This is a genomic window from Streptomyces sp. NPDC096310 (assembly GCF_044763125.1).
Lineage (GTDB): Bacteria > Actinomycetota > Actinomycetes > Streptomycetales > Streptomycetaceae > Streptomyces.
Genome location: NZ_JBIWFO010000015.1, coordinates 110,257 through 167,927, shown reverse-complemented (window position 1 = coordinate 167,927; position 57,671 = coordinate 110,257). Strand labels below are relative to the sequence as shown.

At 72.1% G+C, this 57,671-nt stretch carries 44 protein-coding genes and 2 pseudogenes (2 of these 46 only partly in view); 26 read left to right on the top strand and 20 right to left on the bottom strand.

What is annotated here, in order from left to right; translation table 11 throughout:
• Positions 1 to 1,086: the 5' portion of an acyl-CoA dehydrogenase family protein gene (locus tag ACIQ7D_RS25485; RefSeq protein ID WP_403941194.1), read on the bottom strand. The gene continues 171 nt to the left of window position 1, outside the view; only the first 1,086 of its 1,257 coding nucleotides appear in the window; its start codon is at positions 1,084 to 1,086; its stop codon lies beyond the left edge, outside the window.
• A 179-nt stretch (positions 1,087 to 1,265) separates the two neighbouring features.
• Between ACIQ7D_RS25485 and ACIQ7D_RS25480 the strand changes: the two genes are divergently transcribed.
• On the top strand, positions 1,266 to 1,910 hold the full coding sequence (locus tag ACIQ7D_RS25480) for a TetR family transcriptional regulator (RefSeq protein ID WP_403941162.1): 645 nt from the start codon (positions 1,266 to 1,268) through the stop codon (positions 1,908 to 1,910).
• Between the two features lie 45 nt (positions 1,911 to 1,955).
• On the opposite strand, the gene def is transcribed toward ACIQ7D_RS25480, so the two are convergent.
• Positions 1,956 to 2,513, bottom strand: coding sequence for a peptide deformylase (gene def / locus ACIQ7D_RS25475; RefSeq protein ID WP_403941160.1), 558 nt, complete (start codon positions 2,511 to 2,513; stop codon positions 1,956 to 1,958).
• Between the two features lie 115 nt (positions 2,514 to 2,628).
• Between def and ACIQ7D_RS25470 the strand changes: the two genes are divergently transcribed.
• From ACIQ7D_RS25470 to ACIQ7D_RS25440, 7 genes are all read left to right on the top strand, one after another.
• Complete coding sequence (locus ACIQ7D_RS25470) at positions 2,629 to 3,867, top strand: MurT ligase domain-containing protein (RefSeq protein ID WP_329825446.1); 1,239 nt, start codon at positions 2,629 to 2,631, stop codon at positions 3,865 to 3,867.
• 49 nt (positions 3,868 to 3,916) lie between these two features.
• Positions 3,917 to 4,645 carry a type 1 glutamine amidotransferase gene (locus ACIQ7D_RS25465; protein WP_403941158.1) on the top strand — a complete coding sequence of 243 codons (729 nt, stop codon included), beginning with the start codon at positions 3,917 to 3,919 and terminating at the stop codon, positions 4,643 to 4,645.
• Between the two features lie 165 nt (positions 4,646 to 4,810).
• Positions 4,811 to 5,836, top strand: a complete 1,026-nt coding sequence (locus ACIQ7D_RS25460) for a 6-phosphofructokinase (protein ID WP_403941156.1) — start codon at positions 4,811 to 4,813, stop codon at positions 5,834 to 5,836.
• Positions 5,837 to 6,012: 176 nt separating this feature from the next.
• Positions 6,013 to 6,978 (top strand): cytochrome c oxidase assembly protein, encoded by a 966-nt coding sequence (locus ACIQ7D_RS25455; RefSeq protein ID WP_403941154.1) that lies wholly within the window; start codon positions 6,013 to 6,015, stop codon positions 6,976 to 6,978.
• A gap of 61 nt (positions 6,979 to 7,039) precedes the next feature.
• Complete coding sequence (locus tag ACIQ7D_RS25450) at positions 7,040 to 7,198, top strand: hypothetical protein (RefSeq protein WP_403941152.1); 159 nt, start codon at positions 7,040 to 7,042, stop codon at positions 7,196 to 7,198.
• A 109-nt stretch (positions 7,199 to 7,307) separates the two neighbouring features.
• Positions 7,308 to 7,769: an SRPBCC family protein gene (locus ACIQ7D_RS25445; RefSeq protein WP_403941150.1), complete on the top strand. Its 462-nt coding sequence runs from the start codon at positions 7,308 to 7,310 to the stop codon at positions 7,767 to 7,769.
• A gap of 71 nt (positions 7,770 to 7,840) precedes the next feature.
• The gene (locus ACIQ7D_RS25440; RefSeq protein WP_403941192.1) at positions 7,841 to 8,182 is read left to right on the top strand and encodes an ArsR/SmtB family transcription factor; all 342 of its coding nucleotides are present in this window, start codon (positions 7,841 to 7,843) and stop codon (positions 8,180 to 8,182) included.
• 81 nt (positions 8,183 to 8,263) lie between these two features.
• Here the strand turns inward: ACIQ7D_RS25440 and ACIQ7D_RS25435 are convergent, their stop codons facing one another.
• The 3 genes from ACIQ7D_RS25435 to ACIQ7D_RS25425 all read right to left on the bottom strand — a co-directional run bounded on the left by ACIQ7D_RS25435 (position 8,264) and on the right by ACIQ7D_RS25425 (position 10,376).
• Positions 8,264 to 9,586, bottom strand: coding sequence for an SPFH domain-containing protein (locus tag ACIQ7D_RS25435; protein ID WP_403941149.1), 1,323 nt, complete (start codon positions 9,584 to 9,586; stop codon positions 8,264 to 8,266).
• Between the two features lie 98 nt (positions 9,587 to 9,684).
• Complete coding sequence (locus tag ACIQ7D_RS25430) at positions 9,685 to 9,906, bottom strand: hypothetical protein (protein ID WP_403941148.1); 222 nt, start codon at positions 9,904 to 9,906, stop codon at positions 9,685 to 9,687.
• Between the two features lie 299 nt (positions 9,907 to 10,205).
• Entirely contained in the window at positions 10,206 to 10,376 is a 171-nt protein-coding gene (locus ACIQ7D_RS25425) for a hypothetical protein (RefSeq protein WP_403941146.1), read from the bottom strand.
• Positions 10,377 to 10,761: 385 nt separating this feature from the next.
• Between ACIQ7D_RS25425 and ACIQ7D_RS25420 the strand changes: the two genes are divergently transcribed.
• Positions 10,762 to 10,974 (top strand): hypothetical protein, encoded by a 213-nt coding sequence (locus tag ACIQ7D_RS25420; RefSeq protein ID WP_403941144.1) that lies wholly within the window; start codon positions 10,762 to 10,764, stop codon positions 10,972 to 10,974.
• Positions 10,975 to 11,037: 63 nt separating this feature from the next.
• Here ACIQ7D_RS25420 and ACIQ7D_RS25415 read toward each other — a convergent pair whose 3' ends face one another.
• On the bottom strand, positions 11,038 to 11,850 hold the full coding sequence (locus ACIQ7D_RS25415) for an SAM-dependent methyltransferase (RefSeq protein ID WP_403941142.1): 813 nt from the start codon (positions 11,848 to 11,850) through the stop codon (positions 11,038 to 11,040).
• Between ACIQ7D_RS25415 and ACIQ7D_RS25410 the strand changes: the two are divergent.
• Positions 11,813 to 12,127: pseudogene (locus tag ACIQ7D_RS25410) on the top strand (hypothetical protein); the annotation flags it as partial. The gene ACIQ7D_RS25415 and the pseudogene ACIQ7D_RS25410 overlap by 38 nt on opposite strands.
• A gap of 236 nt (positions 12,128 to 12,363) precedes the next feature.
• Here the strand turns inward: ACIQ7D_RS25410 and ACIQ7D_RS25405 are convergent.
• The 3 genes from ACIQ7D_RS25405 to ACIQ7D_RS25395 form a co-directional block, all read right to left on the bottom strand.
• Positions 12,364 to 13,017, bottom strand: coding sequence for a response regulator (locus ACIQ7D_RS25405; RefSeq protein ID WP_403941140.1), 654 nt, complete (start codon positions 13,015 to 13,017; stop codon positions 12,364 to 12,366).
• 7 nt (positions 13,018 to 13,024) lie between these two features.
• Entirely contained in the window at positions 13,025 to 14,539 is a 1,515-nt protein-coding gene (locus ACIQ7D_RS25400; protein ID WP_403941138.1) for a sensor histidine kinase, read from the bottom strand.
• Positions 14,540 to 14,619: 80 nt separating this feature from the next.
• Complete coding sequence (locus tag ACIQ7D_RS25395; protein ID WP_403941136.1) at positions 14,620 to 15,840, bottom strand: Clp protease N-terminal domain-containing protein; 1,221 nt, start codon at positions 15,838 to 15,840, stop codon at positions 14,620 to 14,622.
• A 349-nt stretch (positions 15,841 to 16,189) separates the two neighbouring features.
• Here ACIQ7D_RS25395 and ACIQ7D_RS25390 point away from each other — a divergent pair, with 349 nt between their 5' ends.
• Positions 16,190 to 17,605: a cation:dicarboxylate symporter family transporter gene (locus tag ACIQ7D_RS25390; protein WP_403941190.1), complete on the top strand. Its 1,416-nt coding sequence runs from the start codon at positions 16,190 to 16,192 to the stop codon at positions 17,603 to 17,605.
• Between the two features lie 24 nt (positions 17,606 to 17,629).
• On the opposite strand, the gene ACIQ7D_RS25385 is transcribed toward ACIQ7D_RS25390, so the two are convergent.
• From ACIQ7D_RS25385 to ACIQ7D_RS25360, 6 genes are all read right to left on the bottom strand, one after another.
• Positions 17,630 to 18,802 (bottom strand): ROK family protein, encoded by a 1,173-nt coding sequence (locus ACIQ7D_RS25385; RefSeq protein ID WP_403941134.1) that lies wholly within the window; start codon positions 18,800 to 18,802, stop codon positions 17,630 to 17,632.
• A gap of 121 nt (positions 18,803 to 18,923) precedes the next feature.
• The gene (locus ACIQ7D_RS25380) at positions 18,924 to 19,637 is read right to left on the bottom strand and encodes an OmpL47-type beta-barrel domain-containing protein (protein ID WP_403941132.1); all 714 of its coding nucleotides are present in this window, start codon (positions 19,635 to 19,637) and stop codon (positions 18,924 to 18,926) included.
• Positions 19,628 to 22,222 (bottom strand): PQQ-dependent sugar dehydrogenase, encoded by a 2,595-nt coding sequence (locus ACIQ7D_RS25375; RefSeq protein ID WP_403941130.1) that lies wholly within the window; start codon positions 22,220 to 22,222, stop codon positions 19,628 to 19,630. The genes ACIQ7D_RS25380 and ACIQ7D_RS25375 overlap by 10 nt, the downstream gene beginning before the upstream one ends.
• 37 nt (positions 22,223 to 22,259) lie before the next feature.
• Positions 22,260 to 23,246 carry a sugar phosphate isomerase/epimerase family protein gene (locus ACIQ7D_RS25370; RefSeq protein WP_403941128.1) on the bottom strand — a complete coding sequence of 329 codons (987 nt, stop codon included), beginning with the start codon at positions 23,244 to 23,246 and terminating at the stop codon, positions 22,260 to 22,262.
• Between the two features lie 263 nt (positions 23,247 to 23,509).
• Positions 23,510 to 24,463 (bottom strand): hypothetical protein, encoded by a 954-nt coding sequence (locus ACIQ7D_RS25365; RefSeq protein ID WP_403941126.1) that lies wholly within the window; start codon positions 24,461 to 24,463, stop codon positions 23,510 to 23,512.
• Positions 24,464 to 24,905: 442 nt separating this feature from the next.
• Positions 24,906 to 25,436 (bottom strand): DinB family protein, encoded by a 531-nt coding sequence (locus ACIQ7D_RS25360; RefSeq protein WP_403941124.1) that lies wholly within the window; start codon positions 25,434 to 25,436, stop codon positions 24,906 to 24,908.
• A 123-nt stretch (positions 25,437 to 25,559) separates the two neighbouring features.
• Between ACIQ7D_RS25360 and ACIQ7D_RS25355 the strand changes: the two genes are divergently transcribed.
• Genes ACIQ7D_RS25355 through ACIQ7D_RS25345 form a run of 3 tightly spaced genes read left to right on the top strand, consistent with a single transcriptional unit; the run spans position 25,560 to position 28,191 of the window.
• On the top strand, positions 25,560 to 26,429 hold the full coding sequence (locus ACIQ7D_RS25355) for an ABC transporter substrate-binding protein (RefSeq protein WP_403941122.1): 870 nt from the start codon (positions 25,560 to 25,562) through the stop codon (positions 26,427 to 26,429).
• Positions 26,426 to 27,379, top strand: coding sequence for an amino acid ABC transporter permease (locus ACIQ7D_RS25350; protein WP_403941120.1), 954 nt, complete (start codon positions 26,426 to 26,428; stop codon positions 27,377 to 27,379). The genes ACIQ7D_RS25355 and ACIQ7D_RS25350 overlap by 4 nt, the downstream gene beginning before the upstream one ends.
• Positions 27,376 to 28,191, top strand: a complete 816-nt coding sequence (locus tag ACIQ7D_RS25345; RefSeq protein ID WP_403941118.1) for an amino acid ABC transporter ATP-binding protein — start codon at positions 27,376 to 27,378, stop codon at positions 28,189 to 28,191. Before ACIQ7D_RS25350 ends, ACIQ7D_RS25345 begins: the two co-directional genes overlap by 4 nt.
• 317 nt (positions 28,192 to 28,508) lie before the next feature.
• Here ACIQ7D_RS25345 and ACIQ7D_RS25340 read toward each other — a convergent pair whose 3' ends face one another.
• Positions 28,509 to 29,675, bottom strand: coding sequence for a low temperature requirement protein A (locus ACIQ7D_RS25340; RefSeq protein ID WP_403941116.1), 1,167 nt, complete (start codon positions 29,673 to 29,675; stop codon positions 28,509 to 28,511).
• 661 nt (positions 29,676 to 30,336) lie between these two features.
• On the opposite strand from ACIQ7D_RS25340, the gene ACIQ7D_RS25335 reads away from it, so the two are divergent.
• The 4 genes from ACIQ7D_RS25335 to ACIQ7D_RS25320 all read left to right on the top strand — a co-directional run bounded on the left by ACIQ7D_RS25335 (position 30,337) and on the right by ACIQ7D_RS25320 (position 46,445).
• Complete coding sequence (locus tag ACIQ7D_RS25335; protein WP_403941188.1) at positions 30,337 to 34,332, top strand: amino acid adenylation domain-containing protein; 3,996 nt, start codon at positions 30,337 to 30,339, stop codon at positions 34,330 to 34,332.
• On the top strand, positions 34,329 to 43,895 hold the full coding sequence (locus tag ACIQ7D_RS25330; RefSeq protein WP_403941114.1) for an amino acid adenylation domain-containing protein: 9,567 nt from the start codon (positions 34,329 to 34,331) through the stop codon (positions 43,893 to 43,895). Before ACIQ7D_RS25335 ends, ACIQ7D_RS25330 begins: the two co-directional genes overlap by 4 nt.
• An 84-nt stretch (positions 43,896 to 43,979) precedes the next feature.
• On the top strand, positions 43,980 to 44,852 hold the full coding sequence (locus tag ACIQ7D_RS25325; protein WP_403941112.1) for a TauD/TfdA dioxygenase family protein: 873 nt from the start codon (positions 43,980 to 43,982) through the stop codon (positions 44,850 to 44,852).
• A 216-nt stretch (positions 44,853 to 45,068) separates the two neighbouring features.
• A complete protein-coding gene (locus tag ACIQ7D_RS25320) occupies positions 45,069 to 46,445 on the top strand; it encodes a family 43 glycosylhydrolase (protein ID WP_403941110.1) in 1,377 nt (458 codons plus the stop codon).
• 13 nt (positions 46,446 to 46,458) lie between these two features.
• On the opposite strand, the gene ACIQ7D_RS25315 is transcribed toward ACIQ7D_RS25320, so the two are convergent.
• Together ACIQ7D_RS25315 and ACIQ7D_RS25310 are read right to left on the bottom strand one after the other, a co-directional pair.
• Positions 46,459 to 47,403 (bottom strand): formylglycine-generating enzyme family protein, encoded by a 945-nt coding sequence (locus tag ACIQ7D_RS25315; RefSeq protein ID WP_403941108.1) that lies wholly within the window; start codon positions 47,401 to 47,403, stop codon positions 46,459 to 46,461.
• Positions 47,400 to 48,899 (bottom strand): sulfatase-like hydrolase/transferase, encoded by a 1,500-nt coding sequence (locus ACIQ7D_RS25310; RefSeq protein ID WP_403941106.1) that lies wholly within the window; start codon positions 48,897 to 48,899, stop codon positions 47,400 to 47,402. Before ACIQ7D_RS25310 ends, ACIQ7D_RS25315 begins: the two co-directional genes overlap by 4 nt.
• A 302-nt stretch (positions 48,900 to 49,201) precedes the next feature.
• Here ACIQ7D_RS25310 and ACIQ7D_RS25305 point away from each other — a divergent pair, with 302 nt between their 5' ends.
• The 6 genes from ACIQ7D_RS25305 (at position 49,202) to ACIQ7D_RS25280 (ending at position 54,318) form a co-directional block, all read left to right on the top strand.
• Positions 49,202 to 50,449 (top strand): ROK family protein, encoded by a 1,248-nt coding sequence (locus ACIQ7D_RS25305; protein WP_403941104.1) that lies wholly within the window; start codon positions 49,202 to 49,204, stop codon positions 50,447 to 50,449.
• A gap of 16 nt (positions 50,450 to 50,465) precedes the next feature.
• Positions 50,466 to 51,281: an ABC transporter permease gene (locus ACIQ7D_RS25300; RefSeq protein ID WP_403941102.1), complete on the top strand. Its 816-nt coding sequence runs from the start codon at positions 50,466 to 50,468 to the stop codon at positions 51,279 to 51,281.
• Positions 51,278 to 52,057, top strand: coding sequence for an ABC transporter ATP-binding protein (locus tag ACIQ7D_RS25295; protein WP_403941100.1), 780 nt, complete (start codon positions 51,278 to 51,280; stop codon positions 52,055 to 52,057). Before ACIQ7D_RS25300 ends, ACIQ7D_RS25295 begins: the two co-directional genes overlap by 4 nt.
• Before the next feature lie 129 nt (positions 52,058 to 52,186).
• Positions 52,187 to 53,167 carry an aliphatic sulfonate ABC transporter substrate-binding protein gene (locus tag ACIQ7D_RS25290; RefSeq protein ID WP_403941098.1) on the top strand — a complete coding sequence of 327 codons (981 nt, stop codon included), beginning with the start codon at positions 52,187 to 52,189 and terminating at the stop codon, positions 53,165 to 53,167.
• 15 nt (positions 53,168 to 53,182) lie between these two features.
• Positions 53,183 to 53,314 (top strand): hypothetical protein, encoded by a 132-nt coding sequence (locus ACIQ7D_RS25285; protein ID WP_403941096.1) that lies wholly within the window; start codon positions 53,183 to 53,185, stop codon positions 53,312 to 53,314.
• Between the two features lie 104 nt (positions 53,315 to 53,418).
• Positions 53,419 to 54,318 (top strand): hypothetical protein, encoded by a 900-nt coding sequence (locus ACIQ7D_RS25280; RefSeq protein ID WP_403941094.1) that lies wholly within the window; start codon positions 53,419 to 53,421, stop codon positions 54,316 to 54,318.
• Between the two features lie 25 nt (positions 54,319 to 54,343).
• Here the strand turns inward: ACIQ7D_RS25280 and ACIQ7D_RS25275 are convergent, their stop codons facing one another.
• Positions 54,344 to 54,880 (bottom strand): type 1 glutamine amidotransferase domain-containing protein, encoded by a 537-nt coding sequence (locus ACIQ7D_RS25275; RefSeq protein ID WP_403941093.1) that lies wholly within the window; start codon positions 54,878 to 54,880, stop codon positions 54,344 to 54,346.
• A 65-nt stretch (positions 54,881 to 54,945) separates the two neighbouring features.
• A complete protein-coding gene (locus ACIQ7D_RS25270; RefSeq protein WP_403941091.1) occupies positions 54,946 to 55,320 on the bottom strand; it encodes a VOC family protein in 375 nt (124 codons plus the stop codon).
• Between the two features lie 288 nt (positions 55,321 to 55,608).
• Between ACIQ7D_RS25270 and ACIQ7D_RS25265 the strand changes: the two are divergent.
• A pseudogene (locus tag ACIQ7D_RS25265) lies at positions 55,609 to 55,674 on the top strand (helix-turn-helix domain-containing protein); the annotation flags it as partial.
• A gap of 242 nt (positions 55,675 to 55,916) precedes the next feature.
• On the top strand, positions 55,917 to 57,671 hold the 5' portion of the coding sequence (locus tag ACIQ7D_RS25260; protein ID WP_403941186.1) for a DUF4157 domain-containing protein. Its footprint extends 228 nt past the window's final position; only the first 1,755 of its 1,983 coding nucleotides appear in the window; its start codon is at positions 55,917 to 55,919; its stop codon lies beyond the right edge, outside the window.

The window sequence follows — 57,671 nt, the reverse complement described above, 5'->3', positions numbered from 1 at the left end:
CGCCGTCTCGCTCGCGTACAGCTTGGACATCGAGCCCTCGGCGGAGGTGAAGGGCTTGCCCGTGGTCGCCATCCAGGAGGCGCGCCAGACCAGCAGCCGGGAGGCGTCGATACGGGTGCGCATGTCGGCCAGTTGGAAGGCGATGCCCTGGTTGTCGATGACCGGGCGGCCGAACTGGCTGCGGGTCTTCGCGTAGTCGAGGGCGACCTCGTACGCCGCGCGGGCCGTGCCCACCGCCATCGCGCCGACGGCCGGGCGGGACGCCTCGAAGGTCGCCATGGCGGCGTTCTTCACGCGCTCCCTGTCGCCCTTGCCGCCACCGCCCGCGCTCTCGGCGGCCCTGGCCCGCTCCCGGGCGCGTGCGAGGCGTTCGTCCAGCTTCTCCTTTCCGCCGAGCAGGCAGTGACCGGGGACCCGTACGTCCTCCAGGACGACCTCGGCGGTATGGGAGGCGCGGATGCCGTGCTTCTTGAACTTCTGGCCCTGGGAGAGTCCGGGGGTGCCCGGCGGGACGATGAAGGAGGCGTGACCCTTCGTGCCGAGTCCGGCGTCGACGACGGCGACCACGACATGGATGTTGGCGATACCGCCGTTGGTGGCCCAGGTCTTGGTGCCGTTGAGCACCCATTCGTCCTTGGCCTCGTCGTAGACCGCGCGGGTGCGCATGGCACCGACGTCGGAGCCGGCGTCGGGTTCCGAGGAGCAGAAGGCGGCGACCTTCACATCACCGGGGTCCCCGTACATCTGCGGGATCCAGGTGCCGACCTGTTCCTCGGTGCCGTTGGCGAGGACGCCGACGGCCGCCAGGCCCGTACCGACGATGGAGAGCGCGATGCCCGCGTCGCCCCAGAACAGCTCCTCCATCACCAGCGGGATCCCCAGCCCCGTAGGGTCGAAGAACTGCTGGGCGTAGAAGTCCAGGGAGTAGATGCCGAGTTTGGCGGCTTCCTGGATGACCGGCCAGGGGGTCTCCTCACGCTCGTCCCACTCGGCGGCGGCGGGGCGGATGACATCGGCGGCGAAGCCGTGCAGCCAGTCGCGTACCTGCTTCTGGTCGTCGTTGAGATCGAGCGTGAACCCGGTCATGTTCCCCTCCAGCACCGTGTGAACCACGGTGTCGCTCACTTACGTTACTTGCGGTAACACCAGTCTGTTACTCATAAGTAGGCGATGTCAACCGGCCACCTTCTGATCGGCATCGACGGCGGACAGGGTGTTACGTTGCCGGGGCGTCACGCAATCGCACGGGCGGGGAGACACACCTGATGGAGAGCACACAGCAGGCCGAGCAGCAGCGCTCGGCCCGGCAACGGCGCCGGCAGCTCCTGGAGGCGGCCGACCGGGTGGTGCTCAGGGACGGCCCGGGAGCCTCCATGAACGCCATCGCCGCGGAGGCCGGCATCACCAAACCGATCCTCTACCGGCACTTCGGCGACAAGGGCGGGCTCTACCGGGCGCTGGCCAAGCGCCACACGGACGCCCTGCTCGACGCGTTGCGGGCCGCGCTGGACGCGCCCGCCGGGCGGCGCGAGCGCGTGGAGGCCACGCTGGACACGTATCTCGCCGCGATCGAGGCGAGGCCCCAGGTCTACCGCTTCCTGATGCACCCGGCCGAGGACACCCCGCTCCCGGAGCAGGGCTTCGACATCGGCCGCCACTCGGCGCCGCTGCTGCGCCGGCTCGGCGAGGAACTGGCCAAGGTCATAGAGGAACGCGTCGACCTCGGCCCCGGCAGCGAACAGCTCGCCCGTGTCTGGGGCCATGGCATCGTCGGCATGATGCACGGCGCCGGTGACTGGTGGCTCGGGGAACGCCCGTGTTCGCGCGCCCAGTTGGTCCGCAGCCTGGCGGACCTCCTGTGGGGCAGGCTGGCCGCGGTCGACGACCGCGCGGGCGGCCCCGGCTTCTGAGCCGGGACGGCACGGAGGGTACGGGGAGTACGGGGTTTACGGGGTTTACGGGGCGGGCGGCGCACTCGTCGCCCAGGGCGCCCGGCGTGCGGCCCGCAGGGTCCTGGAGCGCCGCCAACCGGTGAGCCGGTCGGAGTAGAGCGTGCCCTCCAGATGGTCGCACTCGTGCTGGAGACAGCGGGCGAAGAAACCCCGGCCCTCCACCCTGACCGGTGCGCCGTCCCGGGTGAAGCCCTCCACCACGGCATGGTCGTACCGCTCCGTCCCCGCCTCGATTCCCGGCAGGGACAGACAGCCCTCGGGTCCGCGCAGCACGATGTCGTCGGCGAGGACGAGCCGGGGATTGACGAGGTGTCCGAGATGGCGGACATCCTCGTCGTCGGGGCAGTCGTACACGAACACCTGCTGGGAGACGCCGATCTGGTTCGCCGCCAGCCCGACACCCCGAGCGGCGTACATGGTCGCGAAAAGATCCTCGATCAGCGCTCCGAGCGCGGGACCGAAGTCGGTGACGGGTGCGCAGGGCGCGTGGAGGGCGGGATCTCCGAGCAATCTCATGGCTCGTACTCGCCCGGTACTGCCGGGGATCGGACGGTTTCGCATGACGGTCAGGGTACGGTCCACGGTGAACCCCGCCCTCTGCCCGGTGCCGCGGTTCGGGGCCCTGGCCGGATCTCGATAGGCTGGCCCACGGACCGACGCAAGGAGGATCAAGGCGATGTCAGGCAACACGGACCCGCTGACGCCGCGGGCCAAGCTGGCCGTGACGGCGGGCAAAGCCGCGGCGGCGGTGTCGCGCGCCGCAGGCCGCGGCAGCGGATCGGTGATCGGCGGGAAGGTGGCGCTCCGGCTCGACCCGGATCTGCTGGGCAGGCTGGCCCAGCATCTCGACGTGATCCTCGTGTCGGCGACCAACGGGAAGACCACGACCACCCGGCTGATCGCCGAGGCGCTGCGGGCCGCGGGGCCCGTGGTGTCGAACGCGCTCGGCGCCAACATGCCGGCCGGCATCACCTCGGCCCTCGCGGGCGGCTCCGACGCCCGGTTCGGCGTGATCGAGGTCGACGAGAAGTATCTCGCCGGGGTCGCCAGGGACACCACGCCCAAGGCGATCGCGCTGCTCAATCTCTCCCGCGACCAGCTCGACCGCGCCGCGGAGACCCGTATGCTCGCCGAGAAGTGGCGGGAGGGGCTGGCCGGCACGAAGGCCGTCGTCATCGCCAACGCGGACGACCCGCTGATCGTCTGGGCCGCCTCCTCCTCGCCCAACGTGGTCTGGGTGGCGGCGGGCCAGGAGTGGAAGGACGACGCCTGGTCGTGCCCCTCCTGCGGCGGTGTGATGCAGCGCCCCGGCGACGACTGGTTCTGCGGCGAGTGCGGCTTCCGCAGGCCGCCGCCGAGCTGGGCGCTCCACGGCGACCACGTACTGGACCCGCACGGCTCCGCCTGGCCGATCCACCTCCAGCTCCCGGGGCGCGCCAACAAGGCGAACGCGGCGACGTCCGCCGCCGTCGCGGCGACCTTCGGGGTGCCGCCGCAGGTGGCCCTGGAGCGGATGTACCAGGTGCAGGCCGTCGCCGGCCGGTACGACGTGGTCTCCTTCCTCGGCCGTGACCTGCGGCTGCTGCTCGCCAAGAACCCGGCGGGCTGGCTGGAGACGTTCTCGCTCATCGACCCGCCGCCCACCCCGGTCATCCTCGCCGTCAACGCCCGGGGCGCCGACGGTACGGACACCTCCTGGCTGTGGGACGTGGACTACACCCGGCTCGCGGGCCACCCGATCTTCGTGATCGGCGACCGCAAGCTGGACCTCGCCGTACGTCTGGAGGTCGCGGGCCTGGACTTCCGGGTCTGCGAGACGCCCGACGAGGCCGTGCGGATGGCACCGCCCGGCCGTATCGAGGCGATCGCCAATTACACGTCGTTCCAGGATCTGCGCAGACGGGTGGGCAACTGAAGCCATGTCGGGACACATGACCCCCCGGAATCCGGAAGGACGAGCCAGAATGAGCGACAACAGCCTGCGGCTGGTGTGGATCTACCCGGACCTGCTGAGCACCTACGGTGACCAGGGCAACGCTCTCGTGGTGGAGCGCAGGGCGCGCCAGCGCGGCCTCGGTGTCACGCGGGTGGACGTCCGCAGCGACCAGCCGGTGCCGACCTCCGGCGACATCTATCTGATCGGCGGCGGCGAGGACCGGCCCCAGCGGCTGGCGGCGGAGCGGCTGCGCCGTGACGGTGGGCTCAGCCGGGCCGTCTCCAACGGCGCCATCGTCTTCTCGGTCTGTGCCGGTTACCAGATCCTCGGCCACGAGTTCGTCAACGACCTGGGCGAGCGCGAGGCCGGTCTCGGTCTGCTCGACGTGGTCTCCACCCGCGGTGAGGGCGAGCGGTGCGTCGGCGACGTACTGGCGGACATCGACCCGCGGCTGAACCTGCCGCAGCTCACCGGCTTCGAGAACCACCAGGGCATCACCCATCTCGGCCCGGCGGCCCGGCCGTTCGCGCGGGTCCAGCTCGGCCGGGGCAACGGTACGGGCGACGGTACGGAGGGCGCGTACAACGACACCGTCTTCGGTACGTACATGCACGGCCCGGTGATGGCGCGCAACCCGCAGATCGCGGACCTGCTGCTGAAGCTGGCCCTCGATGTGAACGCGCTGCCGCCGACGGACGACCGGTGGTACGAGGCGCTGCGCGCCGAGCGGGTCTCCGCGGCGACCCAGCCCGCCTGACCGACGCACCGGCCCGCCCGCTGCCGGACCCGAACCCCGTGCCCGCCTGTCCAGCAGGCGGACGCGGGGTTTCGGTCTCCCCGGCGCCCGCCGGTAGGCTGGCGACGCTCTGGCCTGACAACGGTGTCCGGCCGTCGGCCCCACGTTGCAAAGGTAATCCGGGCTATGCGAATTGGTGTGCTCACCTCAGGCGGCGACTGTCCCGGCCTCAACGCCGTGATCAGGTCCGTCGTGCACCGTGCCGTCGTCGACCACGGCGACGAGGTGATCGGCTTCCACGACGGCTGGAAGGGCCTCCTGGAGTGCGACTACCGCAAGCTCGACCTCGACGCGGTGGCCGGCATCCTGGCCCGCGGCGGCACGATACTCGGCTCGTCCCGGGTCCAGCCCGCGCATCTGCGCGACGGGGTGGAGCGGGCGCGGGGCCACGTCGCCGACCTGGGGCTCGACGCGATCATCCCGATCGGCGGTGAGGGCACGCTCAAGGCCGCCCATCTGCTCTCCGAGGCCGGGCTGCCGATCGTCGGCGTACCGAAGACCATCGACAACGACATCGCCTCGACCGATGTGACCTTCGGTTTCGACACGGCGGTCGGGGTCGCCACCGAGGCGCTGGACCGGCTCAAGACGACGGCGGAGTCGCACCAGCGCGTGCTGATCGTCGAGGTCATGGGCCGGCACACCGGCTGGATCGCGCTGCACTCCGGCATGGCGGCGGGCGCGCACGCCATCGTGGTGCCCGAGCGGCCCTTCGACATCGGTGAGCTGACCGAGGTGGTCGGCAAGCGGTTCTCGGCGGGCAAGCGGTTCGCGATCGTCGTGGTCGCGGAGGGCGCGAAGCCGCGCGAGGGCTCGATGGAGTTCGACGCCGGCGGCAAGGACGTCTACGGCCACGAGCGCTTCGCGGGCGTCGCCCGGCAGCTCTCGATCGAGCTGGAGGAGCGCCTCGGCAAGGAGGCCAGGGCGGTCATACTCGGGCACGTCCAGCGCGGCGGCACGCCCACCGCGTACGACAGGGTGCTGGCGACCCGGTTCGGCTGGCACGCCGTCGAGGCGGCGCACCGCGCCGAGTTCGGGATGCTGACCGCGCTGCGCGGCACGGACATCGTGATGGTCCCGCTGGGCGAGGCCGTGGAGACGCTCAAGACGGTGCCGCCGGAGCGCTACGCCGAGGCGGAGTGCGTGCTCTGAGCCGCCTCCCGGCTCCTCCCCCGGCCTCCGGTACGGGACGGACCGCCCCCGGTCGCGATCGCGGCCGGGGGCGGTTCTAGTCTGGTGCGGACAACCGGCGCGAAAACCATTGCCGGTGGACGGCGGGCACGGCGGACGCCGCGGGCCTCGCCACGGGAAGCACCGGGAGCGCACGGATGGATCACAGCGGGCACGGCATGACCATGGAGCTGCCGCCGTTCACGCTGGGACGAGGACTGGAGTACTCCCCCGACCTCTTCTTCCTGACCGGCTGCCTGGTCGTGCTCGCCCTGTACTGCTGGGGCGTCGTCCGGCTGCGGCGGCGCGGTGACGGCTGGGGCGTCGGCCGCGCCGTGGCCTTCGTGCTCGGCGTGCTGACCATCGCGCTGATGATGTGCACCAAGCTGAACGACTACGGCATGGTCATGTTCAGCGTGCACATGGTCCAGCACATGGTGATCAGCATGGTCTCGCCGATTCTGCTGCTGCTCGGCGCCCCGGTGACGCTGGCGCTGCGCGCCCTGCCGGTGGCGGGCCGGGGCGGCGACGGGAAGAGCCGGAAGGGACCGCGCGAGCTGCTGCTGGCGCTGCTGCACAGCCGCTACGTGCGGATCGTCACGCACCCGGCGTTCACCATCCCGCTCTTCATCGCGAGCCTGTACGGGCTCTACTTCACGCCTCTCTTCGACTTCCTGATGGAATCCAGGCCGGGGCATATCGCGATGATGGTGCACTTCCTCGGCGTCGGGCTGGTCTTCTTCTGGCCGATCATGGGGATCGACCCGGGGCCGCACCGGCCGGGCTATGTGATGCGGATGCTGGAGCTGTTCGCCGGGATGCCGTTCCACGCGTTCTTCGGGATCGCGCTGATGATGGCGAGCGAGCCGATGGTCAAGGCGTACGAGAACCCGTCGGCCTCCCTCGGGATCGACGCCCTCACCGACCAGAACGCGGCCGGCGGCATCGCCTGGGCGTTCAGCGAGATCCCGTCCGTCCTGGTCCTGGTCGCGCTGGTCTACCAGTGGTACCACTCGGAGCAACGGCAGGCGAAGCGCTCGGACCGGGCCGCGGACCGCGACGGCGACAAGGAGCTGGCGGAGTACAACGCCTACCTGGCGTCGCTCCAGGCCAGGGGGCGGTAGCGCGAACCGGGGTCCCCGGGCGACGATGGGCTTCACGGCCCCGGCCCGGAGGAGGACGTTCATGTCCGGATCCACGAAGACGATGGGCGTGGTGACCGTCGCCGCGCTGGTGGTGGTCACGGGGTACACCGCGGCGCTCGGCAGCAACGGCTGGCTGTGGTTCGGGTGGGTGATCCTGGGACTGGTGACGCTCGGTATGGCGGCGGCCCGCGGCCACTGAGGGCATCCGGCACCCCACCCAATCGCGCAACCCCCCGGTTGCACAATGCGCACATGAGTGCAACTCTGGAGTTGCGCATCGGTGCCGTTTTCCACCGGGAGGGTTCCTCATGTCCACATCCGACGACCGCATCGAACGCGAGGTCTCCATCGCGGCGCCCCCGCACCGCGTCTGGGCGGTCCTCACCGAACCGGAACACGTCGGCTCATGGTTCGGGCAGGGCGAGCCGACGCCCGTCGATCTGCGCCCCGGCGGGGTCATGTTCCTGGACCACGGCCGGTTCGGCCACTTCCCCACGACCATCGTGAAGGTCGATCCACCGCACCACTTCTCGTACCGCTGGGCGAGCGCGTACCCCGGCGAGGCGGCCGACGAGACCAACTCCACCCTCGTGGAGTTCACGCTCACGCCCGAGGGCGAGGGGACCAGGCTGCGGGTGGTGGAGACCGGCTTCGCCGATATCGTGATCCCCGAGGAACGGCGGGACACCGCCTCCAAGGAGAGCCACACGGGGGGCTGGACGGACATGGTCGGCGTCATCAGGGACTACGCGGAGCGGCTCGACGCATGACGACGGACTCCGCCGACGGGGAGACCCGGCAGACCGCCCCCACCTCCGCTTCCGGCTCCGGTCAGGACACGGTGGCGGAGGTGCTCTCCGCGCTGGCGGACCCGACCCGGCGCCGGATACTCGACGCGCTGGCGGCGCACGGCGAGGCGACCGCGACGGTGCTGGCCGGGGAACTGCCGGTCAGCCGGCAGGCCATCGTCAAACATCTCGCCGTCCTGGACCGGGCCGGTCTGGTCACCGGACACCGGGAGGGGCGCGAGGCGCGGTACGCGGTGCGGCCGGCCCGGCTCAATGTGACCGCGCGCTGGATGGACCGGGTCGCGGCCGACTGGGACGCCCGGCTGGCCGCCATCAAGCGGCTCGCCGAAGCGGCGGCTCCGCCGGACGACACCACCCCGTCCGCCGGAGCCTGATGCCACGCGGCACGTACACACCGTATGCGTGTACGTGCCGCGTGACATCTTCGCGCCGCGTGACATCGGGCCCGGCGGCCGTCAGGGGCGCGGGGCCTGTCCCGCGCTCCCGCTGCCGCTCCTGTGCTGCGGCTCCTCGCGCCGCGTATCGGCGACACGGAGCGTGGGCCTCCCGTTCGTGCCCGGGGCCGCGCCCGGGACCTCGGTGTCCTTGGCACCCCTGGCTCCCCCGGAGTCCTTGGCGTCCTTGAGGTCCTTGCCGTCCTGGGACGTGTCCTTCAGCGAGTTGAGGATGGCCATGCCCTGTCCGACCAAACCGGCCGCCACGTCGTTGACGCCGCCGGTGCCGTTCAGGACCGTCAGACGGGCGCCCGCCATGCCCCGGGCGGCCGCGTCGGCCAGCGCCGGCAGGTTCTCGACGGTGCGGTTGGCGGCGATGAGTTCCTGGTTCCCGCCCTTCAGGGACTCGGCGCGCGCGGTGTTCGCGTCGGCCTGGGCCTGAGCGAGGGTGCGCTCGCCGTACGCGGAGGCGTCCGCCTCGAACTTCACCCGGTCCCTGGCGGCCTCCGCCAGGGTGCGCTGACGGTACGCCTCGGCGTCCGCCGGGCGCCGTACCTCGGCCTCCAGCCGCTGTGCGGCCAGCTCGGCCTGACGCTGCGCCAGGGCCGTCTGCTGCTCGATGGTCTCCTGCGAGGCCCGCGCCTCGGCCAGCGGTCCCGCCTGCGCGGCACGGGCGTTGACCTGCTCCGTCTCGGCGTGGAACCCGGCCCGCTTGATCGCGGTGTCCCGTTCGTACTCGGCCTTCAGCGCGGCGGCCTGCTGCTCACGTTCGCTCGCCTCCTGGTCCGACTTGGCCTGGGCGATCCGCGCCTGGCTGGCGACGGCCGCCGCGTGCGGGGCGGCCAGGTTCTCGATGTAGCCGGTGGCGTCGTCGATCTCCTGGATCTGGAGGGCGTCGACGACGATGCCGAGCTTCTCCATCTCACTGTGGCTGCCCTGCTTCACCTCCTGGGCGACCCGGTCGCGCTCCCGGATGATCTGTTCCACCGTCAGCCCGCCGACGATGGAGCGGAGGTGACCGGCGAAGATCCGGCCCACCAGCTCTTCCATCCGGTCCTGTTCCGCCAGGAAGCGCCGGGCCGCGTTGGCGATCGACACGGTGTCGTCACCGACCTTGAACACGGCCACCGCACGGACGTTGAGCCGGATTCCCTGCTGGGTGACGCAGTCCTCGACGATCTCCGCCTCGCGGAGTGCCAGGGAGAGCATCCGTACCTTGTGCTTGATCGGCATCACGAAACTGCCGTGTCCCGTGACGATCCGGAACTGAGTGTCCTGCGCCTGCCGCTTGGAGCCGGAGATGAGCATCGCCTCGTTGGGCGCGGGAACATGCCAGAACAGCATGGTGTGCTCCTGTCGTACTGCGTGTACGCCGGTACCGCTGTGTGCCGCCGCGTGTGCGGCTTCCTCGGGGTGGAGTGCGTCCTTCAGGAGGGGATCCTTCAGGAGGGGAGGAGTTCCACGATCACGGAGCGGGCCGAGATCGACTCGACGACGATCACGCGGAGGTCCTTGCCGATCGGACGGTCCGCCCAGGCCGCGTACGCCTCGGAGCCGCCCCGTACGGCCACCAGCACCTCACCGGGTCCGTTCGGCGGGATCGGGACAGTGACCCTGCCGATGGCCCCGACCGGGCTCTGTGAGAAGTCATCTGCCACGGACATACGTCGTTGCCGCGCTCATGCCGACCACGCCTCCCGGAGGCCGCGCCTCCGACCTCGTCCTTCATCGAGAACGCCCTCGGCGACGCGGCCGACGGCGACATACCCTCGATGTCTTCACAGTACTCCGCACGGCGTCGGGACACCCCCGGGCCGGGACACCTCCCCGCCGGAACGGCTTCGGCCGGGACTCCCTCGGGGTGACGCGACCGAGCCGCCCCGCGCGCTGGGCGCGGGGCGGCTCGGCGGTGGGGCGGCGGGTCCGTGACGCGGCCCGGTCGTGCGGCCCCGGTCGCGGAGGATCAGTCGCGACGTGGCGGCTCCGCGGGGAACCGCCGGTGCAGCCCGCTCCAGTCCAGCACGTGCTCCGCCTGCCGGGTCGTCTGGTGGGCCGCCTCGCGCGCTTCGGTGATGACGTCGCCGTGCTCGCGGAGAAGCTGGTCATAGATCGGGGGGTTCGATGCCACGTTCATGGTCTGTCAGGTTCTTCCGGTCGGCAATCGTCGGCCGCTGAACTCTACTTCGTATGCGCCGGGAACGTCTCCCCCGACCATCCCGGCAACGAACCGCTCTCGCACAGGGGCCCGACTTGGCGGGTCCCTGCGACTCCTGGAAGCACTTCCCCGGACAGTTCGAGTTGTTGTTTACCTTGCAATCAATGGGCCGCGCCCTGCGGGCGCACGAGCAGGAGGACGGTCCCCGCCGGCCCTGGGGAGATTCCGAGGAGTTCCGGTCGGCATGCCGATCCCGTCGCGGTCACAGCTCGGGCGGGAAAGGCGGGATCGGTGCCGGGGGACGCGCGGGGCTCGTGGACGGCTGCCGTCGGGCCTGCGGGTCCAGGTCGTCGACGGTGCGACCGTGCGCCTGTCCGGGGCCCCTTGCGCCCTGCGCGTCCAGGCCCAGTGGCGCGGCAGGGGCGCCGTGGTCACAGCGGGCCGGACGGTCACCGTCGTCCTGGCCGGCGCGACCGCCCACCCGCTCGACGACCTGGCACTCGGCAGGACCGTCTTCCCCACGAGCCCGCTGCCGGAGGGCATGCGCAGGCGGCGGTGTCCCGCCTGCGCCGCCTGACGGTGCGCTGACGCTCCGCGCCCTCCGGGCCGTGCGGGGACGCTCGCCGCCCGGCGCCGCGGGTCAGTTCTTACGGGCGATGGCGCCGTACATCGCGATGTCCCGGTCGTCCATGACCTCCTGGCCGACGTCCGGACGCCACTTGTGGACCTGGGTCACGCCCGGCTCGATCAGCTCCAGGCCGTCGAAGAACGTCGTGGCCTCGGCCAGCGTACGGAGTTGCATGGGCATGCCGCGCTTCAGGTACTCCTCGGCGACGTGGCCGACCTCCACCGGGGCGAAGTCGGCGGTGCCGATGGTCATCGCCAGATAGCTGCCGGCCGGCAGCGGGTCGAGCAGCCGCTGGACGAGGCCGTGGTCGTCGTCGTCCTCCAGGATGAAATGGAGAATCCCGATGATCATGAGGCCGACGGGCTCCCGCAGGTCCAGCAGCTCCTGGAACTGGGGCGAGCCGATGATCGCGTCGGGGTCCCGCATATCGGCGTCGATGTAGGCCGTACGTCCCTCGGGAGCGCTGGTCAGCAGGGCGCGGGCGTGCGCGAGGACGATCGGGTCGTTGTCGACGTAGACGACCCGGGAGTCGGGGGCGACCTTCTGCACGACCTCGTGCATGTTGGGCTGGGTGGGCAGACCCGTACCGATGTCCAGGAACTGCCTGATGCCCTTCTCCTCGGCCAGATAGCGGGCCGCGCGGTGCATGAACTCGCGGTTGGCCCGCATGTGGACGGGGAGTGCGGGCCACTCCCGGCACATCGAGTCGCCGGCCTCCTGGTCGACCTGGTAGTTGTCCTTGCCGCCCAGGATGTAGTCGTACACGCGCGCGGAATGCGCCTCCCCGGTGTTGAAACGATCTTCTGGAGAGTTCTGCGGTGCCATCTTCGCTCCTCCCCGGTACGGCGGCCGGCGCGGCGCCGGGGCGCGCGTACCGGTACCGGTCCCGTCCCAAAGTGAAGCCTTGGCCCAGAGCTTAGACGTTCAGTCACCTCGCGCCACCGCGGCGGTCGTCGCCCACGGGGCGGGCGATCTGCGCGTCGAGCGCGTCGCCGTGCGGACCCCCGGGCCCGGCGCGCCGGTCGTCGCCGTCGCGTACGGCGGCATCTGCGGCTCCGACCTGCACTACCGGCGGCACGGCTCCGTCGGCGAGTCCGTTCTGCGGGCCCCGCTGATCCTCGGGCACGAGGTGGTCGGAACGGTCGTACGGGCGGCCTCGGACGGCTCAGGCCCACCGCGCGCACCCCGGTCGCGGTCCGCCCGGCGACGGGCGCTGGACGCGTTCGGGGTCGCCGCCGACGCGTCGGTGTCGGGCAAGGAGCTCCTCGAATTCCGAACACCCGGCCGGGGGCGGAGGGCCGGGCACGGAAGACCGGACACGGGAGGCCGGAGGGGGCGTCAGCCGTCGGTGAGCAGGCCCGCGTCGTGGGCGAGGACGGCGGCCTGTACGCGGTTGGCGCAGCCGGTACGGGTCAGGATGCGGCTGATGTGCGCCTTGACCGTGCTCGCGCTCAGATGAAGCTGGTCGGCGATCTCGGCGTTCGACAGGCCCGTGCCGAGCAGCCGCAGGACGTCGCGCTCGGCCGCGGTCAGTCCGTCGGTCCTGCGCAGGGCGGCCTCGGTCTCGTGGCCGGAGCGTACGTGCCGTTCCAGAAGCTGCCGGGTGATCCGGGGCGCCAGTACGGGTTCGCCGCTCGCGGCGAGCCGTACCGAACGGATCAGCTCGGTGGGGCCCGTGTCCTTGAGCAGGAAGCCGGTCGCGCCGACGCGCAGGGCCCGGGTGACGCTCCGCTCCTCACCGAAGGCGGTCAGCATCACCACCCGGGTGCGGGGCGAGGTCCTGGCGATCTCCTCGGCGGCGGTGATGCCGTCCGTACCCGGCATCTGGAGGTCGAGCAGCGCCACGTCGATGTCCTGGCCCCGGCAGGCGGTGACCGCCGCACGGCCGTCGGCGGCCTCCGCGGTCACCTCGATGTCCTCCGCGTTCTCCAGGATCAGCCGGATGCCGGCGCGCATCAGGGTCTCGTCGTCGGCGATGAGGACTCGGATCATCGCCTCATCATACGATCGCAATCACCAGCAGAATCACGAGGAACGCCACGGTGGGAAGGATGACGAGCGCCGACGCGCACCCGGCGCCCAGCACCCGCGGCCAGGTCAGCACGGCGGTCGGAAGCGGGGGGTACGCCCCGGCGGTCTCCCCGGCCCCCTCCCCCGGACGCCCGGGGCGCGCCGGGAGCGCGAACGGCTCCCGGTGCGCGGACGGATCCGGCTGCGCGGGCTGTTCGGGGTGCGCGGGCAGCAGTGCCTCGACACGGAATCCACCGATCGCGACGGGGCCCGCGCCGAACGAGCCGCCGAGCAGCGCGATCCGCTCGTCCAGGCCGACCAGCCCGCTGCGGTTCCCGGGCTGCGGCCGACGGGCCACCCGGGGCCGCTCGTTGGTGACGGAGACCGCGATCCGGCCGTCGGTGTGGCGGACCTCCACCCGGGTGGGCGCGCCGGACGCGTGCTTGAGCGCATTGGTCAGCGCTTCACGCACCACCCGGTGGAGCGCCTGACGGGCCTGCGGGGCGGCGTCGGCGGCGTCGGGTCCCGACCAGTCGAGCGTGACGGCCATACCCGTGCGTGCGGACTCGGCCACGAGGGCGGTGATGTCCTCGCGGGTGCCCCGGCGGCTCCCGGGGTCCGCGGTGGGGTCCTGAAGCTCCTGCCGGCGCAGCACACCCAGGATCTCGCGCAGTTCCTCCATCGCCGTACCGGCGGTGGTACGCAGTAGTTCGGCCTGCCCCGCCAGCGGCGGCGCCTGCCGGGCAGCGGCCATTTCCAGCGCGCCGGCGTACACCGAGATCAGGCTCAGTCTGTGGCCGAGCAGATCGTGCATCTCCCCGGCTATCCGGTTCCGCTCCTCCATCCGCGCCGCCACGGCGGTCAGTGAACGGGCCTGCTCCAGATAGGCGTTGCGTTCCCGCAGCAGGCTGACGAGGGGGCGCCGCTGCCCGAGCAGGGTCCCGGCCAGTGCGGGGAGGGCCAGCAGCAGCACCAGGGAGACCGCGTCGCCCGCCACCATCTCGGGCCACGTCAGGGATTCGGCCGCGGGGTCGCCGGTCAACCGGCCGCCGGTCACCAGGCCGTCCGCCACCGCCAGGACGACGGCCAGCGCGCAGGCCGCGCCCACGGCCTGCCAGGCGCGGCGCGAGGTGACCCGGCGGGTGGCGGACACCACGATCAGGGGCACCGCCACCAGGATCCACACGCTGGAGCCGACGAGCAGCGGCGCCGTGGCGGCCACCGCGAGCGCGGGACGGCGGTGGCGTCCGAGCACCAGGACAACCGTCCACAGCCCTTCCAGGGCGGCGAGGACCGGCCGTTCCTGGGACAGTTCCTCGGGCAGGAAGGTGAGCGGGATCAGCGCGAGCGCGGCGACCAGGGCGCAGGCCAGCGCCTCGGTGACAACGGTACGGCGGGGGGCCGCGCGCAGGGCCGCCACGCACTCCACCGCCTCGCGCCGGGCGGCGCTCCGTGTCCTGCGCAGGCCCCTGCGGGCCCGGTCCCGTATCCGTGTCCCCGACACCTTCGCCTCGCTCCTCGTCGTACTTCTCCCCGGGACCGTAGCGCCCGCCGGACCAGCCGGGGGACGGCGGGTTCCCGTCCTCACGCGCCGGGGCTCGGGCTCAGCCGGTCCTTCAGCGCGGTCATGTCGACGCCCTCCGCGCGCAGCAGCCGCGCGGCCTCCCCCTCGTCGTCGGCGAGCAGGGCGGCCAGGAGATGTACGGTTCCGACCGTCGCGGAGCCACGCTCGGCCGCCGTGAGCTGGGCGACGGACTGGGCGCGTTCGACGGCGGGCGAGCGCGGCATCTCGGTGGCGGCGGGGAAGGGGCCGGGGGCCGGGGCGGCGACACCCGCCCTCGCCGCGCGAACCAGGGAGTCCGGCCGCGCTCCGTGCGTACGGAGCAGGGCCGCGCCCTCGTTCACGGCGGCGGTTGTCTCCGGGAACGAGCGGCCGGTGACGGCGAGTGCCCGGTCCAGCGCCATGACGGCCAGCAGCAGATCCGCCGGCTCGACCACGCCATGTCCGCGCCGTACGGTCTGACGCGCGGCCTCCAGGAACACCGAGGTGAGCATCCCGTCGCCCTCCGGGCCGCTGCGGAACATCCAGGACAGGAGGACGCGGGAGAGCCCGCCGCCCCCGCCCAGCACGCCCGTGCCCCGCATGCCCCTGATGCTCGGAGGCTCCGGGAAGTCCGGATCAGCGGCGGCGCCCGCGTCCAGGGTGTCCAGTGCGGCGGACGCGGCGGCCCTGTCGATCCGTTGCAGCGTCATGGCCTCCAGCGCCCGGCTGTCGGGGAGTTGCAGCAGGGCGCGGGCCACATGACGGCACCGTACGCTCGGCGTTCCTTCCAGGCGGGCCAGCCGCAGAGCGCGCAGGAGGCAGGCGCGCAGCGCCCCGGACGGCTCGGGCGGGAGGGCACCCGCCTCGGGGGCACCACGCCGCGCCTTCTTCCGCGCGGCACGCCAGGCGGCCTCGCGCCACACGGCGTCGGCCTCGGCCTCGTCGTCGGGGTGGGCCGGGAGGTCGTCGGGGGCGGTGGCCGTGTCGCCGTGCACCCAGGGCCGCGTGCTGTCGGGGAAGGTGAGGGCTTGGATGATGCCGCCGAGTCCGCCGGCCTGGCGCATACCGGGGGCGATCGCCTCGCCCGCCGCCGTCTCGCCCATGACGAGCATGTGCACCAGGTGTTCGGTGCCGGCGCTCCGGCTCTCGCACGAGGTGGCCTCGCTCGCGGTCTCCGTGAGGAGTTCGATGACATCGGTCTCGAACTCCGTGGTGTGGACGGTGCCGGCGGGTGCGCCGGGTGTGGTGGGCGTCGGTGTCATCGGAGAGGTCCCCCCTCGGGAGCGGTGGCCGGCGACCCGGCCTGTGACACCGATGCTAGGAGCGACCCCCGTGACCGCGCGTCGGCCGACCGGCCATGGCCACCGGCCGACCGGCCATTCCTGTCGGCCACTCGGCCATCCTTCTCGGCCGTCCGGTTCTTACGCCGGCGCCGCCCCCCACCTACCCGCCGAGGGCAGGATCGGCAGTTTTTTCCTGGCCGTAACGCAGGGCTCTCCATCGGAAATACGGGCCCGGTCATAGTGAGCAGCGATCGGAAAAGATCTTCCGCATGACAGAACACGACAGAAGCTCTCCGAGGAGAGCCGAGTGGAGCTGGTGAGAGTGGCTGTGCCGCACACGTCCCCGTCCCTGGTCCGGCGCGCGGCCGGATCCCTGCGCACCTCGCTGTTCACCCAGGTCGCCTGCGCCCTGGTGCTGGGCATCCTGCTCGGACGGCTCTGGCCGGACGCGGCCACGGCGGTCCAGCCGCTCGGCGACGGATTCATCCGGCTGATCAAGGCCGTCATCGCGCCGCTCGTCTTCTGCGTCGTCGTGGTCGGCATAGCCGGGGCGGGCGACCTCAAGGGGTTCGGGCGGATCGGCGTCAAGGCGCTGATCTGGTTCGAGGTGGCGACCACGGCGGCGCTGCTGATCGGTCTGGTCGCCGCCCATCTCGTCGGGCCCGGCAGGGGCATGAACGTCGATCCGGCCTCTCTCGACCCGTCCGCCGTGGACGGCAGGACGGGCGGCGGGGAGCTGCCGTCGACCTCGCAGTTCATCCTGGAGGCCCTGCCGGACAGCGCGGTCGGCGCGTTCGCGGAGAACTCGCTGCTCCAGGTGCTCGTACTGGCCTGCCTGGTCGGCGCGGCGGTGCTGCATCTGGGGAGGACGAAGGTCCCGGCGATCCTCCCGGCCGTCGAGCAGGCGCAGCAGGTCGTCTTCGCGGTCGTCGGCTTCGTGATGCGGCTGGCCCCGCTGGCCGTCTTCGGTGCGACCGCCCACCTCGTGGGCGAGTACGGGCTCGGCGCCCTCACGACGTACGGGAAGCTGATCGCGCTCTGCTACGGAGTGGCGCTGCTCTTCCTCCTGCTGCTGGCGGTCGCCCTCAGGCTGGTCACCGGGCTGAGCCTGTGGAAGTTCGTCCGGTACACCCGGGAGGAGCTGCTGCTCGCGCTGGGCACCGCCTCCAGCGAGACCGTCATGCCGCGCATGATGCAGAAGCTGCGGGCCGCCGGGTGCCGGGACGACGCGGTCGGGCTCGTTCTGCCCACCGGGTACTCGTTCAATCTCGACGGCGCCTCGATCTATCTGTCGATCGGCACGCTGTTCATCGCGCAGGCCGTCGGGGTGGACCTGACCCTCGGCCAGCAGGTCACCGTGGTGCTGGTTCTGATGCTCACCAGCAAGGGCATGGCGGGCGTGCCGGGCTCGGCGTTTCTCGCGCTCTCCGCGACGGCTTCGGCGCTGGGGGTGATCCCGGCGGGAGCGGTGGCGCTGCTGCTCGGGGTGGACCGGATCATGGACTCGATGCGCGTCACCACGAACCTGCTGGGCAACTGTGTCGCGGTCTTCGCGGTCTCGCGGTGGGAGGGTGCGCTGGACACCGGGCGGGCGCTGCGCGTACTCGACGGGAGGGAGCCGGTCCCCGTCGTGGTTCCGGCCGGGGCGCAGGCGCAGGACGCGCGGGCGGTGGAGGCGGACACTCCCGGCGGTCCCGCACAACCCGCCGGACCCTCCGGGCCCGCCGTATCCGCCGAGCGCTGAGGGCTGGCGCCGTCGGCGCCGTGCTCAGGCCTCCTCGTCCTCGCCGTACGCGAGTTCACTCGCCAGGAGCGCGGCGCCGACGACCCCGGCGCGCGGGCCGAGTTCGGACATGACGATCGGCAGATTGCCGGTGGCCAGCGGCAGTGAGCGCTGGTACACGACGCTGCGGATCTCCGCGAGTAACAGATAGCCGAGTCCGGAGAGCCCGCCGCCGATCACGATCATCGACGGGTTCATGAAGCTGACCAGGGTGGCGAGGACCTGCCCCACGCGGTGGCCCCCGGCCCTGATGAGGTTGACGCAGGCGCTGTCGCCGCCGACGGCGCACTCCGCGACATCGACGGCGGTCAGTGTGCCCTGGGCCGCGAGCCGTTCGGCCAGCGCCGGTGAGTCGCCGGAGCGGGCGGCCGCGGTGGCGTCCCTGGCGAGGGCGACGCCGCCGAAGTACGCCTCCAGGCACCCGGTGTTGCCGCAGGTGCAGACGGGGCCGCCCGCCTCGACCTGGATATGGCCGATGTCGCCCGCGCACCCCTCGGCGCCCCGGTAGATCCGCCCGTGGTGCTGCATGCCGGAGCCGATACCGCTGCCGATCTTGACGAAGAGCAGATGTTCGACGGACCGGGCGACCCCGCTGTGCTGCTCCCCGAGTGCCATCACATTGACGTCGTTGTCGACGACCACGGGGCAGCCGTGCTCACGGGCGAGGGTGTCGCGTACGGGGAAACGGTTCCAGCCCACCATGATCGGCGGGGAGACGGGGACGCCCTCCCGGAAGCTGACCGGTCCTGGCAGGCCGATGCCGATGGCGTCGAGCCGGGTGTAGTGGCCCTGCGCGGCCATCTTGTGGAGGAGTTCGCTGATCCGGTTCAGTACGGCGACCGGTCCCGAGCGGATGTCGGCGGCCTCGGAGTAGGAGGCCACGGGTTCGAGTTCGCCGTCGGTGATCTCGATGTCGAGCGAGCTGGCGCCCAGGTCCACGGCGGCGAACCGCAGTCCGGGGTCGAGCTGGACGAGGGTGGAGCGGCGGCCGCCGCGCGAGGCGGCCGGGCCGGCCTCCAGAACCGTGCCGGCGGCGAGCATACGGTCGAGCTCGGCGAGGAGCCGTGGTCGCGGCACCTCCAGCCGGCCCGCCAACTGGGCGCGGGACAGTGGGCCGTTGTCCCGCAGCAGGGACAGAACGCGGTACCGAATGCTCACAGGCTCACTTCCTCCGACCGTCACTTTTCCACAACGAGGCAGAAGTTGCGTACATCTTGACGAAACCCGCACAGAGCTGCCCCGCCGGGGCGGGGCAGCTCTGCCGTGGTCCGTTCGGCCGTCAGCCGGTCAGTCCTCCCTTCACGGCCCGGGCGTCCCGGGCGAGGGCGGCGCCGGCCGCCGCGTCCGGCACCAGCGCGGGGTCGCCCGCGGCGGTGGCGAACGAGTCCAGTACGGCGCGGGCCTGGCTGAGCCTGCCCGCGTCGGCGTGGGCGCGTGCCTGGCCGAGCCGGACGGTCAGACGCTGCTCGCCCTGGGCGGTGACGAGTTTCTCGGCGGTCAGGCGTGGGAGCAGCGTGGCGAGATCGTCGAAGGAGGCGCGGGTGGTGAAGCGCACCGTCTTCGTCGTGGTGTTGCCCGCCCGGTCCACGGCCTTCACCGTCAGCTCATGGCCGCCGAGCGGCAGCCGCCACAGGTCGAGCGGCTGACCGGGGGTGATGGCGGCGCCGTCCAGGGTGGTGGTCGTGGTGGCCACGCCCGAGACCGGGTCGGCGGTGGTGACCACGGGCTTCGGGCGCTGGGAGTCCCCGTAGGCGCCGTCGGCGTCGAGGCCGGTGACGGTGACCGCGGGTGCGGTGCGGTCGATCCGTACGGTCAGGCTGCCGGTCTCTGAGACGTTGCCGCCGCTGTCGGTGGCCCGGTAGCGGACGGTGGTGGTGCCCTCCGCCGACAGGGTGACGGCTGCGTTCGCCGACAGCCAGGTCGTACCGCCGTCGACCGAGTACTGGCGGCTGCTGACCGTGCCGTTGTCGGTGGCGGTGACGCTCAGCGACACATTGCTCGTGTACCAGCCCCCCGCGCCGTTGGGCCGGGGCGGGTCGAGGGTGGCGGCGGCCTTCGGCGGGGTCCTGTCGGCGACGCCCGCGCCCTGGAAGGTGAGGGAGTCGAGGTCGACACCGCCGGAGGAGGTGACGTAGAGCTCTCCGGTGCCCGAGGGGGCTTCGGCAGCGGGGTGGTGACGGTCTGCCAGCCCTCGCCCGCCGGTACGTCGACGGTGGCGAACGGCGCGGCGTCGGTGGCGTTCCAGCGCAGTTCCAGCGTTCCGGCGCCGGAGGCGCGGGTCTTCACCCCGGTGATGCCGGCGAAGGAGACCGGGTCGTAGGCGATCCAGTCGCCCGCGTCGAAGGAGGTGACCTTGCGCTGTCCGGACGCGGTGGTGTCGTCGGTGATGGTGACGCCGTCCGCGGAGTCGTGGTGCTCGGCCTGCATGAGCGCCGGGTTGAGGACCACCTGGGCGTCCCCGGTGGCCGGCGGGACGCCGTTCGCGCCCTTGTCGGTGTAGGTGATGCCGAGGACGCCGAAGACGTTCTCGGTGTCCCCGTGCCCGGCGTCGGTCGGGGTGACGACGGCGCCCGAGCAGCCGGTGCCGCTGTTGACCGGGTGGCCGTGCTGGTTGTGTCCGAGGCCGAAGGTCCAGGCGGCCTTGGCGCAGTCGGGCGTGGCTCCGTCCTCGGGGTCGTCGACGGAGATCGCGTACGGTACGGCGTCGCCCCAGTTGAAGAAGCCACCGTCCGGCGGTGAGGTGATCTTCACGGTGGGCGCGGTGTTGCCGACGGTGATCTGCCGGCTGGTCAGTCCGGTCTTGCCCTGCGGGTCGGTGACCTTCAGCCGGGCCTGGAACTGTCCGTTGTCCGGGTAGACACGGCTCGCGGTGGGTCCGGTGGCGTCGAAGGTGCCGTCGCCGTCCAGGTCCCACTGGTAGGTGAGGGCGCCGTTCTCCGGGTCGCTGGAGCCGGTGGCGCTGAAGGTGACCGTGAGCGGGGCCTGACCGGAGGTCGGATCGGCCTTGATCACGGCGGTGGGCGCCTTGTTGCCCTCGGCGTAGTCGATCCGGTAGAGGCCCGCGTCGGGGTTCTGGCGGAAGAAGCCGTCGCCGTAGTCGAGGACGTAGAGCGCGCCGTCGGGGCCGAACTCCAGGTCCATCGGGTTGTCCCAGGGCGGGATGCCGTTCGCGGACCGTTCGCTGTTGGGCAGGACGTTCTCCAGCTTGCCGACGGGGCCGTCGGGGCCTTCGAGGGTGAAGGCGGCGACGTAGTCCTGGGAGAACTCCCCGAAGAACGCCTTGCCGTCCCAGTACGCGGGGAACTTGCCCGGGGCCGGGTTGTCCGCGTCGTAGTGGTAGACCGGTCCGGCCATCGGGGCCTGGCCGCCGGGCCCTCCGGGGCCGCGGAACGCGGTCAGCTCGGGCCAGGGCTGGTCGGTGTCCTTGTCCCCGTACCAGAGGGTGGCCGGGGTGGCCGGGGGCAGGACGCTCGCGCCGGTGTTCCAGCGTGAGTCGTTGACGGGGGCGGCGCAGTCGAAGGCCGCTCCGGGGGTGAGGGTGGCGAAGTCGAAGTCCCGGTAGGGGTGGGTGTTGTCACCGGTGCAGTAGGGCCAGCCGCCGTTCATGGGCTTGGTGGTGGTCTGCCACTCGACGTACCCCATGGGACCGCGGTTCGGGTCGGCGGTGCCCGCGTCGGGGCCGTAGTCGCCCCACATCACGGCGCCGGTCGCCCGGTCCACGGTCATCCGGAAGGGGTTGCGCAGCCCCATCACGAAGATCTCGGGGCGGGTCTTCGGGGTGCCGGGCGCGAACAGGTTGCCGTCGGGGACGGTGTAACTCCCGTCGTCCTTCACGTCGATACGGAGGATCTTGCCGCGCAGGTCGTTGGTGTTGCCCGCGCCGCGGCGCTCGTCGAGGCCGGGGTTGTAGCCGGCCGCGTCGTTGATCGGTGTGTACCCGTTGACGTTGGGTCCCGACGCCGGTGTGTTCCCGCCGGTGGAGAGGTAGAGGTTGCCGTCCGCGTCGAAGTCCACGTCACCGGCGACATGGCAGCACTGTCCCCGGTTGCTGTCGACGCGGATGATCTCCTGGGCGGTGGACAGGTCGAGCTTGTCGCCGGTCCACTTGAACCGGGTGAGGGTGTCGTACCCCTCCCACTGCTTCCAGTACGCGTCGGTCTGCCCGGCGGGGAGCTGGAGCGGGGCGGAGCCGGCCGGGGTGTTCAGCGGCGGGGAGTAGTAGAGGTAGACCCACTGGTTGGTGGCGAAGTCCGGGTCCAGGGTGACGGTCTGGAGCCCCATCTCGGAGTTCTGGTACACGTCGATCTTGTTGACGACCTTGGTCACCCCGGTGCCGGGGTCGGTGAGCCGCAGATCGCCGTTGCGGGCCGTGTGCAGCACGCGGCTGTCGGGCAGGACGGCGAGGTCGATCGGCTCGCCGGTGTCCTTGGTGAGGGTGGTCTTCTCGTAGTTCGCCCAGTCCAGGGCGTGTTCATGGTTCTCGTGCGCCTGGGCGGCGGGCGCGAGCCCCACCGGACCCAGCGCGGGCAGGGCGGTGAGCAGGACCCCTGCCATCAGACGTCTCAGGGAACGGTGCACGGTGAATGCGTCTCCTCGGTCGTCGGCGGGCGGGGTCTCAGCGCAGCAGCTGGTCGATCGCGGTGAAGCTGCGTGCGGCGGCGCCCAGCGAACCCGGCGGGTTGGGCTGGGTGTTGGGGGCCGTGTCCTGCTCCCAGATGCCGATGTGGGCGGCGCGCGGCCCGATGTCGCGGATGAACCGCTCGTACGGCAGATCCCCGGCACCGAACTCGACGATGTCGTAGCCGTTGGCGTTGGACGGGTTGGTGTCGCCGTCCTTCATGTGGAACAGCGGGTAGCGGTAGGGCTGGTTGCGGACGTACGCGGCCGGATCGAACCCCGGGAAGCGGTACTGGCCCACATACGCCCAGTAGATGTCCAGCTCCAGATACACATGGCGCGGATCGGTGTTCTTGAGGAAGACGTCGTAGAGCCGTACGGACGGCTGGTCGGTGGCGAAGGCGAACTCGCCCGCGTGGTTGTGCTGGTAGAGCTTGAGGCCACGGGCGGTGGCCGCCGCGCCCCAGACGTTGAACTCGTCGGCGGCGGCGCGGTAGCCCGCGACCGTGTTGAGGTTCGAGGGCGCGTTGGCCGTCCCGACGTGCGGCATGCCGAGGATCTGCGCGGCGTCCAGCTCGGCCTGGAGGTTCGTGCGCAGATTGCCGATGCCGACATGGCTGCCGACGGCGCTCAGCCCGTTGTCGTCGAGCAGCTTCCGGATCTCGGGGAGGGTGATCTGCCGGCCCAGGATGGCGGTGTCCTGGGTGTATCCGGCGAACTCGACCTCGCGGTAGCCGATCCGGGACAGCTCCGCGAAGACGACGGCGAAGCCGAGGGAGGCGACCTTGTCGCGGATGCTGTAGAGCTGGATGCCGATGCGGTCCTTGGGGATGGTGAGCCCGCGGGTGGCGGCGGTGGCCGGCGCGGTCACCGCGGAGGCGGCCGTGGCCCCGGCGACGGAGGCGGCGGCGAGCGCCACGGTGGTGCCGGCGGTGGCCCGCAGGAAGGCCCTGCGGTCGAAGGACTTGCGCGAAGAATGGCCCATGGTCACTCCTGAGGGATGGGCGGGGGGTGTCCGTCACGGGGAGGTGGCGGCGTGGGCGGGGGGGCGGGTGCGGGGGTGTGTGCGGGAGGCGGCGGGTGCCGGAGGGGTGTGCGTGCGGAGTGGGCGAGGTGTGCGGACCGGGCGACGGATGCCGTCCGGGCGAGGCCGCCGGGCGGCGTACGTACCGGCGCGGTGCCGGAAGGCGTACGTACCGGCGCGGTGCCCGGCGACGTGCCCGGCGTGCCGTCATGAGCCGCCGGGGCTCACTTCAGCCGTGAGTCGCCCGCCGCGTGGGCGTCGGCCCGTGCCTCGGCGGCGCGCTCCGCCGCCTTCCCGGCGAGTTCGTTCCCGCGGTCCCGCGCGGCCGGCTTGGCGGAGCGGGCGGACGAGGTCGCCGGTGCGGTCTCGCCGGTGATTCCACCACGGACCCGGGCCAGGTCCCCGACCTTGAGCACGGGCGTGTTGCCGGTGGCGGTGAGCGCGCCCCGGACGATCGTGTTGTCGAGTACGGCGTTGGCGCTGTTGCCGGTGACCGCGAGATCGCCGCCGAGGTAGGTGGCGCCCCGGCAGGAGCCGAGCAGCCCCTCGCCGCCGAGCTGGAGGGCGTCCGCGTTGTCCTTGTACACGGTGTTGCCCTGGACCTCGCTGGCACAGAGGAGACCGCCGAGGGTGTTCCCGCTGACGGTGAGGGCGCCCTTGACCGTGGAGTCGTACACGTCGGTGTACTGGTTGCGGTCCCCGGTCAGGGCCCCGTCGAGGGTGCTGCCCGACACGTACAGCTCACCCGACTCGGCTCTGACGGTCCCTCCGAGGGCGGAGTCGACGGCGTACACGAAGCCCTCGGTGGCGGTGATGCCGGCCTTGACGGTGGTGTCCTGGAGATGGGCGCCGAAGGCGGCGCGGGTGGTCAGCGCGCCCTTGACGGTGGTGTCGGTGAGGTCGAGGTAGGCGTTCCCGCCCACGTTGACGGCCCCGTTGAAGGTGGCTCCCGCGGCGACGAGGTCGGCGCCGTCCTCGACGGTCACCGTGCCCTTGACCTTCGTTCCGGTCAGGGTGCAGGACTTGCCCGCCGGGACGACCAGGTCGTTGTTGACCGTGACGGCTCCGCCGTCCCCCACACAGGTGGTGTAGAGCGCCGCCTGCGCGGAGCCGGCGAAGGCGACGAGCCCTCCGGAGGCCACCAGCGAGGCCGTGGCGATGAACGTACGTACCTTCATGTCGTTTCCCTTCCGCTGCGGTGACGGACGCGCCGGGCGCGCGGCCGTGACCCCGTACGTCGACGGGGGTGCTGCACAGTGCGTGAGCGTGCGACCGCCGGGACGGCGGACGCGCAGCGCCTCGGGACGGGTGCAGTCGGAGGCCGACCCGGCCGTGGGGGGAGAGACGTGGAGAGACTCGTGCGGTGAGGGGCGTTCGATCGAACGCCGGGGGGCTGCGGTGTTACCGCGACGAAACACTTGTCCGGTGGGCCGAGACATTAGGGCGCCGCGTCGGGGCTGTCCAGAGGTTCGGAACGAATCTCTGAAACTTCCTCATGATCCGTCAAAAGATCTGCCGCTCAGAAGAAAAGGCTCTCCGGTGGCGCGGAGTGCGCACCACCGAAAAGCCCGGTCGGCGGGTCGGCGGATGAGTGAAGAGGCAGGTGAGCGGGTAGGGAGATCAGTCGGTACGGGCCGCGTGGAAGCGCTGGGTCAGGCCGATCTCCGCGATGTTCTTGGCCAGTTCGAAGTTGACCCAGCCCGCCACGTCCACCAGGGGCAGCTTCTCGCCCCACGGCAGCCCGGCGGTCCGCTCCGTGGAGTCGAGTTCGGCGTCGGTGAGCGGGAGCAGCGCCGCGCGCCACTCGTCCTTCAGCGCGCACAGCCAGTCACCGGCGGCCCCGGCGCCGCCCGGCCAGGTGATCTCCTCGCGTGCGGGCGCGCCGGGCCCGAAGCAGTGGGCGAGGGTGGTCGTCCACCAGTAGCCGATGTGCCAGGTCAGCCAGCCGATCGAGGTGGCCGGGGCGGGGTCGGGCTCCGTCGTCTCCCAGTCGGCCGCCCATGTTCCCCGGCCGTCGGGGCGTACGGTCCAGCACTCCGGCGCGGGCTCCCAGAGGCAGGCGGCGTCGTCCAGATCCCGCAGGTAGTACGCGAACAGGGACCAGGTCAGGTCGAGTTGGCGGGTCAGCAGTTCGACTCGGGCTACCGTCACCCGAGGAGCCTCGCAGCCTCCCCGATCGCCCGGCAAACCCTTTTGCGGCGTCCGGCGCGGAATTCACCCGGCCGCAATGCGGTGATCTCGACAGACACCCCCGCACGGTGGCACTCTCCCGCCATGCGTCCCACCGCCCGCGGTCTTCTCCCCGCCCTCCTCGCCCTCACCGTCGCCGCCGCCACGGGGTGTGCCCCGCAGGAGGAGCCGTCCGCCGGCGGTACGCCGGCCGGCCCGACCGCCTGCGTCGCGGGCGGGCTCGACACCAGAACCGAGGGGAAGCTGACGGTCGGTACGGACAAACCCGCGTACGCGCCCTGGTTCCAGGACGACGACCCGGCGAACGGGAAGGGCTTCGAGTCCGCCGTCGCGTACGCCGTGGCCAAGGCTCTCGGCTACGGGAGGGACGATGTCGTCTGGCAGACCGTCCCGTTCAACAACTCCGTCGCGCCGGGCGCCAAGAACTTCGACTTCGACCTCAACCAGATCTCCATCAGCGACGAACGCAAACGGGCCGTCGACTTCTCCTCCGGCTACTACGCCGTCCGCCAGGCCGTCGTCGCGCTGAAGTCGTCCCCGTACGCCGGGGCGAGGAGCGCCGGGGAACTGAAGGGGGCCAGGCTCGGCGCCCAGGTCGGCACCACGAGCCTCGACACCGTCGACGAGATCATCAAGCCGGAGCGCCGGCCCGCCGTCTTCCAGAAGAACGACCTCGCCAAGTCCGCGCTGCGCAACGGACAGGTCGACGCGATCGTCGTCGATCTGCCGACCGCGTTCTACATCACCTCCGCCGAGATCCCCGAGGCGAAGGTCGTCGGGCAGTTCGCCGACTCCTCGGGCGCGGCCGAGCAGTTCGGGCTGGCCCTCGACAAGGGCAGCGCGCTGACCCCCTGCGTCACCCGGGCGGTCGACACGCTCCGCGCGGACGGCACCCTCGCCGCGCTGGAGAAGCGATGGCTCGCCGACGCCGTCGACGCGCCGGTCCTCACATGACCGGCGGGAGCGTATGCGTCGGGAAGGGCGGCGGCGAGGACCCGGCGGAGCGGCGGGAGAGCGGCGGGCCGCGCACCGGAGATCCGTACCCGCCGGACGAGGCCGCGTACACGCCGTCGGCGCGGCGGCTCGCCCGCGAACGGTACAAGCGCGCCCGGGCCCGCCGCGCCACCGCCGTCGCCGCGCTCTCCACCCTGGTCACGGGCGCCGTGCTGTTCCTCGTCATCACCGGGTCGCCGGGCTGGCAGCGCACCCGCGAGACCTTCTTCAGCGCCGAGTACGCCCGGATGGCGCTGCCGCAGGTCCTCGACGGGCTGCTGCTCAATCTGCGGCTGCTCGCGGTGTGCGGCGTCTGCGTCCTCGCCCTCGGGCTGCTGCTGGCCGTCGCCCGTACGCTGCGTGGCCCGGTCTTCTTCCCGGTCCGGGCGCTGGCCGCCGCGTACACCGACTTCTTCCGAGGACTGCCCCTGATCATCTGTCTGTTGCTGGTCGTCTTCGGGGTGCCTGCGCTGCGGCTCCAGGGGGTCACCACCGATCCGGTGCTCCTCGGCGGCGCCGCGCTCGTCCTGACGTACTCCGCCTATGTCGCCGAGGTCTTCCGCGCGGGCATCGAGTCCGTCCACCCCTCGCAGCGGGCGGCGGCCCGTTCGCTGGGGCTGTCCAGCTCCAGGACGCTGCGGTACGTGGTCCTCCCGCAGGCGGTACGGCGGGTGGTGCCGCCGCTCCTCAACGATCTGGTGTCGCTCCAGAAGGACACCGGCCTCGTCTCGATCGCCGGGGCCGTGGACGCCGTGTACGCGGCGCAGATCATCACCGGGAAGTACTTCAACTACACGCCGTACGTGGTCGCGGGGCTCGTCTTCGTCGCGCTGACGATCCCCATGACCCGCTTCACGGACTGGGTCACCGCCCGGATGGACCGCCGCCGCGCGCAAGGAGGCACCGTATGACCGCCGACGCCCCGGACACCGGGCCCGCCCGTACGGCGGACCCGCCAGGAAGCGAGGCGGGCAACGCCCCTGTGCTGCGTCTGGAGTCCGTGCGCAAGACCTTCGGCCGGGACCGGGTCGTGCTGCGGGACGTCACCCTGGACGTCGCCCCGCACACCGTGACCGCGCTGATCGGCGCCTCCGGCTCCGGCAAGTCGACCCTGCTGCGCTGCGCGAACCTGCTGGAGGAGATCGACGACGGGGCGATCTTCCTCGACGGGACGGAGATCACCGATCCACGGGCCGACGCGGACGCGGTGCGCCGCCGGATCGGCGTCGTGTTCCAGTCGTACAACCTCTTCCCGCACATGACGGTGCTGCGCAACATCACCCTCGCGCCGCGCCGGGTCCTCGGCGTCCCCCGCGAGGAGGCGGAGACACGCGCCCGCGAACTGCTGGCCCGGCTCGGCCTCGGCGACAAGGCGGAGGAGTACCCGGACCGGCTCAGCGGCGGTCAGCAGCAGCGCGCCGCGATCGTCCGCGCCCTGGCGGTACGCCCCCGGCTGCTGCTGCTCGACGAGATCACCGCGGCGCTCGACCCCGAGCTGGTGGGTGAGGTCCTGTCGGTCGTACGGGACCTCAAGGGCGAGGGGATGACGATGGTGCTGGCCACCCACGAGATGGGGTTCGCCCGCGAGGTCGCCGACCAGGTGTGTTTCCTGGACGGCGGCGTGGTGCTGGAACGCGGCACACCGGACGAGGTCTTCGGCGCCCCGCGCCGGGACCGTACGCGGCGGTTCCTGCGCCGGATCGTGGAGGCGGGGCGTCTGTAGGACTGTTCGAAGTCCGCCACTTCACCTCGGCACCGTCGGGCGGCACGGTGTGCACCGAAGCCTTGGCTCTGACCTGGTCAGTATGCAATCGTAAAAACATTCACATCATGGAAACCTTTCCACGCGGAGGTGGGGCGGGGAGCCACGACCAAGGATGTCGCGGCACGGGCCGGTGTCACCCTCGACATCACGGACCGCCGGCCGATCGGACGGGACACGGGCCACCGTGCCGCACGCGCCGGAGAGGGCGCGGCACTTTGCCCCCTCCGGACGCCGTCGACCACCGCACGCCCTGGACCGGGCGCCTCCGGAGCGGGTCAGGAGTTCCGGGCGAGGCTCACGCCCACCGCGACCGTCACCGTCGCCACCAGACCGGCGGCCGGTACGGCCCAGGCGCCCGCGAAGGTGCACGCGGCCGTCGCCACCGCCGAGAGCGGCAGGACGAGTTGCTGGGCCGGCCCGGTCTTGAAGTGGCGTGCGTGCAGCAGCCAGACCGTGAACGGGAAGAGGGCGGCCGGTACGGTCACCGCCAAAGCGGCGGCGAACGTGGAGACATGGGCCTTGCCGACCGCGTGTTCCACGGCCACCTCCAGCCCCGCGCCGATCGCGGCGGCCGAAGCGAAGATCACGAAATGTCCGTAACCCCACTGGAAAGCCCGCCGGTTGTCGGTCAGCCGCTCGTGCGCGGGCACCGCGAAGTAGACCCACCAGGCGGCGAACACGATGAGGACGCCCCCGCCGGCGATGGGCAGCAGCTCCCCGAGCGCCCAGCCCTCGTCGAGGGCCTCCTGGACGGCGACGGTCGTCGCCGACATCGTCTCACCCAGCACGATCAGGGTGAACAGCCCGTACCGTTCCCCGATGTGGTGGGGGTGCCAGGGTGTCCGGTGGTCCCGCTCCGCGACCACCGGCACCAGGAGTTCGGCCGCGACCCCGGCCACGAACAGCCAGCGTCTCAGCGGCTCCGGCGCGGCCAGCAGCGCCACCCAGGCGGCCTGGCAGAGCACCACGCCGGCCGCGTACCGCACGGCGGTGCGCCGGGCCGGGCCCGCGGGCTCCGAGCGGGCCGCCCGGAGCCACTGCGCGGTCAGGGCCAACCGCATCACCAGATAGCCGAGGACGGTGACGGTCCAGTCGTCGTCGACGAAGGCCCGGGGGACACCGGCGGCGTAGATGAGCACCCCGCAGATCTGCACGAGGACCGCGATCCGGTACGGGACGTCGTCGCAGTCGTAGGCGGAGGCGAACCAGGTGAAGTTCATCCAGGCCCACCACACGCCCCAGAAGACGAGGAGGTAGCCGATGACCCCGGCGCCCGGGCGTCCCCCGGCGAGCGCGTGCACGAGCTGCGCGCCCGCCTGGGCGACCGCCACGACGAAGCACAGGTCGAAGAAGAGTTCCAGCGGGGTCGCGGTGCGGTGCGCCTCGGTACGGCTGCGCGCCGTCATCCGGCGCAGCGGCCCCGCTGCGGAGGTCGGCGTCATGGGGCCCAGCACACCAGAGCGGCGCGGTGGTGATGGGGAAGGCGCGCTTGTCAAGGTGTCCTGAAGGGCACGGTGACAGGATCGTACGGGCACCACAAGGTGGTCCTGAGGGCCTTACGGCGGGGTCGGGGCGGGGCAGCCGTAAGGTCGCGGCGCCGCGCGGCGGGGGGCTGACGCGCCCTCCGCGAGATGCTGTTCCGTCCGCCCGAACGCCGCCGCGCCCGTGGTCAATCGCCGCCGGCGACTCCGCCCGGACATGAACGGCCTTGCTCAGGGCGACCATTGACATGATCAGAATCATGTCCAATCATCATCGAGCCAGCGATGCCGACCAGGTGTCGGTGGCCCGGCGTCCGGTCGGTCGACACGCAGCAACGCACGCACGCGTACAGCACAGGTACGGGTACCGGCACCCCCGTACGGACGACACCGACAGCTACCTCCACACTGCCACGCACACCGTCATGCACACCGCCACACACTGACACTGTCTGACCCGGGCACGAACAGGGAACCACCACCGCCGGTGCGTCGACGCGCCGCGGAGGCGCGCAGCGCTCCCCCGCGTGACGACGACGTCCGCCGCGCCCGTCACACCCACCCGCGCGATCTCACTCCCCCACTGAGCTTCCCCCAGGGGAAAGGGCTGGTCTTGTCGGCGATACGCAGCTCCTCGGACACTTCCCACACCACGACCACGGCGCGGCAGCGCGCGATCCGGTCCCCCGGCGGCGGCGAGCCGCACGGGGAGCGGGGGACGCCGGTGCCGCTGTCGCCGACGCAGCAGCGGTTGTGGGTGCTGGCGCAGCGGGAGGGGGGCGGCGAGGCGTACAACGAACCGGTGGCCTTCTCCCTGCGGGGGCCGCTCGACCGTACCGTACTGCGCCGGGCCCTCGACGCGCTGGCCGCCCGGCACGAGTCGCTGCGTACCCGGATCGTCTCCGTGGACGGCGAGCCGTACCAGTGGATCGACCCGCCGGAGACGGGGTTCTGCCTCGTGGTGGAGGATCTGCGCGGGCGTCCCGACGCGGAGGCGCGGCTCGCCGCCCGGCGGTACGAGGAGTGCGCGGCACCGTTCGAGCCGGAGCGGGGCCCGCTGGCCCGTGGGCGGCTGCTGGTGCTGGGCGAGGAGCATCACGTCCTGCTCATCACGGTGCACCACATCGTGTTCGACGGGGCGTCCCGGGACATCATGCTGCGCGAACTCGGGCTGATGCACACCGCGTTGGCGCGCGGCGAGCGGACCGACGCCGTACTGCCCCCGCTGACCGCGCGGTACGCCGACCACGCGGCCCGGCAGCGGCGGTGGCTGGACGGCGAGGAGCCCGGCGCCGCAGAGGAGTTCGCCGCCCAGAGCGCCTACTGGGCCGGGGCCCTGGCCGACGCCCCGCCGCTGCTGGAGCTGCCGACCGACCGGCCGCGCCCTCCCGAGCAGGACTTCCGGGGCGGCCGGGTGCGGGTCGACCTCGACGCGCGGCTCACCGCGGCGCTCAAGGACCTCGCGCAACGGCAGGGCGTCACCCTGTACGCGACCCTGCTGACCGGCTGGTCCGTGGTGCTCCGGCAGCTGACCCGGCAGTCCGACATCGTTGTCGGCGCGCCGACGGCGAACCGCCGTCGCGGCGATGTCGGCGGGCTGATGGGCTTCTTCGTCAACACCCTCGCGCTGCGGGTCGACCTCTCGGGCACCCCGACGAGCGCCGACCTGCTCCAGCGGGTGCGCGGCACGCTCCGCGGCGCCCTGCACCACAGCGATCTGCCGTTCGAGCGGGTGGTGGAGCTGGTCAATCCGCCGCGCAGCCCCGCCTATTCGCCGCTCTTCCAGACCATGTTCGCGTGGGTGCCGTCGCTGCGGGGCCTGCTGGAGCTGCCCGGCGTCGAGACGGAGCCGCTGGACATCCCGTACGCGCCCGCCAAGTTCGACCTGGTGCTGGCGCTGGCGGAGGAGGACGGCCGGATCACCGGCGATCTGGACTACGCGAGCGCCCTGTTCGACCACGGGACGGTCGAGCGGTACGCGCGCTACCTGTCACGGGTGCTGGCGCAGATGGCCGAGCGGCCCGACCGGGAGATCGCCGACCTCGCCCTCATGGACGCGCGGGAGCGGCGGGAGCTGCTGGCGGAGTGGAGCACCGGGGAAGGCGGCCCGGCCGGCCCGGCGCTCTCCCTGGTCGAACGTTTCGAGGCGCAGGTACGCCGCCGCCCCGACGGCGCCGCCCTGGTGGCCGAGGGGGTGCGGCTGGACTACGCCGCGCTGGAGCGGCGCGTCGACCGGCTGGCCCACGCCCTGATCGCGCGCGGCGCCGGCCCCGGCCGGGTGGTGGGTCTGCACGCCGGGCGGTCGGCGGAGCTGGTGGTGGGGGTGCTCGGCATCCTCAAGGCCGGGTCCGCCTATCTGCCGCTCGACCCCGGCCAGCCCGCCGACCGGCTGGCCGCCATGGTGGAGGACGCCCGGCCCGCGCTGGTGCTCAGCGACCTGGCCGCGCCGCCGGGGTCCTGGTCCTCCCTCACCGGGGTCGAGGCGGAGGGCGGCGGCGACGGCGCCCCCGGGGTCGCGGTCCGGCCCTCGGATCCGGCGTATGTCATCTACACCTCCGGCTCGACCGGCCGCCCCAAGGGCGTCGTGGTGACGCACGGCTCGGTGACCAATCTGTTCGACCAGTGGCTGGCGCGGTTCGGGGACGCCCCGGGCGAGGCGGCCTCCGCCTGGTCGAGCATCGGGTTCGACGCCTCGGTGCACGAACTCCTCCTGCCGCTCACGACCGGCGCCGTACTCCACCTCGTCCCCGACGCGTTGCGGGGCGATCCGCGGGCGCTGATGGGCTGGCTGCGGGAGCACCGGGTCACGCAGGCGTTCCTGCCCCCTGCCTATGTCAAGTGGATCGACGAGGCCCCGCGGGAGCGGCTGGCGGGGCTGGCCCTGCGGCAGTTGCTGACGGGGGTGGAGTCCCTGCCCGAGACGGCGCTGTACCGGATGCGGCAGGTCCTGCCCGGGCTGCGTATCTGCTACGGCTACGGGCCGACCGAGGCCACGCTCTACACCACGGCGTACACCGACTTCCGGCCGCTGGAGCGGCCCTGCCCGATCGGCAGGCCGCTGCCGGGCACCCGGCTCTATCTGCTGGACGAACGGCTGCGGCCGGTACCGCCGGGGGTGGCGGGCGAGGTCTGTGTCGCCGGGGCGAGCCTGGCGCTGGGCTACGCGCACCGCCCGGATCTGACGGCGGAACGGTTCGTGCCCGACCCCTTCGTGCCCGGGGAGCGGATGTACCGTACGGGCGACCTGGCCCGGTGGCTGCCGGACGGCAACGCCACCTACGCGGGCCGGATGGACGACCAGATCAAGCTGCGGGGCTTCCGGATCGAACCCGGCGAGGTGGAGGCGGCGCTGCTGGCGCTGGACGGGGTACGGGAGGCGGCCGTGCTCGTCGACCGTACGGGCCCCGGGGAGCCGCGCCTGGTGGCGGGCGTCGGCCGGGGCGAGGCCGCCCCCCGGCCGCCCCACGCCTGGCGGGCGGCGCTCGCGGAGCGGCTGCCCGACTACATGATCCCCTCGGTCTTCGTCGAACTCCCCTCCCTGCCGCTGAACCGGAGCGGCAAGCTGGACCGTACGGAGCTGCTGGAGCGCTCCCGGGCCGCGCTGCCGTCCCAGGTCAACACGGGGACCCCGCGCGACCATGTGGAGATGGCGCTCCACCGGATCTGGAGCCGGCTGCTGCTCCATCCCCGGATCGGCATCAGCGACAACTTCTTCGACCTGGGCGGAACGTCGATCTCCGCCATCAAGGTGGCCCACGCCGTCCAGGAGGAGTTCGGCGAGGAGCTGCCGATCCGGGACATCCTGCTGCATCCGACCGTCGAGGCGCTGGCCGAGCGGCTGCGCGTGGGGGCGGCGGGGCGGCCTGGTCCCGGCGGCCCCGACAACCCGCTCATCGAGTTCCGCGCGGGTGACGGGGAGCGGCGGGTGGTCTGTGTCCATCCGGCCGGCGGTACCGCGTTCTGCTATCTCCCGCTGGCCGCAGCGCTGCCTTCGGAGGTCGGGGTCCAGGGCATCCAGTCCCCCGGTCTGCACGCGGGCGAGCTGCCGCTGCCGAGCGTCGAGGCCATGGCGGAGGAGTATCTGAAACGCGTCGGCCCCCGGCCCGGGGAGTCCCTGGTGCTGTGCGGGCTCTCGTACGGCGGTCTGGTCGCCCACGAGATGGGACGGCGGCTGGCGGCGGCCGGACACCCCCGGCTGAGTGTGGTCCTGCTCGACACCCACGGGACGGAGGACGCGGCGGCGCGCAGGGCGGTCGGTCCGGTGGACGCCGCCGAGTTCCGGGAGAAGCTCGTCAGGTTCAACGGGATGTACCCGGGCATCGAGGACGACCAGATCGACCGGTACTTCCGTATCTACAACCACAACCGGATGACCGCCCGGGACTATCCGCCGCCGCCCTCGGGCGCCCGGCTGGTGTTCGTCCAGGCCACCGCCGACGGCGAGGACGGTGATGAGGTACGGGAGTTCTGGCGACGGCGCGCCGGACAGGGGTGGTTGACCGAACCCGTGGCGTGCGGCCACTGGGACATGCTGGAGAGCGACGAGGTGCCCCGGGTGGCCGAGCTGATCACCGCCGAGCTGACCCGGCTCGCCGCCGTCGCGCTGGAGGCACGATGAGACCGGGAAGCGCCCTGGCGCGGGCCGTGTACGCACAGGCGCTTCGCACCCCGGACGCCGTCGCCGTGGCCGATGGGGAGCGGCGGCTCGACTACGGTGAACTCGCCGCCGCCGGGCGGGCGGTGGCGGAGGGACTGCGCCGCGCCGGGGTCCGTCCCGGCCAGGCGGTGGCCCTCGCGCTGCCCCGCTCCTGGCAGCAGGTCTGCGCCATGCTCGGTGTGCTGTGCCTCGGCGCCCGGGTCGTACCGCTCGATCTGCAGAGCCCGCCGGATCGGCGTCGCCATATCCTGACCGACTCGGCCAGTGTGGCGGTGATCCACGGCGGAACGGCGTCTCCACCCGCGCCGGACGGTCCCCCGGACCCGGTGCGCCACCTGCCCGGGACCGTACGGCCGCTGCCGGTCGACGCCCTGCTCGCCACGGACCCGGGAGCATCGGAGCAACAGGACTCTCCTGACGGGTCGTTGGCTGACCGGTCGGTCTCCTTCCTCTTCTACACCTCGGGAACGACCGGTGTTCCCAAGGGGGTCGAGGTACGGGACGCCGGTGTGCTGCGCCTGGCGATGCCCGGCTACCTCAAGACCGCCGAGGGCGCGCGCTTCGCCGCTCTCGCCAACCCCGCCTTCGACGCGCTGAGTTTCGAGGTGTGGGTGCCGCTGCTGACCGGCGGGCGCTGTGTGATCCTCGGCGACGAGGCCGTGCGTACCCCGCACGAGCTGGCCGCGACGCTGAAGCGCGAACGTATCGACACGGTGTTCGTCACGACGGCGCTCTTCAACGCGGTGGTCGACACCGTGCCCGACTGCTTCTCCGGGACCGGCCAGGTCCTGATAGGCGGCGAACAGCTCAACGCGGCCCTGATACGGCGCTGGTACGCGCACAACGCGACGAGCGCGACCCGGCTCCACAACGTCTACGGGCCGACGGAGGCCACCACGTTCGCCCTGTGCCACCCCATCCCGCGCGACTTCGGCGGCGACCGGGTACCGATCGGACGGGCACTGCCGGAGACCGGGACCCTGCTGGTGGTCCCCGGCACCGAGCGGACAGCCGAGCCCGGCGAGACGGCCGAACTCCTGCTCTCCGGCGCGGGACTCGCGGCCGGGTACCGCAACCTCCCCGAGGAGACCGGGCGCCGCTTCGTCCGGCTCCCGTGGCACGACGGCGGCCGGACCCGCCACTACCGCACCGGCGATCTCGTGCGCGCGGACGCCGACGGGGTCGTCGAGTACGTCGGGCGCGCCGATCGCCAGGTGAAGGTCCGTGGCTTCCGGATCGAACCGGGCGAGGTGGAGCGGCGGATCGTTGCACACCCGGCCGTACGCCAGGCGTACGTGTGCACCCGCCGCGACGGGGAGCACGGGCCGAACGAGCTGCTGGCGTACGTGGTGTTCGGGCGGGAGCTGTCCTTCGAGGAGTTCGACCGCCATCTCGCGGCCGGGCTGCCCGCCTACATGCGCCCGCACCATCTCCACCGGGTCGACGCCCTCCCTCTCACCGCCAACGGCAAGGTCGACCGGGCGGCGCTGGTGGGCCGCGCCGCCCCGCCCTGGCGTCCCGGCGGCGACGGGGAGCCGGTCACGGTCACCGACCGGCAGCGTGAAGTGCTCGACCTGGCTTCGGGGATCCTCGGCGTACCGGACCCTCGGCCCGAAGACCGCTGGATCGCTCTGGGCGGCGACTCGCTCAAGGCCCTGCGGCTGCGCTTCGAGGTACGGCGGCGCTGGGGCCGCGAACTGCCCCAGTCGGCCGTGCTCGACGCGAGCCTCGCAGGGATCGCCGAGGCGGTCGGCGAGCCGGTCGGCGGCGCGACGGGCGAGGCGACGGGCCGTACGTCCGACGACACGACAGGCGGCGCGGCCGGCGGCGCGCCCTGGCCGGTGCTCGCCGCTCCCTCCGGGGCCCGCACCGCGCCCGCCACCAGCGAGCAGCAACGCCTCTGGTTCGTGCAGCAGCGCTCCCCGGGCTCCCGCGCCTACAGCGTGGGCCAGGCGTTCCGGTTGGACGGTACGGTCGACGCGGCCGCCCTGCGCCGCTCGCTGCGCGGACTGGTCGAGCGGCACCCGGCGCTCCGTACGGCTTTCGAGGCGGCGCCCGAGGGACTGCGCCAGGTGGTGGGCGAACCGTACGACCCGTGGCACGAACCCGGTTCCGGCGCGGGCGGCGACGAGGCGGGCGCGCGGGCCTTCGCCGACACGTTCTTCGGCCGGCCCTTCGAGCTGTCCGAGCCCCGGATGTTCCGGGCGTGCTGGCTGCCGTGGGAAGGCGGCGGGGTGCTGCTGCTGCATCTGCACCACATCGCGGTCGACGGCTGGTCCCTCAACGTGCTGCTGGCCGACCTGTCGGCCGGTTACGCCGACGCGCTCGAAGACACGGACCCACCTGCGTCGGCGTCGGAGCCCCCGCCACGGCCCGTGTCCGGGGCGCCCACCCCGCTCGACCACGCCGTCTGGCAGGCGGATCGGTTCGCCGGCCCCGCCTACCGGGAGCAGCGCCGCGCCCTGCGCGACCACTACGCGGGCCCGGCGGCGACGGCGGGACAGCAGTCCCTGCCTGACACCGGTCGCACCGTCTCGGCCGGCCGGCTGCTGCACACCTCGCTCGACGCCGGGCGCCGCGCCTCCGTGGACCGGCTCTGCGCCGAACTCGGTCTGACCCGCTTCGAGTTGCTGTTCGGTGTCTTCGCGTGCGGTCTGTACGGGGTGACCGGTATGACCCGGCCGCGCCTCGCCGGTCCCGTGGCCAACCGGCCGGTGCGGGAGTTCGAGGACAGTGTGGGGATGTTCGCCAACACCGTGCTGCTGCCGCTGACCGTCGCACCCCGCGAAGGACTGCGTGACCAGGTCGCGCGGCTGGGCGCCGGTGCGCGGGCGGTGCTGGAGCGGCAGGACGTGGCGCTGGCCGATGTCCTGGCCGACCAGGGGACCGCCCCGGGCACGGCGGGCTCCCGTACAGGCGGTATCGGCACCTCGCCGTTCGACTTCCTGTTCGTCCTGGAGAACACCGACTTCGGGGCGCTGGCCCTGCCGGGGTGCGCCTCCCGGCCCCTGTGGGGGGCGCCCGCCGAGGCCAAGTGCCCGATGACCCTCTCCGTGGTGGAGCGCCCGGACGGTCTCGACTGCCTGTGGGAGTACGCCGACGACCACTTCGGCGCGGATCAAGTCGCCGCGCTGGCAGACCTGTTCACCCGCGCCGTCGACCTGCTCGCCGACGGGGCGGCGACGACCCCGGCCGAACTGGCGGCGCCGTACCGGCGCACCCTGCCCGAACCGGGGCGCGGGGCGACGGCCTCCCTGGCCTGGACGACGGTGGCGGAGGGGTTCGCACGCCAGGTCGCCAGGACGCCCGACGCGCCCGCGCTCAACGACGGTGCGCGGGCGGTGGGTTACGCCGAACTCGACCGGTACGCGGCGGCGCTCGCGGCCGAACTGCGCGCCGCCCACCCGCTGCCGGCGGACGACGGCGCCCCCTGCCATGTCGCGCTCCACCTCGACCCCTCCGTCGAGCACGTGGTGGCGCTGCTGGCCCTGGCCCGGCTCAATGTGACCGTCGTACCGCTCGATCCGTCCTACCCGCCGGCCCTGCTGCGGCAGATCCTGGAGCGGGTGCGCCCGCTGTGCGTACTGCTCCCGCCCGGTGGGGACGCCGCGTTCGACACCGTGGACCCGGGCGGTCTCGCACGGCACACCGTCACCCTGTCGACGGCACCGGCCCCGCCCGTACCACCGCACGACGGCGCCCGCCCGCTCTACACCCTGTTCACCTCGGGCTCCACCGGTGTCCCCAAGGGGGTGCGGGTCTTCGACCGTACGCTGTGCAATCTGCTCCAGTGGCAGACGGAGTCAGGCGGTCTCGCGGAGCCCGCCGTCACCCAGCAGTTCTCCATGCTCTCCTTCGACGTCTCCTTCCAGGAGATCCTCGGGACCCTGTGCGGCGGTGGCTGTCTCCATCTCGTGCGGCCCGCCTGGCGGCAGGATCCGCCGGCGCTCCTCGACCAACTGGAGGCGGCCGGCGCGGAGCGCCTCTTCATGCCGTACGTGGCGTTGCAGCTCCTCGCCGAGCACGCCGTCCACCTCGGCCGGTACCCCGTCCGGCTGCGCGAGGTGGTGACCGCGGGCGAACAGCTCGTGTGCACCGACGCGATCCGTCGGTGGTTCGCGGGGATGCCGGGCGCCCGGCTCTTCAACCACTACGGTCCCACCGAGACGCATGTGGTGAGCGCGCTGTGCCTGGACGGGGACCCGGCGCGCTGGCCGGACCGCCCGGCCATCGGGCGGCCGGTCGCGGGCGCCGTGCTGCGTGTGGTGGACGAGGCGGGCGAGCCCGTTCCGTCCGGGTGCACCGGTGATCTGCTGATCGGCGGCACGATGGCGACCCGCTGCTATCTCGACGACCCGGCGCTCAACAAGGCACGGTTCGTGGAGGTGCCCGGTCCCGGCCTGTTCTACCGCAGCGGCGACCGTGCCTCCTTCGACCGGGAGGGCCTGCTGCACTACCGGGGCCGGGACGACCAGCAGATCAAGCTGAGCGGCCACCGGCTGGAGCTCGGCGAGGTGGAGGCGGCCCTGCTGCGCCACCCGGAGATCGTGCAGGCCGTCGTGGTGCGCGACGGTGAACGCCTGGTGGCCTGCCTCCAGTTCCGCGACCGACCGCCGAAGGACGGGACGCGGACGCCCCCGGCACCGGCCGGTGACACCCCGACCGTCCGGGCGCTCCGGGCGCATCTCGCGCCGCTGCTGCCGCCGTACGTACGGATCGACCGCTTCCGGCGGCTGGACGCCCTGCCGCGTACCCCCAGCGGCAAACTCGACCGGGAGGGCGCGCTGCGCGCCGTCGGCCACGAGCTGCCGAACGGCACCGAGGGTCCGGTCGGCGCCGATGCCGTACCGCCGGAGACGGGGGCGGGCGGTGCTCCCGGTCGGGAGGCGCTGCTGGCCGCCGCGTTCGAGGCGGCGACGGGCTCGCCCATCGGCCCCGACCAGACCTTCTTCGACGCCGGGGCGTCGAGCCTCGGTCTGATGCGCTTCCATCTGCGCTGCACCACCGAACTGGGTCTGCGCCTCACCGTCGCCGACCTGTTCGAACATGTCACCCTCCGGGCGCTGGCCCGCTTCCTCGACGGTCGGGCACCCGCGACACGGCCGACCGCGAGCCGGTCGGACGCGGGCCGGTCGGACGGCAGGTCGGACGCGGCCCAGGCGGACGCGGGCCGGTCGGACGTGGGCCGGTCCCGCGCCGCGGCCGATGAACCGATCGCCGTCATCGGCATGGCGGTACGGCTGCCGGGCGCCGCCGGTCTCGGCGCGTTCTGGGAGATGGTGCGGACGGGCGGCAGCGGTATCGAGTACTTCGACGCCCCCGACGGTGTCGTCGGGGCACGCAGCCTGCTCGACGGGCCCCTCGCCTTCGACCCCGACCACTTCTCCCTCAGCCCGCAGGAGGCCAGGCTGATGGACCCCCAGCAGCGTCATCTGCTGATGAGCTGCGCGGACGCGCTGGCCCACGCGGGCATCGCCGATCCGTCCACGCCGCGCGTGGGGCTGATCGCCGGAGCCGGGGAGAACACGTACTTCCAGGCCATGCTGCGCGAGGCCGACCCGGCGCTGCTGCCCGACACCTTCCAGCTCGCCCTCCACCACGAGAAGGACTTCCTCGCCACCAAGGCCGCCTACCACCTCGGTCTGACGGGTCCCGCCTTCACCGCCCAGGCGGCGTGTGCCAGTTCGCTGGTCGCCGTCCATCTCGCGGCCGGTCTGCTGCGTCAGGGCGACGCAGAGGTGATGCTGGCGGGCGGCGTACTGATCGACATGGAACTGGCCGGCGGCTACCGCTACCGGCCGCAGCACATCTTCTCGGTGGACGGTCACTGCCGGCCCTTCAGCGACGACGCGAGCGGCACCGTCGGCGCCAGCGGGGTCGGGGTGGTGGTGCTCAAACCGCTGAGCCTGGCCGAGCGCGACGGCGACACCGTCTACTCGGTGATCACCGGCTCGGCCCTCAACAACGACGGTTCCGACAAACTCAGTTACAGCGCGCCCTCGCTCTCCGGCCAGCGGGAGGTGATCCGGGCCGCCCTGCGCCGCGGCGGCCGGACCGGGGCCGACCTCGGCTATGTGGAAGCGCACGGCACCGGCACCACACTGGGCGACCCGGTAGAGGTCGGCGCCCTGCGCCAGGCGTTCGACGTGGCGGAGTCCGGGCGCTGCGCGCTGAGTTCGGTCAAGAGCCAGATCGGGCATCTCGGCGCGGCGGCGGGAGTGGTCGGGCTGATCCGGGCCACGCTCTCCGTCCACCACGGAATCGTTCCGCCGCACTCCGACTTCCGCGCCCTCAACCCGCGGATCGGCCCGGATCCGACGCCGTTCCACATCCCGGCCGAGGCGCGGCCCTGGCCCGCCGGGCGGGACCGGGTGGCGGCGGTGAGCAGCTTCGGCATCGGCGGCACCAACGCCCATGTGATCCTCGAAGGGGCCGATCGGAACAGTGTGTTCCACTCGGCCGCGCAAGCCGGGCCGCCCGCCGGGCCGCACTCCGACGGACCCTCCGGGATGCCCGCCGCCCCACCCTGTCTGACGCTGTCGAGCAGCAGCGAGAGCGCGCTGCGTACCGACGCCGCCCGGATCGCCGACTATCTGACGGCCCACCCGGAGGCGTACGGGCAGGTCCTGCGCCATGTGCAGGCGGGCCGGCCGGCGCGTCGCTGGCGGATCGCGGCGGTCTGCCAGAACGCCGCCGAGGCCGTCGAGTGGCTGCGTACGGCGGTCCCGGTCGCCGTGACCCCGGCCGGTGACCCGGTCCGGGCGAGTGAACGTACGGCACAGGAACTGGCGCGGGCCTGGACGGCCGGACGGCCGCTCGACTGGCCGGCCGGTCCCGCGCAGGCACCGTGGGACTTCCCGCCGCCCGCCTTCGCGACGGCCGACTACGACTTCGCGCGCGCCGCACGCCCGGACAGCACAGGCGGCGCTCCGCCGGCCGGCCAGGCGGCCGGGGAAGGGCCGCGGCGGCTCCCGGAGGGCGCGTGGCTGCGCCAGCCCCAGTGGGTACGGCTGCGCCACGCCGCCACCACCGTCTCCCGTACCTCCCGGCCGCTGGTGGTGATGGCGGACGCTCCGGTACGGCCGGAGGCGATCCGTGGATTCGAGGCCGGCCACGCCCGGGTGGTGCCGGTCGTCGCCGCGGGCGGGTTCGCGCGGCGGGACGACGGTGGGTACGAGGTCGACCCGGCCGACCCCGCGTCCCTGCGCGAACTCCTCGACGCGCTGGCGCAGGCGGGCCACGACACCATCGACTGGCTGCACGCGCTGCCGCTCGGGCTCGAAGGGCCGGTCGGCCCCGGCACCCTGGAGCGCGCCCGCTGGGCCTGCCTCGACACACCGGCCGCGCTGCTGCGCGCGGTGGCCGAGACACCGGGAGCACCACGGTTGCGCCCGTGGTGGCTCTCGTACGGGGCGACGCCGGTGGACGGCCCCGTACGGCGGCCGGAGGCGAATCTGCTGGCCGGCGCCGTCGCGGTGGCACCGCAGGAGGGGACGGCGGCCGGGCGGTGGCTGGATCTCCCGGCCGCGGACCCGGACGGCTGGGCCACACCGGTGGCCGCGCTGGTGGCCGCGGCCGATGACACCGGCGCCGGATCCGCGCTGCCGGGGCAACTCGCGCTGCGGCAGGGGTTCTGGTGGGAGCGGATCACCCTGCCGGTGTCGGCGGGCGGGGACGACCCTGGCGGCGCGGACGGTGTGACGGGCGCCGACGGCGTCCATCTCGTGCTGGGTGGTACGGGCGGGATCGGCGCCGCCGTCGCGGCCTGGCTGCTGGAGCGTACCGGCAGCCGGGTCCTTCTCCTGGCCCGAAACCCGGTGCTCCCACCGGAGTTGACGCCCTGGGCGGACCGGGTCGAGCTGATCGGGGCGGATCTCGCCGGGGAGGCGCCGGAGGAGATCGCTGCCCTGATCGGCGGGCGGACCGGGCGTCTCGACAGTGTGATCCACGCGGCGGGGGCGGCTGCGGGCGCTCTGATCGTACGGCGCGACCCGACCGCGATGCGCGCGGCGACGGCGGCCAGGGCGGGGGGCGCGCTGCTGACGGAGCTGCTGATCACGCGCTATCTGCCGGGGCTCGCGGTCTACTGCTCCTCGATGTCGGCGCTGCTCGGCGGTGTCGGCCAGTTCGACTACGCGGCGTCCAACGCGCTGCTCGACGGCTTCGCCCACCACCGGTCCGGTGAGGGGGAGACCACGGTACGGCTCACCGTCAACTGGGACGTGTGGCGCGAGGCGGGCATGGCGCTGCGGGCGCCGCGCGCGGACGCCCGCCATCAGGCGCATCTCGCGGTCGGTCTGACGGTGGCGGAGGGACAGCGGCTGTTCGGGCGGGCCGTGGCGCTGCGGCTGCCGCAACTCCTCGTCTCCACCACGGATCTCGACGCGTCCCGGGTGTTCTACGAGGAGCCCGCGGCAGGCTCCCAGGCGACCACGGCCGGCTCCCCGGCCGCCGGGGCGGAGACGGCGGCGCCGTCCACGGAGGCCGCGGTGGGGCTGCTCACCGAGCAACTGTGCGCGTGGATGGGGGTGGACCGGCTCGACCCGGAGGTCCCGCTCTACGACCTGGGCGCCGACTCGCTGACCATGCTGGACCTGATCAGCGAGGTCAAACGGCACTTCGGGGTCGAACTCGAACTGTCCTGGCTCAGCCACCGGGTCTCGCTCGCCGAGATCCTGGCCCGGCTGGACGCGACACCCCACGACGCCGCCTCCTCCGACGTGACCCACTCCGACGTGGCCCACTCCGACGTGGCCCACTCCGACGTAGAACTGGAGATCTGGCAGGAGGGCACCGGGCACGAGGTGCTGTGCCTGGTGCACCCGGTCGGCGGCGACATCCAGGCGTACCGGTCGCTGGTGTCGGCGCTCGATCCGGCGCTGACCGTCTGTCTCATCGCCGACCCGGCGCTGCGCCGGCCCGGCCTGCCGGAGTGGACCCTGGCCGAGCGGGCCCGGCGCTATGACGCCGCGCTCCTCGCACGGTTCCCCGCCGGACAGTGGCGGCTCCGGCTGGCCGGCTGGTCCTTCGGCGCCTGGGTGGCCGCGGAGATGGCCGCCCAGGCCGAGGCGGCCGGCCGGGTGGTGGTCTCGCTCGACCTGCTCGACCCGCCCCCGCCGGACTCCGGCGCGCGTTTCCAGGCGTACGACGAGACCCAGCTCGGCACGGTGTTCGCGGCCGAACTCGGCCACAAGGGGGGCGCGTCGGCCGGTGAGCACGCGCGGGCCTACGCCGAACGGCTCGCCGCGTGCTGCCGGGCCAATCTGCGCAGCATGGCCACGCACGCGGTGCGGCGGCTCGCGGCCACCCCCGCGCGGCTGTGGCTGGCACGGCAGTTGGTGGCGGGCATGCCCTCCCTGGGGTCGCCGGAGGAACAGTGGGCGCGGTGGCGGCCGTACCTCCCGGAGTCCCGTTCCTGGTATCCGCTCGACACCACCCACTACGGCATCGTCCAACAGCCGTATGTGGCCACGGTGGCCGGGGCGATCAACGCGGCCGCCCGCGACACCCCGGAGAGCGGCTGATCCGGCGCCCGTGGGCCACGTACCACCCCACGGGCAACCCCCGTGCCCGTCAGCACCCGTTCGCCCACCCCACAGGAGGAAGTCGTGGAGAGTTACGAACTGGAGGCGCTCGCCCGCGTCACCACCAGGCCCCCGAAGGACTACCGCACCCTTCAGGTCGCGCCCCTCACCCCTGTCATCGGTGCCGAGGTCTCCGGCGTCGATCTCTCGCGGGAGCTGTCGCAGGAGCAACTGGCCGAGGTGAAGGAGGCGTTCCTCGACCATCATGTGCTGGTCTTCCGCGACCAGGTCCTCACGCAGGAGGACCACAAGCGCTTCGCCGGTCACTTCGGTGAGCTGCGGCCGGTCAACCCGCCGCCGCCCGAGGGCGATCCGTACATCCTGGAGATCAGCACCACCGCCGAGGCGGCCAATGTGGCGGGCAACGGCTGGCACGCCGACGGCACCGCCGACGAGGAGCCCTCCCTCGGCTCGATGCTCTATCTGACCCGGGTGCCGGAGCCGGGCAGCGGGGGCGACACGCTCTTCGCCAACATGCATCTCGCCTACGAGATGCTGTCCCCCGCCCTGCGCTCCCTCCTCGACGGTGTGACCGCCGTCCACGACGGTCTCGTCGCCTTCCAGGGGCAGACTCCACCGCCGGGCTACGTGGTGCCCAAGAGCGAGCATCCGCTGGTGGTACGCCATCCGGAGACCGACCGGAAGATCCTGTACGTCAACCGGGCGTACACCGCGCGGATCCCCCAACTGTCGTCCGACGAGAGCCGGGCCCTGCTCGACCTGCTCTTCGACGTGGTGCCGAACCGGCCCCTGCTGAGCTGCCGGGTCCGCTGGGCGCCCAACACCCTGGTGTTCTGGGACAACCGCTGCGTACAGCACCACGCGACGTACGACTACTACCCGTACAGCCGCTACGGCCAGCGCGTCGCCATCAACGGAGGCCCGCTCAAGGGCTGAGCCCCGTCCGTATCCCACTCGTCGCCCCGAGCCCGGGTCCGCCGCCGTCCACGCGGCGGACCCGGCCGTTCCGGCGGAGCGCGGGGCGCCTCCGGATTAATTTTCCGACCTGTTGACGAAATTCAGCGCGCCTTCGCATGCTGTACGGCATGCCACCCCAGGACGGCTTTCCGGCAGGGCACCGGCATCCTGGACGACTGAGAAGGGCGTGACCTGATGACCAGTTCAGAGAGCGAGTCGCATGTCGACCGGAGGGCCTTGCTGGCGGGTGTCGCCGGTTCCCTGGCGGTGACGGCGGTCCTCCCGGCGGCCACCGCGCAGGGGGCGCCCGTGGACGCCGGGACGGCGCGGACGGCGCCCTCGCGGGGCGCGCCGGGCCGGCGTTACCCGTCGAACCGGCCCGCCCTGGAGCCGTACGGCCTCGCGGACGCCGGTCCTGACCTGTGGCCGCGCGAGGACAACTCCTTCGTCCTCCCGCTCGAACCGCGCCCCCGTGACACGGCTCGCGGCCAGGTCTGGATGCGGGACACCTACGTCAACTGCTTCGTCGTCGACGGCCGTCCGCTGTACGTGGCCACGGGCACCACCCGGGTGCCCGGGCTCGAAGCGGCCGGCCCGTGGAACGACGGCATCTTCGTATGGCTGGCCCGGTCCCTGCGGGGGCCGTGGAAGCTGGCCGACACGACCCGGATCCGGCCCGGCGCCGAGAAGGGCAAGGTGTGGTCGCCCGAGTTCGCCGACGAGAACCGGCCCGGCCGTACGGTGGTCGCACCGTGGCAGGAGTACTGGTACGACGACCAATTCGGCAAGCGCGGCCAGGCCTGGGCACCGGAACTCCACTACTTCCGCGGCAGGTGGTACATGGTGGCGTGCATGGGCGACCACTCCCGCAAGGTCGGTTCGTTCATGCTGGTGAGCGAGGGCGGGGTGGAGGGCCCGTACCGGCTCGTCGAGGGCAACCTCGACAAGCCGTTCGGTGACTCGTTCATCGGAGGCCCCTCGTTCATCGAGCCGGGCGCCTACCACCACATCGACGGCAGCCTCTACTCGGAGGGGAACGACGCCTGGCTCGTGCTCCACAACGACCTGTACGCGAAGTTCCGGGACGACATGGAGGACATCGTCACCACCACGGACCTCCCGAGGTTCCGGCAGACCCCGTACACGCCCGAGCCGTATCTCGAAGGCGCCTACGTGTTCAAGCACGGGGGCAAGTACTACCTGCTGCACGCCGCGTGGGACCGGACCTCGATCGATCCCGACGGCAGCCCGAGATACGCGTACGCCCCGCCCGGCGACGGACGGGTGCAGTACCAGTACGACGCGGTCGTCGCCGTCTCGGACCGCTTCGAGGGCCCGTACTCGAAGCGCTGGACCGCGGGGGTCGCCGCCGGACACAACAACTTCTTCGTGGACAGCGGCGGCGACCTGTGGGGGACGTTCTTCCGCAACCCGAACTTCGGCTACTGGTCCCATCCTTCACGGATCGCGGACGCCGCCGTGCCGGGGGTGGTCCGGCTGGAGTGGACCGGACCGAAGGGCAACCGCCTGTACGTCCAGCGCGCCGACAGCAGCCGTACGAGCGGCGGCTGACCGCGCGCACGGGTCACGAAGCGGCCCTGGCCACGCGGAAGCCGAGGTTTCCCGTGGTGCTGTCCGGGGTGTTGGCGGTGCGTGCGGCGACCCGGTAGCGGTTGCAGTACGAGTGGTGGCACAGGTACGAGCCGCCGCGCATCGCCCGCAGTCCCGGCGCCCCCGGGTGCCAGAGGTCCGCCGTCCATTCCCAGACGTTGCCCGACACGTTGAACAGCCCGAAGCCGTTGGGCGGGTAGGCGTGCACCGGAGCGGTGCCCGCGTACCCGTCCTCGGCGGTGTCGGTGTCCGGGAAGGTGCCCTGCCAGATGTTGCAGCGGTGGGCGCCGCCGGGGGTGAGTTCGTCACCCCACGGGTAGCGGGCCTGGTCCAGCCCGCCACGGGCCGCGTACTCCCACTCCGCCTCGGTCGGCAGACGCCCGCCGTCCCAGGCACAGAAGGCTGCCGCGTCCGCCCAGCTCACCTGAGTGACCGGATGGTCCCAGCGCCCGTCCAGCGCGCTGCCGGGCCCCTCCGGCGCGTCCCAGCGGGCGCCCTCCACACCGCGCCACCACGGGGTGGCGGCCGGGCGCGGCGAGGTCGCGCGCAGCGGCTCGGGCAGGAACGCCGCGAAGACATAGCTCCAGCCGAAGAGTTCGGCGTCGGTACGGTGGCCGGTCGCCCCGACGAAGGCGGCGAAGCGCGCGTTGGTCACGGCGTGGGCGTCCAGAGCGAACGGGGCCACGGTGACCTCGCGGACCGGTCCTTCCCCGTCGCCCGGGTTCACGTCGGGGTCCTCGCTGCCCATCCGGAAGGTGCCGCCGGGCAGTTCGACCGGCCTCCGGTACGCGCCGGCCACATCGCCCGCCCGCGGAACGGCCGCCGCCGGGGACTCCGTACCCCCGCGGGCGGCTTCGGCCGGCGGGCGGGCGGGCGCGCAGCAGGAGCGGGCCACCGCCCCGGAGTCCGCCGGGTTCACGCGTGCTCCTCGCGCGCCCGCCCCGGCACGGGATCGCCCGCGGGTTCGTTCTCGAACGCCGAGAGCGTGGTGTCGTAGTCGGTCTCCACGTCGTACATCGGTGTCATCCAGTGGAAGAAGTTGTCGCCCCGCTCGCGCAGCAGGCGGTACAGCGTGCGGGTCAGTTCGGCCCGTACCTCCCGCAGTTCGGGGTGGTCGTAGCGGTTGTGCAGCTCGTCGGGGTCGGTGCCGAGGTCGTACAGCTCGTTGTGCGACTCGGGGTTGACCACCAGCTTGTGGCGGCGGGTGCGCAACATGCGCTGGGGGTAGGGGAAGTGGTGGCCGTGGAACTCGGCGAGGTGGTGCTGGTCCCACTCCGGCCGCTCTCCCGCGGCCAGCGGCAGCAGACTGCGGCTGTCGACGGCCGGTCCCGTGTCGCTCCCGGCGAGGTCGAGGATGGTGGCGGTGCAGTCGGTGAGGGAGACGAACTCGTCACGCACCTGGCCACAGGGCGCGCCGGGGACCTTCAGGAGACCGGGGATCCGGTAGATGTCCTCGTACATCGCCGGGCCCTTGTCGTGCAGCCGGTGGGAGCCGGTGAACTCGCCGTGGTCCGCGGTGAAGAACACCGCGGTCTGCTCCTCCAGGCCGAGCTCGCGGACCGCGTCGAGGATCCGTCCGATCTGTTCGTCGATGAGGGTCACGTACCCCCAGTAGACGGCGATCAGCTTGCGGCTCTCCTCCAGGGGCATCGTGTCGAAGGCCCACAGCTTGCTGTAGTTGCTCTGCACCGGCGGCTTGGCCGCGAAGGTCTCGCTCACCGAGGCGGGCAGTTCGACGAGGGCCGGGTCGTACAGGTCGTAGTACGCGTCGGGGAGGATGTAGGGCAGGTGGGGGCCGAAGAAGTGGGTGGCCAGGAAGAACGGCCGCTCCGGGCCGCCGGCTCCGTCCGCGGCCCAGCGGCGCAGCATCTCGATGGTGCGGGTGGCGAGATAGTGCTCGAAGGTCGCCTCCACCGGCTGGTGCAGCCGGGCGGCCAGGAGGTTGCCGGGGCTGCCGTTGGGGGTGGTGCCGCGTACGGGGTCGGTGATGCGGTACGGCGGCAGTCCGTGCTCCGCCAGGTAGGCGAGGTAGTCCGGGTGGTCCACCGGGTTGTGCCAGCCCGCCAGGTCGGGGCCCTCGAAGCCGTAGTCGGCGGCGGTCCGCCGCACTCCCCCGTGCCACTTGCCCATCAGTCCCAACCGGTAGCCCTCGGAGCTGAGTTGTCCGGCGAAGGTGAACTGGTCGTCGGCGAGGTCCTCCAGATAGCCGACATTGCGCTCGTAGTTGGCCAGCAGTTTGTGGCGGAACGGCGCGGCGCCGGTGAGCAGGCTGGCGCGGGCGGGGGTGCAGATCGCGGTGGGGGTGTAGCAGCGGTCGAACCGGGTGCCCTCGGCCGCGAGCCGGTCCAGGTTCGGGGTGCGGACGTGCGGGTTGCCGTAGGCGCCGAGGGTGTCCACCCGGTGCTGGTCGGTCATGAGGAAGAGCATGTTGGGGCGCACGGGGACCCTTTCGGTTCGGTCGGTTCGGGGTCGGTGGAAGCGGCCGGGGCAGGGCGGCGGTGTGGGGGGATCTCGACCGGTCCTCCGCGAGGCATGTTCCGGCCCGCACAAGATTTATGTCAATGGTGCGAACAATAATCGCGCCCCCGGCCGGCCCTCCCCGGCCCTCCGGGGGCCCAACGCCACTGCGAGGGCGCGGTGACGACGCTCGGGTGCCGCCGGAAGGGGCCGGGAATTCCTTTGTTCCGGCTCATTGACGAAAAAGGTGGCCGCTCTCCATGCTGTTCGGCATGCAGGCACACGACGGTCCGCTGACGCGGCTGCGCAAAAGCCATGAGCAGTCCGTGCTGGACCTCCTCCGCAAGCACGGCCCGCTCAGCCGGGCCGAGTTGTCCACGCACTGCGGCCTGTCCCGGACCACGCTGTACGACATCGTCGCCGGTCTGGTGGACGGCGGCGCGGTCGTCGCCTCGACACCACGGGCGGAGGTACGCCGACGCGGCCGGCCGGTGGAGAAACTCAGCCTCAACCCGGACGCCGGGGAGGCGATCGGCATCGACTTCGCCCGCCGGACCATCCATGTCTCGGCGGTCAACGTCGCCCACGAGGTGATCGGTTCGGCCAGTGAGGCGCACGCCCCCGGCCTCACCTGGCCCCAGCGGGCCGACATCGCCGAACGTCTTCTGGGCTCCCTCGGCGGTCCGCCCCGGGTCGGTGGGCCCGCCGGCCGCACCCCCCGGCGCGGCACGCTCAGGCTCGGTCTGCTCAGCGCGATCGGGGTCGGCGTGGTCGGGCCCGTCGTCGACGCCGACGGTAGGGACCCGGTCTCCCGGGGGCGCGGCACGGACGGCCTGTCCGCCCTGCTCCGCGAGCGGTTCGGCGTCCCGGTGCTGCTCGACAACAACACCAGGCTCGCCGCCCTCGCCGAGGCCGTGTGGGGCGCGGCGTCCGACGGTGGGGACGTGCTGTATCTGCGGCTCTCCCACGGGGTGGGCGGCGGCCTGGTCATGGGCGGCCGGCTGCACCGCGGGACGCACGGCATGTCGGGCGAGTTCGGCCACATCACCGTCGACCCCGAGGGTGCCCCGTGCGAGTGCGGCGGCACCGGCTGTCTGGAGACCGTCGCCTCCCTCGACGCCGTACTGCACCGCTACCGCTCGGCCGGCGGCCGGGCCGACGACATCTCCGCGTACCTGGCCGCCGTCGCGTCCGGCGACGGGCGCGCGCTCACGGTGCTGGAACGTACCGGCACCGACATCGGCACCGTACTGGCCGCCGTGTGCAACGCGGTCGGCCCGGGTGTGATCGTCATCGGCGGCGAACTCGCCCAGGCGGGCCCCGCCCTCTTCGAGCCCGTGGAGCGGGCGCTGCGCACCCAGGTGATGCCGATGGTCAGCCACCGGGTGCGCGTACGGCGCGCCACCCTCGGCGACGCCGGCAGCGCGCTGGGCGGTATCGCCCTCGTCCTCCGCGAATCCCCCTTGCTCTCCCGCTATCCGCAGCCCGTCACCGAGGAGCACGCGTGAATCCAGGCAGGCACCCATGGCCGTGACCGTCCCTCCGGAGAAGACCACCGCGGCCCGGGCCCCGGGGCGCACCGAACGCCGCACCCGGAGAAGGCCGTTGGCCCTCAATGTCCTCGCGCTCCTGGCCGGTGCCCTCGTCTGGGCGGTCGTGGCCGCGCTCGGGCTGGTCGAGAACCTGCCGACGCCGCTCGCCGTGGCGCGGAAGGCCGGGGAGATGGCCGCCGACGGCACCCTGGCGACCGATATGCTCGCCAGTCTGCGCCGGGTCTTCCTCGGCTACGCCCTCGGCGTGATCGTGGCCGTGCCCATGGGTTTCCTCATGGGCTGGTACCCGGTGGTGCGCGCCGTCGTCGAGCCGTACATCCAGTTCTTCCGCACCATCCCGCCGCTCGCGCTCATCCCGCTGACGGTGGTGCTGCTCGGTATCGGCGAGGTCCCGAAGATCACGGTGATCGCTCTCGCCTCCTTCATGGCCTGCGTCGTCGCCTCCTTCCAGGGCGTCGTCGACGTGGACCGCACCCTCATCAACGCCGCTCGGGTCCTGGGCGCGTCGGACCGGGTCATCTTCGCCAAGGTGGTCATCCCGGCCTCGACACCGTTCATCCTCGTCGGTATGCGCATCGGACTCGGTGCCTCGTGGGCCACGGTGGTCGCGGCCGAACTGATCGGCGCACAGGAGGGGTTGGGCTACCGGATGCAGAAGGCGTCCACCTGGTTCGAGATGGACACCATCTTCGTGTCCCTGATCACCATCGGCGTGCTCGGCCTGCTCATGGACCGGCTGCTGCTGCTCGCCGAACGACGGCTCACCGGCTGGCAGGAGCGACGATGAACCCCAAGATCAGTTTTCAGGACGTGGTGAAGACCTTCCCGCTCAAGGGGGCCGCGTTCACGGCGCTGGACGGGGTGTCCCTGGACATCGCCGACCAGGAGTTCGTCACCGTCGTCGGCCCCTCCGGCTGCGGCAAGAGCACCCTGATGAGCATGGCCGCCGGCCTCCAGGAGCCCACCTCGGGCCAGGTGCTGGTGGACGGTGAACCGGTGAGCGGCCCCGGGCCCGACCGGGGCGTGATCTTCCAGCAGTACGCGCTCTTCCCCTGGCTGACGGTACGCCAGAACGTGGAGTTCGGCCTCCGGCTGGCCTCCCTCCCCGCCGAGGATCGGCGCCGGCGGGCCGACCGGGCGATCGCCCTGGTCGGGCTCGACGCCTTCGCCGATGCCCTGCCGAAGACGCTCTCGGGCGGTATGAAGCAGCGCTGCGCGATCGCCCGCGCGTACGCGGTGGACCCGCGGGTCCTGCTCATGGACGAGCCGTTCGGGGCGCTCGACGCCCTCACCCGGGTGCAGTTGCAGGACCAGCTCCTGGCGACCTGGAGCCGGGAGAAGCGGACCGTGCTGTTCATCACCCACGATGTCGACGAGGCCGTCTACCTGGCCGGCCGGGTGGTGGTCATGGCCGCCAGGCCCGGCCGTGTCCACCGTGTCATCGACGTGGACCTGCCCTATCCCCGTACCGAGGAGATCCGGCTCTCCGCGGAGTTCCGGCGGATCAGGAACGCGGTGTGGACCTCCGTGCACCACCAGGAGAACACCGCCCCCGCCCCGTAGCCGCACACCGCTCCGGCCGGGCCCTCACCGGCGGGCCCCCTCCTCCTCGCGCCCTCCCCCTCCTCCTCGCGCCCTCTCGTGCGCTTCGCACAACGGCTCCCGCCCCCTTTCCCGTTAGGACATCCCGCCATGCCCGGAAGCTCCCTCCGCCGTGCTCTGCCGGCGCTCCTCTCCGTCACGGTCCTCACCCTCACCCTGAACGCGTGCTCCGGCAGCGCCGCCGACGACGACACGGTCGATTTCGGCTACATCGGCGACTACAACGGCGCCGGCCTGCTGGCCATCGCCGAGGACCAGGGGCTGTGGAAGAAACAGGGCCTCACCGCGAGGACGAAGGTGTTCAACAACGGGCCGGTGCAGATCCAGGCGCTGGGCTCCGGTGACCTCGACTACGGCTACATCGGCCCCGGCGCGATGTGGCTGCCCGCCTCCGGCAAGGCGAAGGTCATCTCCGTCAACACCTACACCTACGCCGACCGCGTCATCGCCCAGCCCGGCATCAGGACGATGAAGGACCTCAAGGGCAAGCGGGTCGGTGTACCCGAGGGCACCTCCGGCGACATGATCCTCAACATCGCGCTGGAGAAGGCCGGGATGACCACGAAGGACATCCAGAAGATCGCCATGGACCCCTCCACCGTCGTCTCCGCCTTCACCTCCGGAAAGATCGACGGCGCGGGCATCTTCTACCCCTCCATCGACACCATCAGGGAGAAGGTCCCGAAGCTGGAGGAGGTGGCCGGCACGAAGGGGACCGGGGACGTCTTCCCGACCGCCTTCGTCGCCGGGAACAAGGTGTCCGAGAAGAAGAACAGCAAGGTCATCAAGGTATTGCAGCAGGCCAACGACTGGCGCGCGCAGCACCCCGAGGAGTCCGTCGCCCTCGTGGCCGGGATGCTGGACGTCAGCGAGGCACAGGCGAAGGCCGACGCCTCGCACGTCGAGACCTTCACCACCGACGACCTGGTGGCGAAGAGCGCGAACGGCGAGATCGCCCGCGCGCTGAGCAAGCTCGGGGACCTCTTCGTCCACAACAAGCAGTTGGAGAAGAACCCCGACCCCGCCGAGTTCTACGACGGCGACCTCTACCGTAAGGTGCACGCCGGATAACCCACGGGCCCGCCTATGTACGGCCCTCCGGGCTGGCGCGTCGCCGTCGGCGATCTGCGCTTCAACGTGTACACCCACCGCAACGCGCCCGCCGGAGCGGCCGAGCCCTGCTCCTACGACCTCAAATGGACAACCCCGCCGGCGTGATCGCGAAGAACCAGCACTACACGGTCGACGGACGCCGGCTGACCACGGGGAGAACCGCGTACCACAGCGGCACACCGGGCCGTACATAAGAGGTCGCCCGTCTGATGTACCTGCCGTACGAGTCGGGCAGCGGCGCGCTCTCCGAATTCCTCACGGCGCCGACGCGCCGGACCGAGTACGTCGGCGGCTCGCCCGGCGTCTCGTACCACGACTGGCTCAAGGCCGGGGAGCGGCGCTTCGTCTCCCAGAAGCTGTCCGTCCCGCCGGGCCGCACCACCACGGTCGACTGGCTGCGCGGCCCGCCCGTCCCGGGCTTCACCCGGCCCGCGCGGAACGGGGCCGCTCCGGACGAGACGTGGTACCGCAAGGGCAACACCCTCACTTTCTCCCTGGCCACGGTCACGGACCCCGCGGGCCACCACGACCTCCCGTTCCCGTCCGACATCACCTCCTCGCACTTCGCGGTGAAATCCGGTGACACGACGCTGTACGAGAGTGACGGCCTCTCCGGCGGCATTCTGACCGCGGCGCCGGAGAGGACCACGTACACGATGGTCTACGACCAGACGCGGACGAACGACGCCTTCCACCAGTCGCTGACCACACACAGCGAGACCTTCTCCTCGGGCCGCTCGGACTGCCGGTCCGTACCGGAATCCTGGACGTGCGCGACGGAGCGGGGCGAGTGCGAAGGCCCCGCCGGATGCTCGGCCCTGCCGGTCGTCGTCCCGCGCTACCGGCTCGACACCGCGCCGGACGGCACCAGCCCGACGGGCGCCGACCACGCCGTCGTCACCTTCGGGTACGTTCCGGGCGTGACGGCTGCGCCGGCCGTCACCAGGGCGACGGTCGAGCTGTCCTTCGACGACGGCAAGGGGTGGACGGCGGCGTCGCTCACCCCGCTGGGCGAGGGCGCGTTCCGCGCGGACTGGACCACTCCGCGGTACGCGGCGGGCCGGGACGCGTCTCTGCGCATTCAGCGTCACGCGGAGCGGCCCCGGTAGGACGAGCGCCACGCCGCGCCCGGTGTCAGGCGTCCTTGAAGACCTGGACGAAGGTGTCACAGAACGCCTTGAGGTCGTCCGGCTTACGGCTGGTGACCAGGGTGCTGGGCTCGGCGGTGCAGACCTTGACCTGCTCGTCGACCCAGGTGCCACCGGCATTGCCGATGTCGGTCCGCAGGCTGGGCCACGAGGTGAGGGTGCGACCGCGAACCGCGTCGGCCTCGATGAGCGTCCAGGGCGCGTGGCAGATGGCCGCGACCGGCTTGCCGGAGTCGAAGAACCCCCGGACGAATTCCACGGCGCGCCGGTCCGTGCGGAGCGCGTCGGGGTTGGCGACTCCGCCGGGCAGCACGAGGGCGTCGTACTCCCCGGGCCGGGCGGAGTCCAGGTCCTTGTCCACGGGGAAGGTGTCGGACTTGTCCAGATGGTGGAACGCCTGGATCGTGCCCGGCCGCGTGGACACGAGCTGCGGCGTACCACCGGCGGCGAGCACGGCCTTCCAGGGCTCGGTCAGCTCCACCTGCTCGACACCCTCCGGGGCCACGAGAAATGCGACGCGCATGATGGTGTGTTCCTCTCTGTTCCTTGGGGTTTCCTGGGGTTCCTTGGGTTTCCCTGGACCGGGCTTCACTCAGGCCGAATGAGGCAGAACGGATGGCCGACGGGGTCGGCGTAGACCCGGAAGTCCCGCTTCCCACCGTCGTCCTCCAGGTCCAGGGGCGTGGCTCCGAGTGCCAGCACCTCCTTCTCGCGCACCCTCATGTCGTCGACGTCGAGGTCGAGATGGAGCTGCTGAGAGCGGCTTGTGCTCGGCCACTCGGGCGGGACGTAGCCGGGCACTCGCTGGAACGAGAGGCGCTTCACGTGGTCGACCCGGAGGTCGACCCAGTGGGCGTCCGCCGCACCCACGACCTCACCGCCCAGAAGCTCCGCGTAGAACCCGGCGAGGGCGTGCGGGTCCGGGCAGTCGAGAACGAGGGTACGAATGGTGGCGATCGGCATCGGTATCTCCTCAAACCTTCTCGGACTGAGCTGAACGGTTACCCGACCGGACCGGTCATGACACGTGTCCCGTGGCAGTTGGCGCAGCCGGCTCTTTCCCGGGCTCCGGTGGTGGCCGTCCGGCAGTGCGTCGTGACCGCCGAGGCGACCGGTGAACGCGCCGGTTGTCCGATGGGCTCCGGTTCGCAGTGGACCGCGCGGCATCGCCGACCGGTGTCGCCATGGCATCCCGGCGTTCGCCGTCCGGAATCGGGACGGCGGCGGAGGGGGTGACCTGGCAACGGGCCCACGCTGCCCGAGCTGCGGGAGATCAAGAAGATCGCCAAGTCCAAGCCGACCGAGCACGACCTGCCGCCAGCGGCTCAACGTCGGTGATTACAGCGTCTGTTGTTGATCGATTGACGAACTATGCTTCGGCTTGTAGCGCAGACTTCACTTCGACGTGTACGGGAGCGGATATGGTCCCCAGCCCTCTAGGGAAGAAGGAGGCTGAGCGCGGTCACGTGCCCCGTGTGGCGAGGGAGTCGTCGGCGAGCTCTGCCGATCAGGGCGTTCTCGGTTTGGCGGCCGGTGCGGGAAACGCCGCGGTCGTGCAGATGCTCCGTCAGGCCGGGCACTCATGGGCCCAGGACCGGCATCAGCACAATTCCGCGTGCGGACATCAGAGCGAGGGATCCCAGGTCCAGCGTTCCGCACAGGGCAGGACCGTCGAGCGGGCCCCTCAGGGCGAGGAGCACGCTCACGGGAACGACCACGGCCCGGCCGATCAGACGGCCCTGCTCCGTGACGCCATGGCGTCACGGAGCCGCCCGCTTCCCGCACCGCTGCTCGCGGCGGCGGTGCCGTATTTCCGGAACCCGAACCTTTCCGCCGTTGAACTCCACGACAACCCGGTGGCCCAGCGGGCCACCGAGTCTCTGGGAGCCCAGGCCATGACGGTCGGCCACCACATCTTCGCTCCCCCGGAAATTGTCGGGAACATGAGGATCATGGGGCACGAGCTGAGCCATGCCAACGAGAACCTCAACGGCACCCGCGAGACCGGTATCAGCAATGGTGCCGGACTCACGGTCACCGACCCCAAGCAGGGCTCCGAGCAGAAAGCCGACAAGGACGGGGTCTTCTTCGACGCCGGTTCCGCGACCGCCCCGTCCATCGGCGCCCAACGGGCGGCCACGCAGGACGTCGGCTTCGCGGCCGTCAACGAGGACGCGTCGACAGCGGACGGAGCCGTGCAGCGCGCGGCTCAGGCGCCGACCGTGCAGCGCATGGAGCGCTCACCGCGGGGCTACCGGGACAACTACGAGGCCGACGCCTCCTCCTCCGGATCGGACTACGACCGGCAGCCGGGCAGTTCCCCTGAGCGGGGCGTCTCCGCATCGCAGGCCGGTTCCAGCAGCGCCGCGCAGTCCTTCATGGACGGCCCGTCGAATCCGTACCAGCAACGGAGCTACGGGCGCTTCGAGTTCGAATCGTCGTCCTCGTCCAGCGGCGAGGAGCGCGACCAGCGCGGGCGCCCCGCCTCTCCTGCTCCGGCCCCCGCTGCTGTGCAAAGTTCACCTCTGGCGGACACGGTGTACGGCTTCGTGCACGGGCATATCACGCAAATCCTCAACGAGGGCGCCGAGGCAGAGGGAGACGTCACCGCCGACACCCCGGCAATGGTCGACGGGTGGGCCACTTACGCGGCCGCGGCCGCGGCCGCCGTCGTGGACAGCACCGGGGCCGGCGAGCACGCCGAGGGCACCGATGAACACGCGGACTTCATGTACCGCTATCCGGAGGTGTTCCGGGAGGTCTTCACGGAACACAGCGACCTCCTGTTCGGGCAGCAGGCGGATCGCCTCGCGGGGACGGTCATGAACCGGCTCCAGCGGGAACAGCGCCAGAACCGGAGGGCGGACCGGAAAGGGATCAATCTTCCGGAGCACCCCGCCCTGAGGCCGCTGCGCGCCCTGCTCCTGCAAGAACGACTCGACGAAACCAGCAAGCTGAAGGTCACGCTCAAGGTGGACGCGGGAAACCTCCTTCAGGGCGACGTCGGTCACGCCTGGATCGAGATCACCGGATCGGACGGGAAGAAGGTCTCCTTCGGCTTCTATCCGGAGGGAGAGGACCTCCCCTTGCTCAACAACGTGCCGGGCGGAGTCATGTGCCCCGACCCGCACAGAGGGGTCACCCAACGGGAATCGAAGAAGGCCAGCCTGCGGCGTATCCTCGACGGCTACCAGATTGCCTACCAAAAGGCCAACGAAGCCTACAACCTCACCCAGTACAACTGCACGAGCTTCGCGGGCCAGGTGTGGACGGCCATGACCGGCGAGAGCATCCCCCGGAACCTGCTCACCACG

Coding starts and splice junctions, on each gene's coding strand:
- ACIQ7D_RS25480 (WP_403941162.1), top strand. CDS start 1,266: ATGGAGAGCACACAGCAGGCCGAGCAGCAGCGCTCGGCCCGGCAACGG.
- def (WP_403941160.1), bottom strand. CDS start 2,513: ATGCGAAACCGTCCGATCCCCGGCAGTACCGGGCGAGTACGAGCCATG.
- ACIQ7D_RS25470 (WP_329825446.1), top strand. CDS start 2,629: ATGTCAGGCAACACGGACCCGCTGACGCCGCGGGCCAAGCTGGCCGTG.
- ACIQ7D_RS25465 (WP_403941158.1), top strand. CDS start 3,917: ATGAGCGACAACAGCCTGCGGCTGGTGTGGATCTACCCGGACCTGCTG.
- ACIQ7D_RS25460 (WP_403941156.1), top strand. CDS start 4,811: ATGCGAATTGGTGTGCTCACCTCAGGCGGCGACTGTCCCGGCCTCAAC.
- ACIQ7D_RS25455 (WP_403941154.1), top strand. CDS start 6,013: ATGGATCACAGCGGGCACGGCATGACCATGGAGCTGCCGCCGTTCACG.
- ACIQ7D_RS25450 (WP_403941152.1), top strand. CDS start 7,040: ATGTCCGGATCCACGAAGACGATGGGCGTGGTGACCGTCGCCGCGCTG.
- ACIQ7D_RS25445 (WP_403941150.1), top strand. CDS start 7,308: ATGTCCACATCCGACGACCGCATCGAACGCGAGGTCTCCATCGCGGCG.
- ACIQ7D_RS25435 (WP_403941149.1), bottom strand. CDS start 9,586: ATGCTGTTCTGGCATGTTCCCGCGCCCAACGAGGCGATGCTCATCTCC.
- ACIQ7D_RS25430 (WP_403941148.1), bottom strand. CDS start 9,906: ATGTCCGTGGCAGATGACTTCTCACAGAGCCCGGTCGGGGCCATCGGC.
- ACIQ7D_RS25425 (WP_403941146.1), bottom strand. CDS start 10,376: ATGAACGTGGCATCGAACCCCCCGATCTATGACCAGCTTCTCCGCGAG.
- ACIQ7D_RS25415 (WP_403941142.1), bottom strand. CDS start 11,850: ATGGCACCGCAGAACTCTCCAGAAGATCGTTTCAACACCGGGGAGGCG.
- ACIQ7D_RS25405 (WP_403941140.1), bottom strand. CDS start 13,017: ATGATCCGAGTCCTCATCGCCGACGACGAGACCCTGATGCGCGCCGGC.
- ACIQ7D_RS25395 (WP_403941136.1), bottom strand. CDS start 15,840: ATGACACCGACGCCCACCACACCCGGCGCACCCGCCGGCACCGTCCAC.
- ACIQ7D_RS25370 (WP_403941128.1), bottom strand. CDS start 23,246: ATGGGCCATTCTTCGCGCAAGTCCTTCGACCGCAGGGCCTTCCTGCGG.
- ACIQ7D_RS25365 (WP_403941126.1), bottom strand. CDS start 24,463: ATGAAGGTACGTACGTTCATCGCCACGGCCTCGCTGGTGGCCTCCGGA.
- ACIQ7D_RS25355 (WP_403941122.1), top strand. CDS start 25,560: ATGCGTCCCACCGCCCGCGGTCTTCTCCCCGCCCTCCTCGCCCTCACC.
- ACIQ7D_RS25350 (WP_403941120.1), top strand. CDS start 26,426: ATGACCGGCGGGAGCGTATGCGTCGGGAAGGGCGGCGGCGAGGACCCG.
- ACIQ7D_RS25345 (WP_403941118.1), top strand. CDS start 27,376: ATGACCGCCGACGCCCCGGACACCGGGCCCGCCCGTACGGCGGACCCG.
- ACIQ7D_RS25340 (WP_403941116.1), bottom strand. CDS start 29,675: ATGACGCCGACCTCCGCAGCGGGGCCGCTGCGCCGGATGACGGCGCGC.
- ACIQ7D_RS25330 (WP_403941114.1), top strand. CDS start 34,329: ATGAGACCGGGAAGCGCCCTGGCGCGGGCCGTGTACGCACAGGCGCTT.
- ACIQ7D_RS25320 (WP_403941110.1), top strand. CDS start 45,069: ATGACCAGTTCAGAGAGCGAGTCGCATGTCGACCGGAGGGCCTTGCTG.
- ACIQ7D_RS25310 (WP_403941106.1), bottom strand. CDS start 48,899: ATGACCGACCAGCACCGGGTGGACACCCTCGGCGCCTACGGCAACCCG.
- ACIQ7D_RS25305 (WP_403941104.1), top strand. CDS start 49,202: ATGCTGTTCGGCATGCAGGCACACGACGGTCCGCTGACGCGGCTGCGC.
- ACIQ7D_RS25300 (WP_403941102.1), top strand. CDS start 50,466: ATGGCCGTGACCGTCCCTCCGGAGAAGACCACCGCGGCCCGGGCCCCG.
- ACIQ7D_RS25295 (WP_403941100.1), top strand. CDS start 51,278: ATGAACCCCAAGATCAGTTTTCAGGACGTGGTGAAGACCTTCCCGCTC.
- ACIQ7D_RS25290 (WP_403941098.1), top strand. CDS start 52,187: ATGCCCGGAAGCTCCCTCCGCCGTGCTCTGCCGGCGCTCCTCTCCGTC.
- ACIQ7D_RS25285 (WP_403941096.1), top strand. CDS start 53,183: ATGTACGGCCCTCCGGGCTGGCGCGTCGCCGTCGGCGATCTGCGCTTC.
- ACIQ7D_RS25280 (WP_403941094.1), top strand. CDS start 53,419: ATGTACCTGCCGTACGAGTCGGGCAGCGGCGCGCTCTCCGAATTCCTC.
- ACIQ7D_RS25275 (WP_403941093.1), bottom strand. CDS start 54,880: ATGCGCGTCGCATTTCTCGTGGCCCCGGAGGGTGTCGAGCAGGTGGAG.
- ACIQ7D_RS25270 (WP_403941091.1), bottom strand. CDS start 55,320: ATGCCGATCGCCACCATTCGTACCCTCGTTCTCGACTGCCCGGACCCG.